The 41666-nt window shown below is 37.5% G+C and carries 32 protein-coding genes, 1 tRNA gene and 1 pseudogene; 16 read left to right on the top strand and 18 right to left on the bottom strand.

Annotation, left to right across the window (positions count from 1 at the left end; all coding sequences use genetic code 11):
* From ACFIMU_RS07620 to ACFIMU_RS07555, 14 genes and pseudogenes are all read right to left on the bottom strand, one after another.
* On the bottom strand, positions 1 to 232 hold a 232-nt coding region (locus ACFIMU_RS07620), incomplete at its 3' end, for a hypothetical protein (protein WP_375696975.1).
* 9 nt (positions 233 to 241) lie between these two features.
* A complete protein-coding gene (locus ACFIMU_RS07615) occupies positions 242 to 1090 on the bottom strand; it encodes a hypothetical protein (protein ID WP_375696974.1) in 849 nt (282 codons plus the stop codon).
* 497 nt (positions 1091 to 1587) lie between these two features.
* Complete coding sequence (locus ACFIMU_RS07610) at positions 1588 to 2370, bottom strand: ABC transporter ATP-binding protein (RefSeq protein ID WP_273790734.1); 783 nt, start codon at positions 2368 to 2370, stop codon at positions 1588 to 1590.
* Entirely contained in the window at positions 2357 to 3241 is an 885-nt protein-coding gene (locus ACFIMU_RS07605) for an ABC transporter ATP-binding protein (protein ID WP_273790733.1), read from the bottom strand. The genes ACFIMU_RS07610 and ACFIMU_RS07605 overlap by 14 nt, the downstream gene beginning before the upstream one ends.
* Entirely contained in the window at positions 3234 to 4163 is a 930-nt protein-coding gene (locus ACFIMU_RS07600; RefSeq protein ID WP_273790732.1) for an ABC transporter permease, read from the bottom strand. Before ACFIMU_RS07600 ends, ACFIMU_RS07605 begins: the two co-directional genes overlap by 8 nt.
* A 2-nt stretch (positions 4164 to 4165) precedes the next feature.
* On the bottom strand, positions 4166 to 5239 hold the full coding sequence (locus tag ACFIMU_RS07595) for an ABC transporter permease (RefSeq protein ID WP_375607280.1): 1074 nt from the start codon (positions 5237 to 5239) through the stop codon (positions 4166 to 4168).
* Positions 5240 to 5349: 110 nt separating this feature from the next.
* Positions 5350 to 6966 carry an ABC transporter substrate-binding protein gene (locus ACFIMU_RS07590; RefSeq protein ID WP_375686682.1) on the bottom strand — a complete coding sequence of 539 codons (1617 nt, stop codon included), beginning with the start codon at positions 6964 to 6966 and terminating at the stop codon, positions 5350 to 5352.
* Between the two features lie 371 nt (positions 6967 to 7337).
* Positions 7338 to 8963 (bottom strand): ABC transporter substrate-binding protein, encoded by a 1626-nt coding sequence (locus ACFIMU_RS07585; RefSeq protein ID WP_375610798.1) that lies wholly within the window; start codon positions 8961 to 8963, stop codon positions 7338 to 7340.
* A 1619-nt stretch (positions 8964 to 10582) separates the two neighbouring features.
* The gene (locus tag ACFIMU_RS07580; RefSeq protein ID WP_375615367.1) at positions 10583 to 11173 is read right to left on the bottom strand and encodes a DNA-3-methyladenine glycosylase I; all 591 of its coding nucleotides are present in this window, start codon (positions 11171 to 11173) and stop codon (positions 10583 to 10585) included.
* 8 nt (positions 11174 to 11181) lie between these two features.
* A pseudogene (locus ACFIMU_RS07575) lies at positions 11182 to 11410 on the bottom strand (Arm DNA-binding domain-containing protein); the annotation flags it as partial.
* 181 nt (positions 11411 to 11591) lie between these two features.
* Positions 11592 to 13022: an exodeoxyribonuclease VII large subunit gene (gene xseA / locus ACFIMU_RS07570; protein WP_375696973.1), complete on the bottom strand. Its 1431-nt coding sequence runs from the start codon at positions 13020 to 13022 to the stop codon at positions 11592 to 11594.
* A 460-nt stretch (positions 13023 to 13482) separates the two neighbouring features.
* A complete protein-coding gene (locus ACFIMU_RS07565) occupies positions 13483 to 15114 on the bottom strand; it encodes an ABC transporter substrate-binding protein (RefSeq protein WP_375696972.1) in 1632 nt (543 codons plus the stop codon).
* Between the two features lie 891 nt (positions 15115 to 16005).
* Positions 16006 to 17631 (bottom strand): ABC transporter substrate-binding protein, encoded by a 1626-nt coding sequence (locus ACFIMU_RS07560; protein ID WP_375696971.1) that lies wholly within the window; start codon positions 17629 to 17631, stop codon positions 16006 to 16008.
* 894 nt (positions 17632 to 18525) lie between these two features.
* Positions 18526 to 20151 (bottom strand): ABC transporter substrate-binding protein, encoded by a 1626-nt coding sequence (locus ACFIMU_RS07555; protein ID WP_375696970.1) that lies wholly within the window; start codon positions 20149 to 20151, stop codon positions 18526 to 18528.
* 1101 nt (positions 20152 to 21252) lie between these two features.
* On the opposite strand from ACFIMU_RS07555, the gene ACFIMU_RS07550 reads away from it, so the two are divergent.
* Complete coding sequence (locus ACFIMU_RS07550) at positions 21253 to 21537, top strand: DUF6460 domain-containing protein (protein WP_375607286.1); 285 nt, start codon at positions 21253 to 21255, stop codon at positions 21535 to 21537.
* A gap of 22 nt (positions 21538 to 21559) precedes the next feature.
* Here ACFIMU_RS07550 and ACFIMU_RS07545 read toward each other — a convergent pair whose 3' ends face one another.
* From ACFIMU_RS07545 to ACFIMU_RS07535, 3 genes are all read right to left on the bottom strand, one after another.
* The gene (locus ACFIMU_RS07545; protein ID WP_375695910.1) at positions 21560 to 22369 is read right to left on the bottom strand and encodes a TIGR02186 family protein; all 810 of its coding nucleotides are present in this window, start codon (positions 22367 to 22369) and stop codon (positions 21560 to 21562) included.
* A 2-nt stretch (positions 22370 to 22371) separates the two neighbouring features.
* Positions 22372 to 23292 carry a sulfite exporter TauE/SafE family protein gene (locus ACFIMU_RS07540; protein ID WP_375607288.1) on the bottom strand — a complete coding sequence of 307 codons (921 nt, stop codon included), beginning with the start codon at positions 23290 to 23292 and terminating at the stop codon, positions 22372 to 22374.
* A gap of 182 nt (positions 23293 to 23474) precedes the next feature.
* Positions 23475 to 24290 (bottom strand): hypothetical protein, encoded by an 816-nt coding sequence (locus tag ACFIMU_RS07535; RefSeq protein ID WP_375609558.1) that lies wholly within the window; start codon positions 24288 to 24290, stop codon positions 23475 to 23477.
* A gap of 513 nt (positions 24291 to 24803) precedes the next feature.
* Between ACFIMU_RS07535 and ACFIMU_RS07530 the strand changes: the two genes are divergently transcribed.
* The 7 genes from ACFIMU_RS07530 (at position 24804) to ACFIMU_RS07500 (ending at position 32750) form a co-directional block, all read left to right on the top strand.
* The gene (locus ACFIMU_RS07530) at positions 24804 to 25550 is read left to right on the top strand and encodes an electron transfer flavoprotein subunit beta/FixA family protein (protein ID WP_375607290.1); all 747 of its coding nucleotides are present in this window, start codon (positions 24804 to 24806) and stop codon (positions 25548 to 25550) included.
* Positions 25551 to 25601: 51 nt separating this feature from the next.
* Complete coding sequence (locus ACFIMU_RS07525) at positions 25602 to 26522, top strand: electron transfer flavoprotein subunit alpha/FixB family protein (protein WP_375608509.1); 921 nt, start codon at positions 25602 to 25604, stop codon at positions 26520 to 26522.
* Positions 26523 to 26525: 3 nt separating this feature from the next.
* Positions 26526 to 28187 (top strand): 4Fe-4S dicluster domain-containing protein, encoded by a 1662-nt coding sequence (locus ACFIMU_RS07520; RefSeq protein WP_375615363.1) that lies wholly within the window; start codon positions 26526 to 26528, stop codon positions 28185 to 28187.
* Between the two features lie 2100 nt (positions 28188 to 30287).
* Positions 30288 to 31175, top strand: a complete 888-nt coding sequence (gene rsmI / locus ACFIMU_RS07515) for a 16S rRNA (cytidine(1402)-2'-O)-methyltransferase (RefSeq protein ID WP_375696969.1) — start codon at positions 30288 to 30290, stop codon at positions 31173 to 31175.
* Between the two features lie 10 nt (positions 31176 to 31185).
* Complete coding sequence (locus ACFIMU_RS07510; protein ID WP_375607304.1) at positions 31186 to 31554, top strand: YraN family protein; 369 nt, start codon at positions 31186 to 31188, stop codon at positions 31552 to 31554.
* A 103-nt stretch (positions 31555 to 31657) separates the two neighbouring features.
* On the top strand, positions 31658 to 31903 hold the full coding sequence (locus ACFIMU_RS07505) for a hypothetical protein (RefSeq protein ID WP_375607294.1): 246 nt from the start codon (positions 31658 to 31660) through the stop codon (positions 31901 to 31903).
* A gap of 55 nt (positions 31904 to 31958) precedes the next feature.
* Complete coding sequence (locus tag ACFIMU_RS07500; protein ID WP_375686686.1) at positions 31959 to 32750, top strand: pyrroline-5-carboxylate reductase; 792 nt, start codon at positions 31959 to 31961, stop codon at positions 32748 to 32750.
* A gap of 481 nt (positions 32751 to 33231) precedes the next feature.
* Here ACFIMU_RS07500 and ACFIMU_RS07495 read toward each other — a convergent pair whose 3' ends face one another.
* On the bottom strand, positions 33232 to 34293 hold the full coding sequence (locus ACFIMU_RS07495) for an Mrp/NBP35 family ATP-binding protein (RefSeq protein ID WP_375608506.1): 1062 nt from the start codon (positions 34291 to 34293) through the stop codon (positions 33232 to 33234).
* 584 nt (positions 34294 to 34877) lie between these two features.
* On the opposite strand from ACFIMU_RS07495, the gene rpmH reads away from it, so the two are divergent.
* The 8 genes from rpmH (at position 34878) to ACFIMU_RS07455 (ending at position 41597) form a co-directional block, all read left to right on the top strand.
* Positions 34878 to 35012 (top strand): 50S ribosomal protein L34, encoded by a 135-nt coding sequence (gene rpmH, locus ACFIMU_RS07490; RefSeq protein ID WP_005864709.1) that lies wholly within the window; start codon positions 34878 to 34880, stop codon positions 35010 to 35012.
* Positions 35013 to 35129: 117 nt separating this feature from the next.
* A complete protein-coding gene (gene rnpA, locus ACFIMU_RS07485; protein WP_375686687.1) occupies positions 35130 to 35519 on the top strand; it encodes a ribonuclease P protein component in 390 nt (129 codons plus the stop codon).
* Positions 35509 to 37344 (top strand): membrane protein insertase YidC, encoded by a 1836-nt coding sequence (gene yidC, locus ACFIMU_RS07480; RefSeq protein WP_375696968.1) that lies wholly within the window; start codon positions 35509 to 35511, stop codon positions 37342 to 37344. The genes rnpA and yidC overlap by 11 nt, the downstream gene beginning before the upstream one ends.
* The gene (gene yihA, locus ACFIMU_RS07475) at positions 37344 to 37988 is read left to right on the top strand and encodes a ribosome biogenesis GTP-binding protein YihA/YsxC (protein WP_375607299.1); all 645 of its coding nucleotides are present in this window, start codon (positions 37344 to 37346) and stop codon (positions 37986 to 37988) included. Before yidC ends, yihA begins: the two co-directional genes overlap by 1 nt.
* Before the next feature lie 139 nt (positions 37989 to 38127).
* Positions 38128 to 38820: a glutathione S-transferase family protein gene (locus ACFIMU_RS07470; protein WP_375607300.1), complete on the top strand. Its 693-nt coding sequence runs from the start codon at positions 38128 to 38130 to the stop codon at positions 38818 to 38820.
* Positions 38821 to 39936: 1116 nt separating this feature from the next.
* On the top strand, positions 39937 to 40749 hold the full coding sequence (gene dapB / locus ACFIMU_RS07465; RefSeq protein ID WP_375696967.1) for a 4-hydroxy-tetrahydrodipicolinate reductase: 813 nt from the start codon (positions 39937 to 39939) through the stop codon (positions 40747 to 40749).
* Positions 40750 to 40777: 28 nt separating this feature from the next.
* Positions 40778 to 41398, top strand: a complete 621-nt coding sequence (locus ACFIMU_RS07460; protein ID WP_375607302.1) for a 2,3-bisphosphoglycerate-dependent phosphoglycerate mutase — start codon at positions 40778 to 40780, stop codon at positions 41396 to 41398.
* 114 nt (positions 41399 to 41512) lie between these two features.
* Positions 41513 to 41597: transfer RNA gene (locus ACFIMU_RS07455), tRNA-Leu, on the top strand.
* Positions 41598 to 41666 lie beyond the last annotated feature (69 nt).

Genomic DNA, 41666 nt, shown 5'->3' with positions numbered 1-41666 from the left:
AGCCAAGTTGAAAGAGCGGCGCATAGTCGCTTTCCTGTAATTCATACTGACAACGCTTTTCTACAAAATCACCATTTAAATCAAACGGCATGGTTGTTGTTAGACAAACCTTATGCGTGTCATCTTCAATCCCCTCTTCTCCCTCTCCAAGCTCTTTAACAAAGACCCAATAAAAACGTGTTGCTAAAAGACCCTCTAGCCTTGTATTTAAATGCTCTGGATAATCTATCATCTACCCCTCCTAAACAAAATGCCGTGGATAACTACAGCCACGGGCGCCAGCCGATTCATAAATGGCATTCCGTATAATGACTGCACGCAGATGTGAATTGATATTCGTACTATCAGTCCAGTCTCCACCAGCTAACAATGCATACATATCTTTTTTAAACTGTACATTTGGTGATGTTCCAGTTACCGTTTGCATGAAACAAACATCTCTCACAAATTGCCAAACATAACCGCAACCATCTTCACAACCGATATGCGAAATCATCCGTATATTTGCCGTATTCTTATGACCTCCAGAATGTTTTGGTGAAGGTGCTTTTTTGCCTTGAATCACACCACCTTCATTACTTCCATACATCGCAGAGGTAAATTCTGTATTATTGAGCAAAGCCTTCTTAACACGCAGCATATCCGATATGTGATCTGTTTGTAGGCGGTTCGTCGTAATAGGAACATTATACGCAGAGCGGGTATTGTGACCCGTCCCTGACTGAAGATAAATATCAACCCAAAGATCTGTAGAGGGGTCATAAACCATACCTTCTGGTGAACTATGCGGACGGTGATTGAGACACCAAACTGAATTGGGTAAAATATCCCCTGCTCTATAACCAGACAATGAATGACCGGAAATCGTACCAACATCCGCACAGAGCGTATGGAACCCTCCTATCTTTCGCGAATTACTCACTGTGTAATTCCTTGGATACGTAGAGTTTTCTGATAAAACAAATTTATGAGACTGTCCTCCATCAGAAACCAAATAAACATAATAATCCTTCCCCGCCGAAATAGAAGAAACGTTTATTATTGTATCTGCCGTATAACTTGCAACCAAAGTATCATTGCCTAATGCCAAGGTTATACGCGTTCCTTTCTAGCTTATTATAAGCGTTTTTTTAATAGAAAACAGTGAAATATTTGAAGACAGTTATTTAACATTGGATATTTTTTACAAAAAATTCTTTTTATAAAGAATAAAACTGTAAAAAAGAGAATAACCAAAAACAAAATGATATTGTAAAATAATGAGAAGCTAATTTTAGAAAATACAGCATTACTATCTTTTGTTATTTCTCACAAATTTAATGCTTAAAATCTCAAAATAAAACTTTTGAACATAAAATGATAAGTAAAAATAATGCAACAATATCAAACAAAGGGATGTATGTTATAAGTCACTCGTATATTTCAAAATGCGAGTTCTAATAGGATTTAAAATATTATAGCTCAAACACTGCCCAGCAAATTCATACTGAAAAAATCCTATTATCCCCTTCCCTCTTAATAATGCCGCCAAACATCTCTAAAAACTTTAAAACAAATAAAATTGCACTTTCTCTTCTGTAAAATTGATCATGCTCTTTGCTCTCTATGAACAATAGGCTCTATACTTGCTTCAAAAAACTCCTTTGTATAATCGTGTTGCGCATGTAGATTACGCAATTCATCATTGCTAAGCTCTTCAAGAATAATCCCTTTATGCATAATTCCAACACGTTCACAAATATGTGCAACAACAGCAAGATCATGGGATACCATTAAGTAAGTAAGCTTTTTTCTCACGCGCAGTGATTTCAACAAATTTAAAATTTCAGCCTGTACCGACACATCCAATGCAGATGTTGGCTCATCAAGCAATAACACCTCTGGCTCAATAATTAAAGCACGTGCAAGAGCAATACGCTGACGCTGCCCTCCAGACAACTCATGAGGATAACGATAAAGAAATGAAGAATCTAAACCAACGGAATCTAAAGCATCCTCCACACGCTCTCTTTGATTATCCATCCCATGGATTTTGAGCGATTCAGAAAGAACCGTATGGACCATTTTTCTTGGATGCAGCGAAGCATAAGGATCTTGAAAAACCATTTGAATACAGCGTAAAAAATCCTTACTTCTTTTCTTTTCAACTTCTTGTCCAGCAAAAAGGAACTTTCCACTATAATCTGGAATGAGCCCCACCAATGTATTCAAAATAGTTGACTTTCCACATCCAGATTCACCAATCAAACCATAAGCTTCACCACGCTTAATATGAAAATTAACATTTTTAACAACTGTTACTGCCTTATGCCTGTGCCCAAAAGTTACAGATAAATTAGAAACATCAATAATATTCTCACAATTTGTCATGAGGAACCTCCTCAACACCATTAACAATCGTAGGATTATACAACCAATCAGGATCACGCTCAGGAACAGCCAAAATATCAACTGGATTATCAAGCCGTGGCAAACTCGCGAGCAACGCCTTTGTATAAGGATGACAAGCGTGAGACAAATCAGAAGCAGGCAACTCTTCTAACACACGGCCCGCATACATCACCAAAATACGATCACAAAAATCAGCAATCATATTTAAATCATGACTAATGAAAATAAGTCCCGTTCCAGATTTTGTCACAAGTTCATCTAATACAGATAAAACTTGTCGTCTGACCGTAATATCAAGTGCAGATGTTGGCTCATCGGCAATAATTAAATCAGGTTTTGGAATGAGCATCATTGCAATCATCACGCGCTGCCCCATCCCCCCAGATATTTCATGAGGAAAGAGACGCATCACATGTTCAGGATCACGAATATGAACAGATTCTAACATAGATATGGTGCGCTCCCTCGCTTCAGCTTTTGAAACACGGTAATGAATACGGTAAGCCTCCATAATCTGTTCCCCGATCCGTATTAATGGATTAAGTGAATATTTTGGATCCTGTAAAATCATTGAAATACGTTTCCCACGGATTTTTCGCATCTGAGGTTCACTTGCAGCCAATAAATCAACATCCTCAAAGCGCATTTTTTTAGCTTTAACAATGGCTGCTTTTGGACTCAACCTTAGTATTGCGCGCCCAGTCATCGATTTTCCAGATCCAGATTCACCAACAATTCCAATTTTTTCTTTTCCAACAGAAAAACTAACGCCACGCACAACTTCTGAAATGCCGCGCGTTGTAGGAAAAGAAATACGTAAATCTTCTACTTCTAATAATTTATTACCCATTGCGTGGATCCAATACATCACGAAGACCATCACCTAAAAGGTTGAAAGCAAGACTTGCAAATAATATTGCACAGCCTGGTATTGCCGCCAACCACCAATTTGTCATCATAAATTCCCGCCCTGAAGAAAGCATCGCACCCCATTCAGGACTTGGAAGTTGAGCTCCCAACCCTAAAAAACCAAGACCAGCAGCCGTTAAAATAATTCCAGACATATCCAAAGTTAATCGTACAATCACTGAAGGAATACACATGGGTGCAACATGAAACAAAATAATTCGCCAAGCAGAGGCCCCTTGCAGGCGAACTACAGAAACATAATCAGAAGAACGTATTGTCAAAGTCTCAGCACGTGCTAAACGTGCAATTGGTGGCCATGCTGCAATTGAAATTGCAATAGAAGCATTTTCGATCCCTGGTCCCAATGCGGCTGAAAATGCAAGAGCTAAAATCAAACCTGGAAAAGCAAGAAAAATATCGACAATGCGCATGAGCACAGTATCAACCCATCCGCCCATATAACCAGATACAGTTCCAACAATAAGCCCTATTGGACCTACAATAACTGTTGTAAGAAAAACAACATAAAGAGTAATACGGGAACCAAAAACAAGGCGACTAAAAATGTCACGTCCCAATTCATCTGTTCCAAAATAATGCGCCATAGAGGGTGGCTGCAACCGATGCCCTAGATCATTGCTAAGAAAATCATGCGTAGCAATCCAAGGAGCAAAAAATGCACATATGATAATAATACAAATAATAAGCAGACCGAATACAGCCGAAAAGTTATGAAAAAACTTAGCCAGTGCGTGATAAATTCTTTGTATGTTCGCTTGAATTATGGAGTTTGGAACAGGATCGTTTAACCAACTACCCAAAGAAGATGATGATTGCGATTTATGATGATTACTTACTGTCATATTCAACGTGTCCTTGGATCAAAAATGCGATAAAGCAAATCAGAAAATAAATTAATGGCGACAAAGATAAATCCTACAAGCAAAGTACATCCTACAACTGCATTCATATCTCCGGCTAAAAGAGCATTTGTCAAGTAATGTCCAAAACCAGGCCAAGCAAAAACTGTCTCAGTTAAAACAGCCCCTTCTAATAAAAAAGCATAAGAAAGTGCAACAACGGTAATAATTTGAACAGCAGCATTTCGAAAGGCATGCCCCCAAACGGTTCGCGCCCACGATAATCCCTTTACACGTGCAGTAATGATATATTCCTGATTAAGCTGCTCAATCATAAACCCACGAGTCATACGGCTAATATAAGCCATAGCACCGAAAGCCAAGATCAAAGCAGGCATAATAACGTGACTAAAAACATTACCAAAAGCCTCCCATTGTCCTTGGCTTGCAGTATCCCAAAGGAAAAATCCTGTTTTTGGTTCAAAAGAATATTCATAAAGAAAATCAAGTCGTCCTGGGCCACCAATCCAGCCAAGCTTGGCGTAAAATATTAACAACGCCATTAATCCGAGCCAAAATGTTGGAGTAGAATAACTTACAAGTGTAAAAACACGGACAACATAATCAATAAATGAATCGCGATACATTGCTGCAAAAACACCAAATGGAATCCCAAGACTTGTGCCAATAACAATAGCAACGGTTGCAAGCTCTAATGTTGCAGGAAATACACGCATAATATCGGCTAGAACAGGTCGCCCAGAAGTTAAAGCATCTCCAAAGTCAAACAAAAATACATTATGAAGATACTTCCAATATTGGACAATCAACGGCTTATCAAGACCCAGCTTATAATACATTGCATCATAAGCTTCCTGACTGATATTATCACCAAGAATAGACAGAACTGGATCTAGAGGAAGAAGATGACCAAGAAAAAAAGTGATCGTCACCAACCCAAGCAATGTGATAAAAACTGAAATAAGAAGTTTCAATCCTTTGCATAAAAAATCCCATAAAAATAATTTTTTCTGCTTTTCTGATACAGCTCTTTCAGTCTCTGAAAGTGGCAAAACCATTATAAAAATCCCCTCTGTAGCGACAAAACATAAAGCAAATACCTTTTTATATAACAAAACAATCTCTTATTAAGCATGTTCTACAATCCTTTTCTATAACATGCTTCTTTTTATTTTTCTGCTTCATTGTAATAAAGTCTATAACTGTTCCAAATCCATTTTTTGACATCAGGCCCCATACCAACGGTATAATATGTCTGAAATAAATAAACCATAGGACCATGCTCTAGCACATAATGCTGTAAAGTACGATATTGCATGATACGCTTATTGGGGTCTTTCTCAAACAAAGCATCCATCACCATGTTATTAACATTTTCATCATAATACCCAGCGCGCCAAGCTAAATACATATTGTGCTTTTTTGTAAATGTTGGATCAGGGTTAAACACGTGATTTAATGAAGCAGGATGTCCATCAGGATCGGCACTCCCCCACCCCATAAGTGCAGTATCATAATTTCCACCACGTACACGGCTCAACAATTGATTTTGTGCCATTTTTTCAATTGTAAGCTCAACACCAATTTTGCGTGCATTGGCTTGAATAGACTGTGCAACAGACGACATATAACTAAGGCTTCCAACTAAAAGATTAGCTTTAAACCCATTAGGATAACCAGCTTCAGTAATCAGTTGTTTTGCTTTTTTCAAATCCAACTGAAAAGGCAACCCTTCTTTTTCATCCAACGCACCTGGAACACCCAAGGACATATAAGTTGCCCGAGGAATAGCAATCCCTTTCAAAACAGTTTTCCCAAGACCTTCATAATCAACTAAATAACGGAGTGCCAATCTGACCTTTTCATTCGCAAAAATTGCATTCTTATTATTTAACGATAGGTAAATAATCTGCGGACGCAAAACACGACTAATTTTGACTGGTCCTCCCTTTTTTTCAAGATCTAAAATATCCTCTGAAGAAAGATCACGCACTATATCCACATCACCTTTTTCCAAAAGAAGTCTTTGACTTGATGAATCCGCTACATGCTGCACAACAATCTGCTTAATTTTAGGCACATCGCCCCAATAATGTTGTGTCGCCTCTAACACAACTTTATCTCCTGGAGACCAGCTCACCAATTTATAAGGTCCAACACAAGCTGAATGTGTTGCTAAATATTTGTTCCCCATATCACCTTTAATACTCTGTGCTTCAATTGTTTTCCGATCAAGCAAAGCAGAAGCATAAGATTGTCCAATAACAGTCAATATGAGCTGAATAGGATAGGGTTTATCTAATTTTAATTGTAAAGTCTTATCATCAAGAGCCTGAATATTTGTTTCAATATTGTTTTTGGTAAATCCATAATCCATTAAAGATTGAGCATAGCTTAATCCTAATTTTATAATCCGCCGCATCGACCATACCAGATCTTGCGCTGTAGCCGTCCTTCCGTCATTAAACTTTAAATCATCACGAAGATGAAAGACTATTCTTTTGCCATTATCTAAAACGTCCCAAGATTTTGCCATAGCAGGACGAATTTTTGTAGGATCATGCTCATCATATTGTACTAACGCGCTGCAAATATTCGTCAATAACTCACTCGTCACAACCTCAACAGTTTGCGCTGGATCAAAACTACTAATTGAATCAATATTCCATGCCATTACCAATATATCTTTAGATGAGGCACTGAATGCCGATGTTACAGCCCCATTAAAAAAAACGATTGAGCTTAATAAAATAGAAAATTTTTTTAATATTCTTTGTTTTCCCATTTTATCTCTTCCTTTTGTATTCTTCTACCTTTTCACACAAAGTGATTGTGATTTTGCTCTTTCACCTTTTAAATAGCATAGCATTAGACATCAATTTCATTTAATCAAACTAAGCATCTATAAAATAATTTTCTTGTACATCAGTCTATATTCGGGATGCAGAGAATCTATAACCATAAACAAAGATCCTCCCCAATATAACTTTCTATATTCATCGCTCCCTATAAACGATCTTAATTATATACTGCTACTACACAAACATCCCTCACGTTTCATCCTTAAAAAACTGAAGAGCTTTATATGGGAGAATATTTTCATCATGCAATTATGATTAAGCTCTTTTTAGCTTTGATAACACTAAAAAGACACACTTATTTTTCAATTTTACTATAAAAAATACGCGGCGCACTATTCCAAACCCATTTTTTGACATCAGGTGTCATCGCTATAGCGCTATATTGCTGATAAATAAACGCATAAGGTCCTTTTTGCATCAGTTCACGTTGTAAATCAGCATAAAGTTGCGCCCGTTTTTGCGGATCTTTTTGAAACAATGCTTCTTCAACTTTTTGATTCATCTCGGCATCAAAATACCCATGCTTCCAACTAGGATAGGCGGTATTTTTTGCCTCAAACCGATTATCAGGGTTATAAACAAGACGTGAAGCCATTGTATGGGGATCCGCAGAATCGTTATTCCATCCGAGAAAAGCTGTATCAAAAGCCCTTGCATTCACTTTTGAAAACAACTGTGTACCTGCCACACGTTCAATTTTAAGACGCACCCCGGCCTGTGCAGCACTATCCTGGAGTGACTGAGCAAGTAACAAAGTATAAGGAGCATTTGATACGAGAAAATTTGCCTCAAATCCATTCGGATAACCAGCCTCTGCTAAAAGCTGCTTGGCTTTTGCAACATCAAATGTAAAGGGTTGCCCCTCTTTTTCATCCAGAGCCCCAAAGTTACCAAGAGGAATAAAACTTGCCCGTGGAACACCAATCCCTTTGAGAAGTTTCTTGCCAAGACCTTCATAGTCAATAAGATAACGCATCGCCAAGCGTACTTTTTCCTTAGCAAAAATGGGATTTGTCGTATTAAATCCCCAGTACATCATAGTTGGTTCTAACACTCTATCAACTTTAATATCTGTTGTTTTTTGCAGATCAGCAAGATCTTCAGGGGTCAAATTACGAGCAACATCAATATCATGTTTTTGCAACAACAAACGTTGTGTTCCTGACTCCACAACATGACGAATGAGAATCTGCTTCAGTTTAGGCGCTTGTCCCCAATAATGGGAACTTGCACGTAACAAAAGCGCTTCTCCAGGGCGCCAACTTTTTAACTGATAAGGACCAACACAAGCAGCATGACTCTTCAAATACTGATTTCCCAGATCGCCATCTTTTTCGTGCTTCATAATTGTCTTACGATCAAGCAAAGCTGTTGCTGGACTTGCAACAATATTATTAAGAATAAGCTCTGCTGGATAAGGCTTATCAAATTTCATCACCACTGTTTTCTTATCTGGGGCTTGCAAAGCATCATCAACATTTTGCTCTGTAATTCCATATTCATTAAAAATTGCCGCATTGGTCATCTTCAATTTGACAATCCGCTTCATACCCCAAACAAGATCATTGGCATTGGCTGATCGCCCATCATTAAACTTCAAACCATCACGCAAATGAAAAGTAATCACCGTACTGTGATCATCCCCTGAAACATCCCAATGTGTAGCTAATGCCGGAACCATTTTAGCAGGATCATCCGTTGCGGTACTGACCAAACTATCACAAACATTGCGGACAATTTCACTTCCATAAACATCATTAAGTTGGGCGGGATCAAATGTACTAATTGCATCAAGGTTCCAAGCCATCAAAAGAGTATCAGCCGGTGTTTTTGCTGAAACTTGTTGTGCAACTATCCCCAGTGCTATAAAAGCAGAAACAAGAGAGCTGCTATTCTTTAATATCTTTTTCTTCAAGTTCATAAACTTTCCCCTTTATTTATTTTTTATCAATTAATGACGCTGAAATAATATAGCAAATTTATAATTATAACATTGAATAAATACGTTTTAATCGCCTATATTTCTAATCACCTATACAGAGTCATCATAAATTCATTGACTTACGTCTCAATAAACCATAGCAAACATGCAATATATGTTTTGCTAACCAGTATTACATTCTTTTCATAACATCTTTGCATATGATAATGCACTATATCAGTTCCCTATTAATCATCAATAAGCCTTGTCGCCCCAAAAAATAGTGAGCTTTTAAAAAATCATTACGCAACAATTTATGAATTCATTATTCTATTCCTTTAGGCGATATTTAAAATAAAATATGCAAACTTTAAAAATAGTCATCACCCTCAAACACTCAATTTCAAGATACGACGCATCTTTATTACATGACCAAAACGGCACTGAAACAGCAGAAAGACATAAGAAAATATCTTTTCTAAAACGCCACCCCCACAAAAATCTGCTTAATCTTTTGAAAACTAAGTGCCAAAAGTTTTACGTTTTTACCAACAAAACCAAACGCGTTAACAAAGATAAAGGAAAAATGAGAAGAATCATTCCCTCCACGCTTTATCTTTTGAGATAATAAAGCTTACAATCAAAAAAATATACACTAAAATGTATCTCCCCATTGATAAAAACAAAACTCATTAGACGCTCCCCCAAAGACATAACGAATATAAACCCTTCTAAACTTTAGTGTGCATCATTGCTTTACCACTATAAAGATAGAACAGAAAACAACATACCGCAATAGAACTCTCGTTTCCAGCGGAAACATACAGAGATTCAACGAAGCAATGTAGTGGATACAAACTTGCATAAGCTTCATCATCTTCCAAAAAATTGGAGCGCACACGCGGCAAGATCACACTCTAATAGAGAAAAACTATCAGATAATAAAACCTAACACAAGCAGCTTGAGTCATTTAACTTCAATTTTTCATCGCTGCATTTCATTTTTATTGCTTAGGTAAGCATTGAGCAATCGATCTATATACAAATAACCAACAGCCATACAAGCAAAGTAAAAGAATGCAACAACAGCACCCCATCTAAAAAACACTTTGCATTCGTCAATAAACATGAATAAAATATTCATTAATTATAACGGTCATGTCATTAACAGAAATAAAAACACCTCTTCTGAGACCATTACCAATGCTAAAGACTGTTGCACAACATTGAGAGCTAGTAAATGTGTGATGATGCCGATTTGTTCCTTCATAAGCTTAAAGATGGAATGCACAATGGGTTTACTATCATACTATTCACGAACAGCGTTGCAAAATGGGCTTTGGTGTAACTAGATGTTTCTTTAAAATATACAAGACATTACCATTATCTAACTCGAAATACATGACAATTAGATATCACTTCTTTTTGCATCTGTTTTTTCATCTTCAAAATTATCGCTTTGTCGTTTTGATTGCCAACAACCGTAAAAAATCATCAATCTTGTATAAGTTTGTATATTTCAATTATCTTATACAGTGGAGTGCATAATCTGTACATTTATTAAATAATTCAATTATTAGCCTATTGATCATTGCTTTCACGAACGCAACTTTACCAATTTATCGACAAAAACATCCTTCAAGATGATCATTGACAATCCCTACGGACTGCATAAAAGCATAACAAATCGTTGGACCAATAAATGTCCAGCCACGTTTCTTTAAATCTTGAGAAAGACGAAGAGAAGCAGGTGTTATGGGATGAGCCGACAGTGTTTGAAAGTCTATCTTTTCATAATGTTCTGATTGTGGTGGCTGAAAAGACCAAAAATAGTGGGTCAAGCTCCCCCACTCTGTTATAATTTCTTGTGCTCTAAGTGCATTATTAAGTACTGATCGAATTTTTCCTTGATGGCGAACAATATCTTTGTTCTGCATCAACATTTGCACCTTTAACTCATCATAATGAGCAATTTTTTCAAAGTCAAAATGATCAAATGCAATGCGAAAAGAAGAGCGTTTTTTTAAAATTGTCAACCAAGAAAGTCCAGCTTGAAAACCTTCAAGACAAATTTTTTCAAACAAACAAATATCCTCTACAACAGGCTTTCCCCATTCATTATCATGATAAGCACAATAAAGTGGATCAGTTCCGGCCCATGCGCAACGAATTTTTCCATCCACTCCCTTAAGAAGACCTTCCGCAAGCATAGCACTCACCGTAAAACAGAACGCCACCCAGTTGCACATTCACGGGCTCATTTAAAAAAACATCCCTCAAAGAGCACCCACTTCCATTTCACGGCGTCGACCATGAATGATATAACGATAAAACCATTGAGCGTCCCCATCTTTACGTTTGTGAAGAAGCAAGCCAGCACCATCATTATATTTGCCATCTCCCAATGTTGCAACAGACCTTGCATTAAAACGGTTCATAAGAGCCATTTTTAGTCCTTTCTTGTACAGTTTTTACCCTCATGGGGCCCCCACTTGTAATGTGCAAGCAAGTGGTTTTGATTGATTCAAGATACACATATTTGCAATGAGAGAATCATACGTTATTCGGAGCTCTAATTCAATATGAATAGTGCTAAATTAGCTAATATAAATCAATATGTTGTTGTATTCAAAAGAGGGTTCCTTGATCATCGCTAGACGATTTTATTTGCTTGTGTTTTGAACGTTTAGCAGAAACAGGCTCTTGTGTTGCAACACTGATATCACCATCAAAAAAACGTAAATTTATTTGCCCCGTTTCAGGAAACTGTACCAACCGTTTGATGGGCTTATTCTCTTTCCCCAAAGCCAAAACAAAGCCGCGCTCCAAAATATTCTGATACGAAGTGCTTCTTAAAAGCCTAGAGGCTACCTCTAACCCAGCCCGTTGTTTTTCAACATTGCGCACAAAAGCACGCTGAAGACGTGCAGTATATTCCTTCGTATTGTGTTCTGCTTTTTCAGTATTAAGTAAACGCAGTGAAAGACGCACACCAAGTGCATGAAAAGAAAAACGTTTTTTATCATAGCTTACACAAAGAGCACGCTGCAAACGACTTGAAATTTCATCAAAACCTCGCCGTGGTAGAGCAAAAAGTTGATCAGCAGTCGGAAGAGCTCTTAGAGTAGCACGCAGTTTTTGTCGATAAAAATCAAAATAACGCGCAAGTCCCGTACGCAAACGTGCACCAAGCGATGCCACTAGCACCTCGAGATCAAGCTTAACAGGAACAGCCCGCTCTGCTGCGGCTGTGGGAGTTGGAGCGCGCCAATCAGCCACATAATCAATCAAGGTCCAATCCGTTTCATGCCCAACAGCAGAAATAACAGGAAGAGAAGAGTTATAAACAGCACGAACAACGGCTTCGTCATTAAATCCCCACAAATCTTCTAAACTTCCCCCTCCCCGTGCAACAATAAGAAGATCAGGCTTAGGAACAACGCCTCCTAAAGGCAACGCATTAAAACCTTCAACAGCAGCAGCGACTTCCCTCCCACTTGTTTCCCCCTGAACACGTACAGGCCAAACCAAAATATGCAACGGAAAACGATCGGATATACGGTGAATAATATCACGAATAACAGCACCTGTTGGTGATGTTACAACGCCTATAATTCGAGGCATATAAGGCAAAGTTTTTTTCTTTGCTTCATCAAATAAGCCTTCTTCTAAAAACTTTTTTTTACGATTTTCAAGAAGTGTCATCAAAGCACCAACCCCTGTTGGTTCAAGAGCTTCAATGACAATTTGATATTTTGATGACCCTGGATACGTCGTAAGTTTACCAACAGCGACCACTTCCATCCCTTCTTCAGGAGGAAATTTGAGCTTTTCCATCACTCCACGCCAAATAACAGCTTCCAACCGCGCCTTATCATCTTTTAAAGCAAAATAAGCATGTCCTGAAGCATGAGCACCACGGTAACCTGATATCTCCCCACGCACCCGTACATAACTAAACTTCTCCTCAACAACACGCTTTAAAGCCCCTGCTATTTCGGAAACAGTAAATTCCGCAACATTCGTTGCACTTATTTTTTCATCAAATAAATTTGCCATTTTTCAATTCACGGAAATTGAAATATTAAGTCTTAACATTCACACAAACACATTTTTAATTTTAATGAAATTAACCTCCTCCCAACATCTCAAAGGATGGAGATTTCTACCAGTCCACCGGACTAGCTTCTCACAGGGCAAGTTCCACTTTCTGACCACTCATGCGGTTCACTGCATAGGCGCGACAGCCCAAACCCTGCCCTGTACTGATCACGGTATCTAAAAACACTTAATATGTAAAGCTTTTCATGCTTTATATCACCGCTCTAAACAACAGTGTTTTATGGCGTAATAGGATAAAAGAGCTCTTTAAATAGCGTATCTTGAAATTACATTCTATACACAACATATCAATGCGTTACCGATAAGCTTCAACGTTTTGCAAAATTCTTACCCCCATACAAAACGCTGAAGTTATCATGATTTCATTCTTGTTGTATTTTACAGCATTAAAATCCACTTATTTTTCAATTGCACTATAAAAAATACGTGGAGCACTATTCCAAACCCATTTTTTGACATCCGGTGTCATCGCTATCGTGTGATACGTCTGATAAATAAAAGCATAGGGTCCTTTCTGCATAAATTCACGTTGCAAATCAGCATACATTTGCGCCCGTTTTTGTGGATCTTTTTCAAATAAAGCATCCTGAACCTTTTGATTCATCATTTCATCCAAATACCCATGGCACCAACTAGGATAGGCGGTATTTTTTGCCTCAAACCGATTATCCGGATTGTAAATAAGACGAGAAGCCATTGTATGAGGATCAGCAGAGTCATTATTCCATCCGAAAAAAATCGTATCAAAAGCACGTGCAGAGAGTTTTGAAAATAATTGTGTCCCCACAAAACGTTCAATTTTAAAGCGCACTCCCACTTTTTTTGCATTATCTTGGAGAGACTGAGCAATAGGCAAAGCAAAAGGATAAGGAGATGCCCCTGCAAAAATATTGGCCTCAAAACCATCTGGGTAACCAGCCTCAGTTAACAGCTGTTTTGCTTTTTGCAGATCAAGTTTAAAGGGTTGTCCTTCTTTTTCGTCCAAAGCTCCAAGATTACCAAGAGGAATAAAGCTTGCCCGTGGAACACCAACATCTTTAAGAAGCGTCTTACCGAGTCCTTCATAGTCAATAAGATAATGCATCGCCAAACGCACTTTTTCATTGGCAAAAATTGGATTCGTCACATTAAATCCCCATATGATTACAGATGGCTCTAATACTCTTGCAACTTTAATATCCGTTGTAGCTTGGAGATCTGCTAAATCCTCTGGCAACAAATTACGTGCAACATCGATATCGTGTTTTTGCAACAATAAACGTTGTGTTCCAGGCTCCGCAACATGGCGAATTAAAATCTTATTTAATTTAGGTGCCTCACCCCAATAATTGGAGCTTGCACGCAACAAAATCCCTTCTCCAGGACGCCAGCTACTTATCTGATAAGGACCAACACAGGCAGAATGGCTTGCCAAATACCGATTTCCCAGATCACCATCTTGTTCATGTTTCATAATTGTCTCACGATCCAACAAGGCAAGAGTACGACTAGTGGCAAAATGGCTAAGGATAAGCTCTGCTGGATAAGGTTTATCAAATTTCATCACCACCGTTTTCTCATCCGGTGCTTGAAAAGCCTCATCAACATTTTGTTCTGTAATACCATATTCATTAAATGTTGCCGCAGTAGCCATCTTCAATTTAACAATCCGCTTCATACTCCAAACAAGATCATGAGCATTAGCAGGACGACCATCGTTGAACTTCAAACCATCACGCAAATGAAAAGTGATCACCGTTTTCTGATCATCACTTAAAACATCCCAGCTTTTTGCCAAAGAAGGAATAACTTTAGCTGCATTATCTTTAGCGGGGTCAACTAAATTATCACAAACATTGACAAGAACTTCATTCCCATAACGATCATTGATTTGCGCTGGATCAAATGTACTAATTGAATCGAGATTCCAACCCATCACAAGAGTATCAGCGGGTGTTTTTGCTGGAACCTGTTGTACAACCATCCCCAGTGCTATAAAAGCAGAAACCAGAGAGCTGCTCTTTTTCAATATTTTCCTTTTCAAGCTCATAGACTTTTCCTTTTAAAGTTTATTGTATAAATTTTCCACGCAACACAAACATATTTAAATAATAAAATGAGACGATACATAAGCGCCTCAACAAAGTATTCAAACTTTCAAACACCACTACTTACCAATCACTCCTCCTGCCCACACTTATAAGCCAAACCAAAACGTGCAATGGCAAACACTTTTGCTATACAATAAACGCTTACCAGTAACAGAGCCTATTCATGAGAGCATAATGCTATGATTAAAGACTATCAAACCTCTATTGTTTTTCTCTCTTGTTAAACAAGTTTCCCCTTGTTTTTTCTGATGTTTTTTTAATGTCACCAAAGCACCCCCTGTTGCTTCAAGTACTTTAATAACAAAAAGCCTTCATCATAATTTAACGTTTCGATCAAATAGAAAAATTCATCACTTTGCCAAGTGCAACGACTTTTATTCCTTCTTCAAAAGGAAATTTGCAATTTCTCATCATTCCCCGTAAAATAACACCCTCCAATTGGCATCTTACCATCTTTCAAAGTAAGAAACATAGACACCATAAAAAACTGATATTCCTCGTACCTTCTCCATAATAAAACTTTTCTTCACCATTGCAAAGTCTTTGCTTCTTCAGCAATGCTAAAATTCCGCGACATTTGTTGCACTAGTTTTTTAGCAAATAAATTTACCACTTTTCACTTCACAGAAGTTGAAATATTCAGTTTTAACATCCATACCAACACATCTTTAATGAAAATGACAGATCCCTTTTAAAATAGAAATATTCAACAACATATCCAATCATTCCCCATGATCTCCAGCGTATTACAAAGTTCTTGAATACTATGCAAAACGCTGAAGTTATTATGATTTCATTTTTGTTGTATTTTACAATATTTAAAGACACACTTATTTTTCAATTTTACTATAAAAAATTTGTGGCGCACTATTCCAAACCCACTTTTTGATATCAGGCGTCATCGCTATAATGCTATATTTTTGAAAGATAAACGCATAAGGTCCTTTTTGCATCAGTTCACGTTGTAAATCAGCATAAAGTTGCGCCCGTTTTTGCGGATCTTTTTGAAACAATGCCTCCTCAACTTTTTGATTCATCTCGGCATCAAAATACCCATATTGCCAACTAGGATAGGCGGTGTTTTTTGCCTCAAACCGATTATCAGGATTATAAACAAGACGTGAAGCCATTGTATGGGGATCCGCAGAATCGTTATTCCATCCGACAAAAATCGTATCAAAAGCCCGTGCATAAAGTTTGGAAAACAACTGTGTACCTGCCAAACGTTCAATTTTAAGACGCACCCCTGCCTGTGCGGCACTATCTTGAAGTGACTGAGCAACCAACAGCCTATAAGGAGCATTTGAGACAAGAAAATTTGCCTCAAATCCGTTCGGATAACCGGCCTCTGCTAAAAGCTGCTTGGCTTTTGCAACATCAAATGTAAAGGGTTGTCCTTCTTTTTCATCCAGAGCCCCAAAGTTACCAAGAGGAATAAAACTTGCCCGTGGAACACCAATCCCTTTGAGAAGTTTCTTGCCAAGACCTTCATAGTCAATAAGATAACGCATCGCCAAGCGTACTTTTTCCTTAGCAAAAATGGGATTTGTCATGTTAAATCCCCAATACATCATGGATGGCTCTAACACTTCTTCGATTTTAACATCTGTTGTTTTTTGCAGATCTGCAAGATCTTCAGGGGACAAATCACGAGCAACATCAATATCGTGCTTTTGCAACAATAAACGTTGTGTTCCAGGCTCCATAACATGGCGAATAAGAATCTGCTTCAATTTAGGCGCCTCGCCCCAATAATGGGAACTCGCACGCAACAAAAGAGCTTCTCCAGGGCGCCAACTGCTTAACTGATAAGGACCAACACAAGCAGCATGACTCTTCAAATACTGATTTCCCAGATCGCCATCTTTTTCGTGTTTCATAATCGTCTTACGATCAAGCAAAGCTGTTGCCCGACTTGCAACAATATTATTAAGAATAAGCTCTGCTGGATAAGGCTTATCAAATTTCATCACCACTGTTTTTTCATCAGGAGCTTGCAAAGCATCATCAACATTTTGCTCTGTAATTCCATATTCATTAAAAATTGCCGCATTGGTCATCTTTAATTTGACAATCCGCTTCATACTCCAAAGAAGATCATTGGCATTGGCTGATCGCCCATCATTAAACTTCAAACCATCACGCAAATGAAAAGTAATCACCGTACTGTGATCATCCCCTGAAACATCCCAATGTGTAGCTAATGCCGGAACCATTTTAGCAGGATCATCCGTTGCGGTACTGACCAAACTATCACAAACATTGCTAACAATTTCACTTCCATAAACATCACTAAGTTGAGCGGGATCAAATGTACTAATTGAATCAATATTCCAAGCCATCACAAGGGTATCTGCGGGAGTTTTTGCTGAAACCTGTTGTGCAACCATCCCCAGTGCTATAAAAGCAGAAACAAGAGAGCTGCTATTCTTTAATATTTTTTTCTTCAAGTTCATAGACTTTTCCTTTTAAAGTTTATTCCATAAATTTCCCACACAACAAGTACATGCCTAACAATAAGGCTAAATGATCCATAGGCTCCTAAAACAAAGTATTAAAACCTTCAAACAACACCCCTTACCAACTCCTCCTTCTGCTCACACTTATAAGCCAAAACAAAACATGCAACGGCAAACACTTTGACATACAATGAACACCCACCCATAACAGAGCCTATTCATGAGAGCATAACGTTGACGATTGAAGACCATCAAACCTCTATTGTTTCTCTCTCTTATTGAACAAGTTTTCCTCTTGTTTTTTCTGACGTCTTTTAAATGTCATCAAAGCACTCCCCTTGTTGTTTCAAATGCTTTAATAACAAAAAGCCTTCATCATAATTTAAAGTTTTGATCAAACAGGAAAATGCGTCAATTTGCCAAGTGCAACAACTTTTATTCCTTCTTCAAAAGGAAATTTGAAATTTTTCATCACTCCCCGTAAAACAACACCCTCCAATTGGCATCTTACCATCTTTCAAAGTAAGAAACATGAACATCATAAAAAAACTGATATTCCTCGTACCTTCCCCATAATAAAACTTTTCTTTACCATTGCAAAATCTTCGCTTCTTAGCAATGCTAAAATTCCGCGATATTCGTTGCTCTGACTTTTTAGCAAATAAATTTACCACTTTTTACTTCATGAAAGTTGAAATATTCAGTTCTAACATCCATACCAACACATCATTAATGAAAATGACAGAGCCTTTTTAAAATAGAAATATTCAACACCATATCCAGTCATTCCCCATGATCTCCAGCGTCTTGCAAAGTTCTTAAACACTATGCAAGACGCTGAAGTTATTATGATTTCATTTTTGTTGTATTTTACAACATTTAAAGACACACTTATTTTTCAATTTTACTATAAAAAATTTGTGGTGCACTATTCCAAACCCACTTTTTGACATCAGGTGTCATCGCTATAATAGCATATTTCTGATAGATAAACGCATAAGGCCCTTTTTGCATCAATTCACGTTGTAAATCAGCATAAAGTTGCGCTCGTTTTTGCGGATCTTTTTGAAACAATGCCTCTTCAACTTTTTGATTCAACTCAGCATCAAAATACCCATTCTGCCAACTAGGATAGGCGATGTTTTTTGCCTCAGACCGATTATCCGGATTATAAATAAGACGTGAAGCCATTGTATGAGGGTCCGCAGAATCATTATTCCATCCGATAAAAGTCGTATCAAAAGCCCGTGCATTCACTTTTGAAAACAACTGTGTACCAGCCATCCGTTCAATTTTAAGACGCACCCCCGCCTGTGCGGCACTATCTTGAAGTGACTGAGCAAGTAACAGCGTATAAGGGGCATTTGATACAAGAAAATTTGCCTCAAAGCCATTCGGATAACCAGCCTCTGCTAAAAGCTGCTTGGCTTTTGCAACATCAAATCTAAAGGGTTGCCCTTCTTTTTCATCCAAAGCCCCAAAGTTACCAAGAGGAATAAAACTCGCCCGTGGAACACCAATCCCTTTGAGAAGCTTCTTACCAAGACCTTCATAGTCAATAAGATAACGCATCGCCAAGCGTACTTTTTCCTTAGCAAAAATAGGATTTGTCATGTTAAATCCCCAATACATCATGGATGGCTCTAACACTTTCTCGATTTTAACATCTGTTGTTTTTTGCAGATCTGCAAGATCTTCAGGAGTCAAATCACGAGCAACATCAATATCGTGCTTTTGCAACAATAAACGTTGTGTTCCAGGCTCTGCAACATGGCGAATAAGAATCTGCTTCAATTTAGGCGCCTCGCCCCAATAATGGGAACTCGCACGCAACAAAAGAGCTTCTCCAGGGCGCCAACTGCTTAACTGATAAGGACCAACACAAGCAGCATGACTCTTCAGATACTGATTTCCCAGATCGCCATCTTTTTCATGCTTCATAATTGTCTCACGATCAAGCAAAGCTGTTGCCGGACTTGCAACAATATTATTAAGGATAAGCTCTGCTGGATAAGGCTTATCAAATTTCATCACCACTGTTTTTTCATCAGGGGCTTTTAAAGCATCATCAACATTTTTCTCTGTAATTCCATATTCATTAAAAATTGCCGCATTGGTCATCTTTAATTTAACAATCCGCTTCATACTCCAAAGAAGATCATTGGCATTGGCTGATCTCCCATCATTAAACTTCAAACCATCACGCAAATGAAAAGTAATCACCGTACTGTGATCATCCCCTGAAACATCCCAATGTGTTGCTAAAGCGGGAACCATTTTAGCAGGATCATCTGTTGCGGTACTGACCAAACTATCACAAACATTGTGAACAATTTCACTTCCATAAACATCATTAAGTTGTGCGGGATCAAACGTACCGATTCCATCAATATTCCAAGCCATCACAAGGGTATCTGCGGGAGTTTTTGCCCAAACCTGTTGTGCAACCATCGCCAGTGCTATAAAAGCAGAAACAAGAGAGCTGCTATTCTTTAATATTTTTCTTTTCAAGCTCATAGACTTTTCCTTTTAAAGTTTATTGTATAAATTTTCCACGCAACAAGCACATGCTTAATAATAAGGTTAGATGATCCATAAGCGCCTCAAACAAAGTATTCAAACTTTCAAACACCACCCCTTACCAACCACTTCCCTGCCCACACTCATAAGCCAAACCAAAACATGCAACGGCAAACACTCAGACATAGAATGAACGCTCACCCATAACAGAGCCTATTCATGATGTCATAACGCTGACGATTGAAGATTATAAAACCACTATTTTCTCTTTCTTGTCGGGCAAGCGTGTTTCTTCTTTCTTTTCGCCTTTTTATGCTATAAAAAGACTCTTCCTTGTTAACTTAAGCGCCTTAATAACAAAGAGCTCTAATAACAATTTGATATTTTAACAAAACAGGAAAATTCATCCGTTAACCGACATGAAACGCCTCCCCCTATAAGAGGAATTTTGAATTTCTCCATAATTTTCTGGCAAATAACAGCTTTTAAATTATATTTTATTTCTAAATAAAAGGAGCATGGCCCTCTGATATTCTTTTACACACCCGCACATAACAAAACTTTTTCCCACATCGTATTTTAAATACCTTTGCTCCTCTAACAACACTTACTTCATTGCTTACATTTTTTCAGCAAAAAATATCTTTTCAATGCACTAAGGTTGAAATACCTAAATATAATACCTATATAAGCACACCCTTATCAGAATAGATAGTCTTTTTTTAAGTAAAATGCCTTGAAATATTATTTCTATACACAACAATAATAAATCTGTTATAAAATCTTCAATAGACTAGAACTCTTATCCTAATACGAAATATCGAAACGCTATAAAACTCCCCTACAAATTCTCAGAAACGAAAGGATATCTCTTCATTTAATGAAAAAAGCGCCATGAAAATATCGCAAAAAAGGCAAGAGAACGCGCGTATATTTTAAAGCACTGATATTACACCAATACTAAAGTGATGCACTCCAAAAAAGTAAGAAAAAATAAAAGATCTTTCTCTTTTATGACAATGACATCACTGTTATGACAATGACATCACTGTACTATGATGATACAATAAAAAACAAGATATTCGAAAGTATATTAAAATGAACCGAAAGAAAAAATTGTCAGATTCTTTTCGTGCTTTTCTTGGAGGCACATTAAGCCACCATGTTAGTTTAAAATTGCTCATCCTTTCATTTTTTATTGGCATCATAATGAATTTTTTGGGATGGACACCCAAAAGTCTCATACAGAAAATTATAGATTTTTTTCAGTCTCTATGGGCAACAGGATTTATAACGCTCACAAACTTCTTTCATATCACCATGACGGGAGCGATTGTTGTTGTGCCTATCTTTCTTATCTTACGCATTTTTCATAAAAAATAAAAGCCTCAACATTTTCCTTGCGCTAGTCTTTTCGAAAAATCAAACGACATAAAAATCCTGTGGTAACAGCAATGATCACCGCAACAATAGCATATAAGAAACGATACTTATGTGCTGCGTAAAAAATTGTATAAGCGATATGTGCTTTAACAATTTCAAGAGTCGTTGTTGTACTATCAATAAACTGACCATCACGAAAAAGATAAGCACGAACCTTATAATGTCCAACAGGAATATTGGTTGGTAAACGAAAATGTGCAGTAAAAAGCGTGTCAGAACCAAAACGAACACCCCCTACTTCCTCATAATAAAGGCTTTTGGCTTTTTGCAGTTTTATAAGTTCATCGCGAAAGATCTGTATTTTTTTCTGATCTTTTTCATCCGTCTGCAATGGCAAATAAAGTAATCCTAACCCCAAGCGTTTATAATCTTCAACACTCGTAATATCGTCAATTTCACGTGTTGTGACCATAGAGTAAAAAAGAGGAACCTTTTTAAAAATAAGAGAATCTGTATTAACCCAAACACCGGCATTACGTTTTTTTTCTCGCATCACCATTGTCCGCTCTTGTCCCTCCAAGCTCACAACAACATCATAACGGTTTTGTCGAACATATAACGGATCAATATTTTCCAAAACACCAGCAATATAAAGATCACGACCAGCAAAATTTGCATCCACAGTAATCGTATTTGTTGTTACGATAATTTGAACAGTTTCGTGATCAACTTGATCAACGAATGTCGCTGTCGTCCCAACATGTGACCATGTAGAAAAAGAAACAAAACAAAAGCAACTTGTAATGATGCATAAAGAAAATAATCTACCCATTTTTATCTCATAAGAATATCCAGAGAGAAAAGATTATCGGGGCGTATAAATAATTGAAAAGCAAGACGCATACACACAATCAACACCAAAAACGCAAGTGCCATACGCAATTGTTCCGCCTTTAACTTCCGTCCAGCCCGTGTTCCATATTGCGCACCAATACTTCCTCCCAGCATTAATAAAAAAGCCAGGACAATATCAACGGACTGATGAGTCATACTTTGTAAAACTGTCGTGAAAGAAGACACAAATGTGATCTGAAAAAGTGAAGTTCCAATCACCACATTGGTTGGAACACGCAGAAGGTAAATCAATGCTGGTACCATAAAGAACCCCCCACCAATTCCCATAATAGAAGACAACAACCCTACAATGAGACCAATCCCTAAAACTGGAATAATGCTGACATAGATCATAGATGTCCGAAAACGCATTTTTAACGGTAAGCGATGAATCCAGTTATGTCGACCAGCAAGACGAATATTGGCTTTTCCTGCCTTACGCTTGCGCATCATATCATACCAACTTTCAACAATCATCAAGCTTCCTACACTTCCAAGAAGAATCACATAAAGAAGAGAAATCATTAAGTCTAATTGACCTAATTTTTTCAAAACAGAGAAAATCTGAATCCCGATTAAAGATCCCCCCCCTCCTCCAATCGCCAAAAGAATACCAAGTTTGATATCGAGCGTACGTCTTCTAAAATGGGTAATCGCTCCTGTTACAGATGACGCAATCATCTGATTTGCACCTGTTCCAACAGCAATAGCAGGAGGGATATTATAAAAAATCAATAAAGGAGTGATAAGAAAACCGCCCCCAATTCCAAAAAGACCAGAAAAAAAACCAGCAACGACTCCCATACCAATCAAAATCAGCATATTGAGAGACATTTCAGCAATTGGTAAATAAATACTCACTTACAGAACCTTCAAGATAATCTGAGGCTTTTTAACAATTGAGAGAATCTTTCTCCAATTATCCTCTTTTCCAATAATCTCTGTTGCGTGTTTAAAAGGATAATTTTAATTGCTATACAACTTTCGCATAATCCACGAATGCGCAATACATTTCATATCTATTAACATCAACATCATAAAAACTAAAAAAAACGCGCTCCTTTTAAAACGCTGTAAAGACATAACGTTATCGCTACCATAAATGCAACGGTTAAAAAACAAAGAACACTTTTTTTTACCAAATGAGATAAAAACGAAACACTCTCTTGAGACTGCGCCTTTAAAGAAGAAAAATCGTTCTCAATGCCACGATTAGGTGCCTGAATACCCATATCCTTTTTTTCTATCGAAGCACACTCTACGGCTCCCTCAACCTTTTTAAAAGAAGGCTTCATAGTATCACTTGGCAAAGAGCTTTTATTTTCTTTCTGCGCCACATTTTTAACATTTGTTTGGAGTGGAATTATACCGTTTTGTCTCGAAAAATTTTGAACCTTTTGAAGTGATAAGCGTTCTTTATTTCCCTCATATTCCATATGAGCAAGTTTTTGTACAACGGAATCAGGTGATTTTGAACGAGACACCGGTCGTGTTACCGCTACTTCTTCTAAGCTCTTTTTTTCACTCTGTAAACTTTGAACAATTGTTTTAATCTGCTCTAAAGATTCAAAAAGCTTTTTTTCTCTTTGACGACGGATATAATATTCAGCCAAAATGGCCCGACTAATATCATCTAAGTAAGATTTAAAATGCTCTTCTAAAGCCCCCTGCTCTATCAAAGAACGGGAAGAATGCTTCATTTGCATTTGTGCATGAACAGTGCGTAATTTTTGAGCAATATCCGACATCGTTACATCCATAGGCGCATCCGTTCTCTCCTTCTGTTCAATAAAAGAAGAGAATTTATCATTCCTAACCTGATTGATCGGCTGGTTGATCGTATGACCCTTCGTATTCACAAACGCTTACCCCTCATTAACCTTTTTGAAAAGAATCGCACAAATGATGAATAAAGTGTGCTCTATTTTAGTAAATAGAGCTTTAAGAACGCCCAAAAACTTTTTTGTTAGAAATATTTCGCCCCAATCTTTATTTAAAATATTTGAAAGAAAAATCTCTATTTTTTTGTCCTCAAGATTTGAAGAGCAAAATCATTCCCCCATTTTTATTTTTTTCACTTAATTTTTTCATTGCCTAAAGCCCCTGATGCGCCATCATAAACAGAGCATATAAAATGAAAAAAATATTCTCATAAGACAGAGTGATTTTTTTACTTTTTATTCAAGCAAATAAGGCAATTATGGCAATGCAGAAGATATGAAGATTGAAAATGACAACAAGAAAGTACAAGTAAACGTAAAAAAAGCTTATATGAAAGAAAACACAAGTTATAAATAAGACTTCATTCTAAACAATTTTGTTTCTTATGAGTATTGCTATAAACTTGTAATCATACAACAAAGAGGATCATCATGAAAATAATTGTCGCTATCAAACGTGTTGTTGATTATAACATCAAAATACGTGTCAAACCCGATAGCACAGGCGTTGATCTGTCTCACGTAAAAATGTCTATGAATCCTTTTGATGAGATAGCCGTAGAGGAAGCAATTCGCCAGAAAGAATCCGGTAAAGTTTCAGAAGTTATTCTTGTTTCAATCGGACCAGAAGCAGCCCAAGAAACTCTACGAACAGGACTTGCAATGGGGGCTGATCGCGCACTTCTTGTCACCACGGATCAAACACTTGAACCCTTAGCAATTGCTAAGATTCTCAAAGCCATAGTTGATGAAGAAAAACCTGATATGGTCTTTTTAGGAAAACAAGCGATTGATGACGATAGCAACCAAACAGGACAAATGCTCGCCGCTCTTCTTGGGTGGGGACAGGCAACTTTTGCCTCACATTTTAACATAGAAAATGGGCATGCTACAGTTATTCGTGAAGTTGATAATGGAACACAAACCCTTTCTCTTCCCCTTCCCATGGTTATGACCGCCGATCTACGGCTCAATGAACCGCGCTACACCTCTCTCCCTAATATTATGAAAGCAAAAAAGAAAACCATTGAACAAAAAGCGCTGACTGATCTTGGCATCGATACGAAAGCACGCTTAACAATTTTAAGCGTTGAAGAACCCAAACCCCGTCAATCCGGTATTAAAGTAGCTAATGTAGGAGAGCTTGTCAGTGCGCTAAAACAAAAGAACTGCATTTAATATTCTCTCCACTAGAGTAAAAGCAACACTTACATAAAAGGGTAAAAACTTATGGCAATTCTTTTACTGGCCGATCATAATACAGAAGAAACAGCAAAAGTACTCACCGCTGCACGCGTACTCAGTAATGATATCGATATTCTGGTTTGCGGAGAAAAAATTCAAACGATAGCGGAAAACAGTGCTAAACTTGATGGTGTGCGGCAAGTTCTTATTGCAAAAGCAGACTATTTAGCCCATCAACTTGCCGAGCCTATGGCAGATACAATCCTCACGTTAGCAAATGATTATGATGTGATCATGGCAGCATCCAACAGTACTGGGAAAAATGTGATGCCGCGCGTAGCAGCTCTTCTTGATCTTATGCAAATTTCAGATATTACCGCCATTCTTTCACCCGATACCTTCAAACGACCAATTTATGCAGGCAATGCATTTGAAACTGTACGCACCAATGATTATAAAAAGATTATAACAGTTCGCACCGCTTCTTTCACCCCAACGCCTTCCCAAAATAATTCTGCTCCCATTAAAACAATAACACCAGCTCCCAATCCAAATCTTTCTTCTTTCGTAAAAGCAGAGACAAACAAAAGTGATCGTCCTGATCTCACCTCAGCCCGTGTTATTATATCAGGCGGGCGTGGTCTTGGTTCTCAAGAGAAATTTATGGCCCTGCTTCTTCCTCTTGCAAACAAATTAAATGCTGCTTTAGGTGCCAGCCGCGCAGCAGTGGATGCAGGCTATGCTCCCAATGATTGGCAAATTGGACAAACAGGAAAGGTCGTTGCCCCTGAACTCTATATCGCCGTTGGCATTTCCGGTGCAATCCAGCATTTAGCCGGTATAATGGATGCACAAATTATTGTTGCCATTAATAACGATGAAGAAGCTCCCATCATGCAAATTGCCGATTACACCCTTGTAGGTGATCTCCACCAAATTATTCCAGAATTGGAGAAAGCTTTATAAGCCATGAAAACACCTCTACATGACCAACGTGAAAGTATGGAGTTTGACATAGTCATTGTCGGAGCAGGACCTGCAGGGCTTTCTGCCGCAATTCGTTTGAAACAAATTAATCCTGAGCTTTCTGTCACAATTGTTGAAAAAGGGACCGAAGTTGGTGCCCATATTCTCTCTGGCGCAGTTATTGACCCCATTGGTATCGATACACTCTTACCAGAATGGCGAAATGACAATGATCATCCCTTCACGACCCCTGTTACCCATGACCAGTTTTTTTTTCTAAAGCCTCAAAAAGCTACAATATTTCCCAATATTCTGCATCCCAAAATCTTATCAAATGACGGATGTTATATCGTTTCGCTTGGAAACGTTTGCCGCTGGTTAAGCAAAAAAGCTGAAGCATTGGGTGTTGAAATCTATCCCGGTTTTGCCGTAACACAGATTATCCAAAACGATAACAAAGCGATTATTGGTGTTCTCACCGGTGATATGGGGCTTAACAAAGATGGAACTCCTGGAAAAAATTATATGCCTGGTATGGCTTTATTGGCAAAATATACTTTAATTGCGGAAGGAGCACGCGGCTCAATTGCAAAACAACTGATACAACATTTCAACCTTAGCAAAAATCGTGAACCACAAAAATTTGGTCTTGGTCTCAAAGAGCTCTGGGAAATTGATCCCAACAAACACCAACGCGGTTTAGTACAACATTTCACGGGTTGGCCCTTAGACAATAATACCGGTGGTGGTGGCTTTATTTATCACCAAGAAAACAATATCATTTCTGTCGGTTTTGTTGTGCACTTAGATTACAAAAATCCTTATCTTTCTCCCTTTGAAGAATTTCAACGTTTTAAAACACATCCAAAACTCTATAAAATCTTTAAAGGTGCAAAGCGTCTTTCCTATGGTGCACGTGTTATCAGCGAAGGAGGTTGGCAATCTGTACCAAAACTCACCTTTCCTGGTGGGGCACTTATTGGCTGCTCTGCTGGATTTGTCAATGTTCCTCGTATCAAAGGATCACACAATGCCATCTTATCTGGCATATTAGCTGCCGATAAAATCGCTACCGCTCTTGCTCAAGGGCGTGCCCATGATGAGGTTAAAGAAATCGAAGAACAATGGCGAAAAGGGCTCATTGGCAAAGATCTTTATAAAGTGCGAAATGCCAAACCGCTCTGGGCAAAATATGGGACAAAATATGGAATTAAACTTGCTGGTTTTGATATGTGGTGGCAACAACTGTTCGGATTTTCCTTATTTAAAACACTCTCCCATGGAAAGGAAGATTATGCATGCCTTGAACCAGCAGAAAAATTTCAACCCATTTCTTACCCAAAACCAGATGGCGTTATAACCTTTGATCGCCTTTCAAGTGTTGCCCTTTCCAATACGCATCATGAAGAAAATCAACCTTGCCATTTAAAAATAGCCTCATTAAAAAAGCAAAAGGACTCTGAATATGCAATCTACGGAGGACCTTCCACAAACTATTGCCCCGCCGCTGTCTACGAGTGGCTAGAGGATAATGATCATCTGACTTATATGATAAACGCTTCAAATTGCATACATTGTAAAACATGCGACATCAAAGATCCGAACCAAAATATCACTTGGATCTGTCCGCAAGGCAATGAAGGCCCCTTCTATCCCAATATGTAATTTCCCAATGTATAATCATTGTTCATTCTCCTAAAATTGAAATATACAAAACGCAATGGATAAAAATATTTCCCTCAGATCAGAAATCTATCAATTACCTTCCTGCATACGTTCTTTCACAATGTAAAAAGAACTCTATTCTCAATATAAAAGACTCTCTCCACCGTATAACTTTTTTCAATAGAAAAACATAACATATTTTTATAAAAAATTTTTTATCTTAATAACAAAACAAGAATGAAGATATCTTAACCATTCTGCTATAAAAATACAGACTCTACTCTCAACAGTCTGTACAAAGACAAAGCTGTAGCTCCACTTTGCTCCCTCCCCCATGATTCAAAATGTTTTTAGCCTCCTCATAAGAAAACTCAATCGTTTCAAAAAGCCAAGAATAAAACCCATGGAGATATGCTTCGAGTTTGTTTTATCTCCTATCCTTTGCCAAACAATTTTCACTAAAGAAGACCACGGATGAATGTAGAAAAAATAAAATATTGCATAACACAGAGCATGCTTATTTAATCACTCTCAATATGTTATCTACTGATAAAGACATCCCAAAATCTGAGTATCACATCAACTTTTTACGCTCAAATCAAGGGGGGGCTATACATTGTCTTGCATCTAACCTTTACAGATGTAATGCAAAGAATGTGTAAAAACACCATAAGAATAAAAAGCCATAAGTGCTATCATTATTGGAAATAATATCTGACAAAGCCCAAATGTCTTTCCAATTCATAACCATTCTATTACGCGTTTTATAGCGTATTTTCTTTATAAAGCTTGTACTTTCGCTGTAACTTGTAAATCAACATCCAAATCGAACACAAGCGGCATATATGTAAAGAAAGATAAAGGTGAATGAAAGCGAGTCATTCCAGCTTTTGTATCCTGAGCAAAAATCTTGCATATTCTATTTGAGTAATTCCTGAAACGAAAAGACTGCTTCATTGAGTAAGAATATGAAGTCTGAAAGGAAGAAATCCGTTTCCATCTTTGTCATGCGGTTTTACGACTTTCAAAAACATTACACTATCTTTTAAAAAAGAGAGATCACATATTGTCCCTGCTTTTATGACTTGCATTTTTTATAGGAGCATATCCTTCAAAAAAATAAAACGCCTAAAATTAAAACAGACTTGTGTTGTTTATTTATGGATTTATTTTTAAAAGATAGCTCTCAAGACATATCGAACAATTCTTTCGTGACAAATCTTGAGAAAAATATCACGTATTCTCGTCAATGAATAGTTCCATAACGCAATAAAAAGTATAAACTGGCAGCATCACTTTCTTTGCTAACTCCAATGTTGCGATAGCCTTTGCTTTAAGAGAGCTCAAAAAGGCATTTTACTCCTTTTTTACTCGTCTTTAACGACACACAAATCCTCCTTGTGATGCACATAAATGATTTTGATTCATTGATGATAAAAGGCGTTAAAATGAGATAATTTTACGATATTTAAGGCGCCTACTCTATAGGCAAAAAATAATAAATTATCCATTATAAATCAAACAATTAAGATAAAAATAAATCTTAAAAGTTTTTAAGATATTCTTTATATCCGTTAAGGGGGAAGAGAATAGGACAAAATGAAATATTTTTCTAAGAAAGGCTTATATTTGATCAATAACGATATAGCGAGTTGTTTGTGTTTTAAAAGGATCTGCTTACGTTTACTCAAAAGAACAGTTTGAATATCAATGGAGTATTTGAAAGATGGGCGTTATGGAAATAATCGAGAAAGTTTAGCTTGTAAAAGAGCACAACCAAGCGTGAAATATAGGCACAGGTAAAATTGTTTTTGGTTCTCGAAGGAAAAACTTTATAGAAAATTATAGAGCTGATAAGATATTGGCTACATCTGGAATCTATTTTTTTTGAAAAAGATCATGCTGACCAAAACAGATGATAATGTTAGTGAATATGAAGGTAAAACTATTGTATTGTGGGAGTATCAACTATTCGAGCAAAGTAAGCCTTTGTAATGATAAAAAAATGTACTGGTAAAAAATGAACAAAAATGGCTTATAAAGCTTATGAATATGAATAAAAATCTTGTGGTGAGGGGAATTTGATGAAAAGAAAAGAGCATGTGTGAAAAAGCATATTTTATAGGTGCGCATGCTTATTCTGCCCCCGTTATAGAACCAGGGCTTTATCTTGTAGCAACGCCTATCGGAAATCTTGCAGATATTACGCTTCGTGCTTTGCAAGTGCTTGCAGGAATTGATATTTTAGCGTGTGAAGATACGCGGGTAACACGTGTTTTGTTGCAACGTTATGGTATTCAGAAAAAAACTTTTCTCTATCATGAACATAATGCGCAAAAAGCGGGTCCGAAGCTCTTAGCCGCTTTGGCAGAAAACAAAACGGTAGCGCTTGTTTCTGATGCGGGAACGCCACTTATTTCTGATCCCGGATTTCGATTGGTAGAAAAGGCACGTAAAGCTGGTCATAAAATTATTCCGATCCCTGGAGCATCAGCTCTTTTAGCCGCTCTTATACCAACAGGGCTTCCTACGGATAGCTTTTTCTTTGCAGGTTTTTTGAGTGCACGTAAAGCACAGCGTCAAAAACGATTGGAACAATTAAAAGAGATTCCAGCGACTTTGATTTTTTATGAATCACCACATCGTCTTGTTGAAACTTTACAGGATATGATCACGCTTTTTTCGGCAGATCGACCCGCCGCAATTTGTCGTGAATTAACAAAAAAGTTTGAAACAGTGGAGGCTTCCAATTTAGGAAATTTGTTGGAATCTTACAAAAAACAATCACATATTCGTGGAGAAATTGTTGTACTTGTTGGAGAATCATCTTCTTCTTTAAACGTAATGAGTGATCAAGAAGTTGATGAAATGTTATTAGAACTCTCGCGGACACATTCTGCTGCTCAAGCAGCAGCTTTGGTTGCAAAAAAGACCGGTTTTAAAAAGCAGGAACTTTTTCAGCGGTTAAATTTTTTAAAAAATGCATAAAATTAAGACTATACAAAAAAAACAGAGACAAAAGTCTTTTTATCGAGGAGTTCGTGCAGAAAAATTGGCAGCATGGTGGTTGCGTTGCAAAGGGTTTCACATTGCCGAAATGCGTTTTAAAACAAAATGTGGTGAAATTGATTTAATTGCACGACGTGGAAATTTGGTTTTAATCGTTGAAGTCAAAGCACGTTCAACATTAGCCGAAGCAATGGAAGCAGTTTCTCGAATAAATGAAAAGCGAATTGAGGCAGCAGCCGATATTTGGCTAGCACGGCAAAAGGATTACGCCTTTTTGTCTGTACGTTTTGATTTGATTGCAGTTTTACCTTGGCGTTGGCCACAGCATATCCCCGCATTTTTTACATCTAATAAATAAGAGGAGGCGCCAATTTTAACCATACCCAATAAAAAACGTTTCGTTTTTATATGCATATGCGTTAAAAAGTGTGTAACAATTTGAGCACTATAAGGAGCGAAATATGGATGATTATGAAAAGTTTGCAACAGGTTTGCTCATTGTTTTTGGAGCGCTAATTATTGGTGGTTTAATGGCAATGCATATTGTTCTTATGAATAAACCAGGTTTTTTATTTGCATTAGCCGCAGCTATTGTTGGTTGGTTTTCTGCTTTTGCTGTTCTATTTGATAAACCAAAAGTCTATTTGGGCTTGATTATTCTTGCTATTTTATGTGTTGCTTCCTCAATTAGCATCTATGTTAGTTAAAACACATAAACTGTTAATTGAGATTCCTTTTAAAATATAAAAATGAGGAAGAGAAATGAAACTTGGCTTTTTGGGAACGGGCACAATCAGTGCTTCAATGGTCAATGGCCTCATGACAAGCACCTTTGACGTTTCTTCCATTATTGTTTCACCTCGCAATGCACAAACAGCAGAGCATCTTTCACACACATATGATAAGGTTATGATTGCTGAAAATAACCAAATGTTGCTCGATGTGAGTGATTACGTTTTTCTTTGCTTGCCTAACCAAATTGCAGAAAACGTTTTGCGTTCTCTTCGCTTTCGTCCAGAACAGCTGGTTATTTCCGTACTTGCTATGGCAAAAGCAGCAGAAGTAGAAGAATGGATCAACCATAAAGTTTATCGTGCTGTTCCTCTACCTTTTGTTGCAGAGTGTAAAAATTTGACACCAATTTATCCCGATCATCCCTTTTTACGCGCTCTATTTGATGCATTGGGGGGTACATTGGTGCTGGATAAGGAAGAGCAGTTTAATCTTTTTATGACTGCTGGTTCACTTATGGGCATATATTTTAATTTTATAGAAACAGCCCATCAATGGTTTATAACACAGGGGTTAAAACAACAGCAATCAGCAGAATTTCTTACCATGATGTTTGGTAATCTTACAGATGAAATGCGTAAAATTATAGCAACGGATTGTGCTACATCTCTCGATTTTGTACTCCTTGAAAAAGAGTTTTCAACAAAGGGGGGAACAAATGAATTTTTGTCAAATTGTTTTTCTCATCAAGGGGGAAGACGTGCTTTAACAACAGCTATTGAAGCTACTTTTCAAAAAATAAATGCTTCTAAAAAGGCTTGACCAGCATTTTTTATCCTCTCAATAAGAGAAAGTTATTGATATTTTCATTGAGTTTTTCTTGAATATGGTTTGATAACATTACCTGCTATACATATTTCAAGAGCAAGATAAATGGGCTTTTAAAACACCCATCCCTTTAATTTAAGTAGATAGGGATAAATTTTCCGATTAATCTTCAAGATGCTTTTATCGCAAAAAAGTGATTGTTAAATATTTTTTACAACCTTTTACCATTTCCCTAAATTATTTTTATTTTCTATCTTCTTCTTTTCGCACCAATGCCAATATTTTTCCACCTCACTGCTCCAGCCGCTCCGATTGAGTCCCCCTTCAGATTACCCAAGTGCATGGCTCATTTTTTGTTTGTTTCACCTCTCGTACTCCACTCAAGCATTAAGGTTCCCTCTTTTCCTTACAAAAAAGCAACATTTTTCTGTCTTTCGTGATTGCATTTTGCAAATTCTTTTAAATAAACATATATTCAAAAGAGTTGATTTTTTATTTGATCAACAATTGTACGATACAGTTTAGCAAGCTCTTCACTAGACTTAGCAACAAAAATAGGGACGCCCTCATCTGAAGACAATCGTAAAGCTGGATCAAGCGGTATTTCTGCTAAGAAAGGGACCTCTCGACGTTCTGCTTCTGCCCGTGCACCACCATAGCCAAAAATATCGTAGCGTTTTCCTGTATCAGGAGCGATAAAACAACTCATATTCTCAATGAGTCCTAAAATAGGAACATTGACTTTCATGAACATTTCTATCGCTTTACGCGCATCAACTAAAGCAAGATCCTGAGGTGTAGAAACAACCAACGCACCCGTTAATTGTACCTGTTGCGCAAGCGTTAATTGTGCATCCCCTGTACCTGGCGGCATATCAACGACTAAAACGTCCAAAGGCCCCCATACAACATCTCGTAACAATTGCGTTACAGCTGCCATAACCATAGGACCACGCCATACCACCGGCTTTTCTTCCTCCACCAAAAATCCCATCGACATCAATTTAAGTCCAAATTTTTCAAGAGGTTGAATCTTTTTTTCTCCAATAAGCTGTGGTTTTTGATTAACAAGTCCTGTCAAACGTGGCAACGAAGGACCATAAATATCAGCATCCATCACCCCCGTCTTGAAACCAGAATCTTGTAAAGCTAAGGCGATATTTATTGCCATCGTAGATTTCCCGACCCCTCCTTTTCCAGAAGCAACAGCAATCACATGCCTCACACCTTCTATGGGCATTTTGATCGGTAAGAGATTTGCTCTCCGACTAGGTGCTGTCTTTGTTATTTTTTCTGCTGTAAGTGTAACAACAGCAGATTTCACTCCCTCCAAAGCACATACCACCTTTTCAGCAGAACGACGCAATGATTCCCATTTTTGCACACCTCCATCAGGAACTGTAATGGAAAAGAAAACCTTACCATCAGCAATCAATATTTCTGAAAGAAGACCCAACGACACAATATCGCTTTCAAGATCTGGTCCTTTGACTGTACGTAATACGTTGCGGACAGCCTCACTTGTGATAAGATCCATGTTCTTTCCTCTCTATAAAAATACCAGCAAATATAAGCATAAGAACGAAAAATACTTACAAGGTTCATCACCTGATAATTTTCTACTTTACTCAGCATTATAAAGTATACATCTCTTATCTCTTTAAAAATATGAAACCATCCTTAAAATAAAGAAGCTCAAACATAAAATCTGCTATAAAATCCTATCAATCACATTTGTGCTACAACCACTTTAATGAATATTCTGATAAAAATTTTGTAAAAACAAAAACTGAAAAAAACTCTTAATCTTAAAGGATATTTTAAATTGAGCATACAGTAATCAGTCACACCTTCTTTAATTCTTTAAGGCCCTAGCCATTTATGTTCTGTAGATTCAATCGTTATTTTCTAACACTCCTACAGTATTGTAAAAAAGCGTTACAAATAGTTATAAGGTGTTTTGTATTCTTTCAAGAGAGAGAAAAACAATCTAAGATTGACTTTTTTTATATTTTTCCTTATGGGTTAACAGCCGTATGATAGGATAAAATTGTTTATCTCGCGCATAACTACTCATAAAACGAAGATTAAGAAGGGCCGCACTCCGCGGTATTTAAATAAATGAAACGTACTTACCAACCCTCTAAACTTGTCCGTAAACGCCGCCATGGGTTTCGTGCACGCATGGCCACAGCTGGAGGACGTAAAGTTATTGCTGCAAGACGTGCTCGTGGACGTAAACGGCTTTCTGCTTAACCATTTAAATTTTCACAACCGTTGAGGATTGCTCATCGTTTCTTCGTTGTGAAACTTTTATTATGAACCTACAATGTCTGCTTGCAGGCATTTAATGAAATTGCGAAATATTCTTTTATGAAGAAAAAACATCCCTGCCGTATTCGCAAAAGAGCAGACTTTTTGGCTGTCCGTACAGGAGAAAAACGACGTGGTCCTTTATTTTTGCTCGAAGTTAAATCTCGTGAACAAACAGCAGAAAGAAAAGATTCTCTTTTTGCACGTGTAGGCTTCACTGTTACTCGTAAAAACGGTAATGCTGTGAAACGTAATCGTATTAAAAGGCGCTTGCGTGAGGCCGTGAGAGTTGGTGTAACAAACCACATGGAAGCAGGAACAGACTATGTCATTGTAGCGTACCGTGATGTGTTACATGCACCTTTTACATCCTTGATTAGTGAATTAAATCGGCGAATAAAACCAAAAATAAAACATCAGCAACAACAAGGGTGTACGGATGGAATATAACCGCAATTTCTTTATCGCTATTGGCTTATCTTTCGTAGTGCTCATCGCATGGCAATTTCTTCATGTTGCTCCCAAACAAGCAAAGTTACAAAAACAACAAGCTATCACACAGCAATTATCAAAACAACAATCAGCACTCTCTACTGATACGACAAATTTTTCTAACGATACCTCAACACACGAAGCAACATCGATCATTGATCAACCAATGACTCCTGAAATTCGAAAAGCTGTATTGGCCAAAACAGAGCGTATTGCGATCAAAACCAATGAACTTGAAGGCTCTATTAATCTTGTTGGTGCACAATTTGATGATCTTCACCTCAAAAAATATCGTTTAACAGTCGACAAAAAATCACCGGAAATCGATTTGTTAAATCCTAAAGGCTTCAAAACAACCTATCTTGCTGAGTTTGGTTTTACCAGCGCATCTTTGCCAGCAAAGGCTTTGCCACAATCTGATACACAATGGAAAATAGAGGGAAACAACACAACCCTGACCCCTTCAACACCCATCACTTTAATTTATAATAATGGGCAGGGACAAATCTTCCGGCGGACCCTTTCTGTTGATAATCATTTCATGTTTACCATTGAGGATTCTATCAGCAATGAAAGTGATCAACCAATACATCTCTCGTCCTATGCCCGCGTTGCACGTGCAGCACCACCAGAACATACAAATGCAACCTATTTACTTCATGAAGGTATGATAGGTATTGCAGGAGATTCGCTCAAAACTGAAAAATATAAAACCTTAGCAGAGCTTGATCCAAATCCTGATAATGGGCAAAAAAGCATGACTTTTTCCAAAGTAACAGGAGGTTGGATTGGTATTACCGATAAATATTGGGCTGTAGCAGTTATTCCCCCGCAAAATAAAGAATATACAAGCCGTTTTATTTATTTTGATCGTTTGCAAACGCATTATCAGTCTGACTTGCTAGGGTCGCTTTTAACGATTGCCCCAAATGAAACAAAAACTGTTACAAATCGTCTTTTTGCTGGTGCAAAACAAGTTGAAATTATTAATAATTATCAAAATGACCTAAAAATTAAAAAGTTTGCTCTTTTAATTGATTGGGGCTGGTTTGATTTCATCACCAAACCAATGTTTGCCCTCATTGATATTCTTTATAAGCAAACAGGAAATTTTGGTATCGCCATCCTTCTTGTCACAGTGCTCTTAAAAACACTTCTTTTCCCTCTAGCCAATAAATCTTATAAATCTATGGCGCGTATGAAACTTATACAACCGCGGTTGTTAGAAATAAAAGAAAAATATCCCGATGACCGAACCAAGCAGCAACAGGCAATAATAGATCTGTATAAAACTGAAAAAATTAATCCTCTTGCCGGTTGTTGGCCAATGTTGGTTCAATTTCCAATATTCTTTGCTCTTTATAAAGTTCTCTATATCACCATTGAAATGCGCCATGCACCTTTCTTTGGCTGGATTCAAGATTTAGCGGCACCTGATCCAACATCTCTTTTTAACTTGTTTGGTCTCTTGCCATACACAACGCCAACATTTCTTATGATTGGTGCATGGCCTTTGATTATGGGAATAACGATGTTTTTACAAATGCGTATGAATCCCGCTCCTCAAGACCAAACTCAAGCGATAATCTTCACATGGATGCCTGTCATCTTTACTTTTATGCTCGCCTCTTTTCCTGTTGGTCTTGTCATCTATTGGGCATGGAACAATATACTATCAATAATCCAGCAAAGTATCATGATGACACGCCAAGGTGTCAAAATTGAACTTTTTGATAATCTGAAATCCATGTGGAGAAAATCACCCAAAAAAGAAGTGCATTAATGACAAGAGATTCTTCCCTTTCTGGAATTTTTTCTCGCAATTGGATTTTTATTCGTGGTGTACCAGCAATACACTTTCTTCCCCCTGAAGGACCACCAGAAATTGCATTTGCAGGACGTTCCAATGTTGGAAAATCATCTTTAATCAACGCGCTCGTCCAACAAAAAAGCTTAGCACGTACCTCAAACACACCAGGACGGACTCAAGAGCTTAATTATTTTGTACCCGATGGCTTCAGTGGGCAGCTAGGAGATCTTCCCCCTCTAGCATTAGTAGATATGCCTGGCTATGGCTTCGCTGCTGCTCCTAAAAATCTGGTTGATGCGTGGACAAATTTGATTTTTAACTATTTACGGGGACGCACAACGCTAAAACGTGTGTATATCCTGATTGATTCACGCCACGGAATTAAAAATAATGATGAAGAGGTTCTTACTCTTCTTGATAAAGCCGCTGTTTCTTATCAAATTGTTTTGACAAAAAGCGATAAAATCAAATCAAAAGCCTTAGAAAAATTAATTATGATCACACAAACAAAGCTTCTCAAGCGCCCAGCAGCTTACCCTGAGCTTCTTGTAACCTCTTCAGAAAAAGCTCTCGGTTTAGAAGAATTACGTGCTGCCATTTTGCAAACCATCGCATAAGAGAACAGTTCCTAGTCATTAACAATTTATTAATTATAATTACTAGCAGCTACTAATGATCTTGTACTTCTAGTCAAGCATCTTTATAAAAATGATTACTTGAAAGAATTCTCTTCAACTCTATTTGATAGTGTAAATTATGCTGACACTTTTTCACTCTCCCCTATCCGCTGCCTCGCGCTTCATACGCCTCATTCTTGGAGAATATGGTGTAACCACTCAGCTGATTGAAGAACATGAATGGGCAAGAAGACACGAATTTCTAGCCCTCAATCCCGCTGGTCATGTTCCTGTTTTTCTCGATGAACACGAGGTTCCATTATCAGGTCCTCTTGTTATCTGCGAATATTTAGACGAAACACATGGAAGTTTACGACAAGAAAATAAGCTCTTTCCGGAAAATCCTTTAGAGCGTGCGGAAGTACGCCGTCTCAATGATTGGTTCTTAAATAAATTCGAAAATGAAGCAACGCGCCATATCGTACGAGAACGAATCCACAAACGTGAAATGCCACTTGCCATTGGCGGTGGTGCTCCTAATTCACAAATTTTACGCAATGCGCGTGCCAATATTTTACCCCATATGAACTATCTCAATTGGCTTTGTGCCTCTCGCGATAGCTTAGTGGGTTCTACCTTGTCCTATGCAGACCTAGCAGCCGCAGCCTCTATTTCTGTACTTGACTTTCTAGGGGAAATTGACTGGGAACAATCTCCTGCTGCCAAAGACTGGTATATGAGAATTAAATCACGCCCTTCTTTTCGTTCTCTTTTAACAGATCGCGTCCGCGGAATTGTTGCAAGTGCTCACTATGCAGATCTTGATTTCTAGCCTTCTCTCACAAACAAAAATAAAAGTGATATTCTATCTAAAGGATATTTATAGGTTTATGAATTTTTATGCATGCGTATAAACAATATAATAATACATTGATTTATGATCGTATTAAACAGAGAATAAAACCCATTATAATTGAATCACAAAAATCACTTTCTTATCGTGTCACAAAAAAAATCAGCACAGGGATAAAAAATACTTAAGAAAGGATTTTAAAGACTCTCTTTAAATACAAGAACTGTAGCATCATTGGAAGCTAGGCAAATAAAATAACAATACTTAACGCATGTTATACTCCATTCTTCCCAATATATGAAAAAACGCATTGCATAATATATATCCTATTTTCTCTATAATAAACAAAGCCTCATCATGCGTTTTTACAACATAACAATTTTTTCAACTGACTTTCCTAAAAGATGAAGAATCCGCCCAACTCTTGTATATAAACAATCCAACTTCTTGTTAGCCCCTTGTTTTTACCCCTTTTTACGTAATTTTATTTATGGATAACGTATTTATATACAATGATAAATAATCGTTTTCTTATGCGTCACAAATGGAATTGATGAGTGAAAATGACTAAGTTAAAACATTAAAGGCTAACAAAACGGATGATAATGCTGATTTGCTCTATTTATGAAGCATAAAGATAATGGCGCAGAATAGATTTTATATTATTCATGGATACTCTCTCGTGATACCACTCACGAGCACTATCATAAAATAAGTTTAGAAGAATTGATAAATATATTTCTTTAAGAAAAGCGTATGAATTGACAACATAGGTCTATTTTGTTTGGAAGATCTTATTTTGCATGAAGAACGCTCCCCTTTAAAGAACGAAAGAAACAAAAGCGTAAAGTAATACACAATCTTCATTAGATTTCATAAGCAAACCTTACTTAAGAATATTCATCACACACTCTAACGAAAAACATCTCTATTTAAATTTGTAGATCTTATATCACTTGCTCTAAACAACAGTGTTTTACAGCACAACAAGATAAATTAAAGCAGGAAAAAAATTTTCTATAAAGAAAAAGAACCATTGGAAAGAAGACAAGAATTTGCCTATACTGCACAGTAAAGTATCATAAGGAGATAAAAATGCGCCTTACAGTTGTTGGTGCAAATGGAAGAATGGGACGTGAACTCATTACAGCAATCCAGCAGAGGAAAGATGTAGAGCTTTGTGCTGTTCTTGTACGTAAAGGTTCACCGTTTGTAGGAAAAGATGCCAGTGCATTAATTGGTTCAGATTCTCTTGGGATTAGTATCACTGATGATCCCGAAAATGCCTTTTCTAATACAGAAGGTATTTTAGATTTTTCACAACCAGAAGCCAGCATTCTTTATGCTAACTACGCTGCTCAAAAAAGCCTTGTCCATATTATTGGCACCACAGGATTTAGCAAAAAAGAAGAAGAAAAAATTGCAGATTTTGCGAAATATACAACTATTGTCAAATCCGGGAATATGAGCCTTGGAATAAATCTTTTAGCCAACCTTGTAAAGAAAGCCGCTAAAGCATTAGAAGCCGATGATTTTGATATCGAAGTTTATGAAATGCATCACGCTAACAAAGTTGATGCTCCTTCTGGAACAGCCCTTCTTCTTGGCCAAGCAGCAGCTGAAGGACGCAATGTTATGTTTAAAAATGTGTGTGTCAACGAACGTAATGGTCATATAGGTAAACGCAAAAAAGGCACCATTGGCTTTTCCTGTTCACGTGGTGGGACAGTTGTTGGAGAACACAGTGTCATTTTTGCTGGTTCCAATGAGCGCATTGTTCTTTCACACACAGCGCAAGAACGCTCTATCTTTGCCAATGGCGCATTAAAAGCAGCTTTATGGGCACAAAATCATGAAAGCGGTCTTTATTCAATGTTCGATGTTTTGGGATTGAACGATGAATTTTAAACAATCAATAGAATAGAGGCAATTTATAATGGGACGCATACTTACACTAATTCGTCATGGACAAAGTGAATGGAATCTCAAAAACCTTTTTACCGGTTGGAAAGATCCCGATTTAACAGAAAAAGGTCATGCAGAAGCGATAGCAGCAGGAAAAAAACTGAAAGAATATGGTTTGAGGTTTGATATCGCTTATACATCTGCCTTACAGCGAGCTCAAAAAACCGCTCAGCACATTTTAGAGCAAATGGGACAATCAGATTTAGAAGTGATAAAAAATCCAGCATTAAATGAACGTAATTATGGTGATCTTTCTGGTTTAAATAAAGATGAAGTACGCCAACAATGGGGGCAGGAGCAAGTGCAAATGTGGCGCCGCTCCTATACGATTGCGCCACCGAATGGAGAAAGCCTACGCGATACCGGTGCGCGCATCTGGCCTTATTATCTTTACCATATCCAGCCTTATATTTTGCGCTCCCAAACTGTTTTGATCGCAGCACATGGAAATTCTCTTCGTGCTCTTATTATGGCGCTTGAAGGTCTCTCCAGTGAGGAAATTATATCTCAAGAATTAGCGACCGGCATTCCTATTATTTACACATTTAATCCGGATTCAACAATTTTATCAAAGACAGTCCTCACACCTTAAACTTCTAAAATCATGATCTCCCTCAAAAGTTCAATGCTATCGTTTTAAGCTGAAAAAATAAATTCTATAATTTTATTGACAGAGTTACTTCATGCACTTAGATGAATTTTATAAGCCCAGATGGCGGAATTGGTAGACGCGCAGGTTTCAGGTACCTGTGCCGTAAGGCGTGGAGGTTCGAGTCCTCTTTTGGGCACCATGCTCTTTTTTATCCAAAATAATTTATTGATTTTCCATATATTTTTTACAGTGAGGGACGCGTAAATAA

This window comes from Bartonella sp. AC70YNML (assembly GCF_042196545.1).
In the GTDB taxonomy this organism is placed as follows: Bacteria; Pseudomonadota; Alphaproteobacteria; order Rhizobiales; family Rhizobiaceae; genus Bartonella.
Note: the sequence above shows the minus strand (reverse complement) of the source record. Positions and strands in the feature narration are given on the sequence as shown.

Bases quoted from the DNA above. Each gene is read 5' to 3' on its own strand.
- ACFIMU_RS07610 (WP_273790734.1), bottom strand. From the start codon at position 2,370: ATGACAAATTGTGAGAATATTATTGATGTTTCTAATTTATCTGTAACT.
- ACFIMU_RS07605 (WP_273790733.1), bottom strand. From the start codon at position 3,241: ATGGGTAATAAATTATTAGAAGTAGAAGATTTACGTATTTCTTTTCCT.
- ACFIMU_RS07600 (WP_273790732.1), bottom strand. From the start codon at position 4,163: ATGACAGTAAGTAATCATCATAAATCGCAATCATCATCTTCTTTGGGT.
- ACFIMU_RS07595 (WP_375607280.1), bottom strand. From the start codon at position 5,239: ATGGTTTTGCCACTTTCAGAGACTGAAAGAGCTGTATCAGAAAAGCAG.
- ACFIMU_RS07590 (WP_375686682.1), bottom strand. From the start codon at position 6,966: ATGGGAAAACAAAGAATATTAAAAAAATTTTCTATTTTATTAAGCTCA.
- ACFIMU_RS07585 (WP_375610798.1), bottom strand. From the start codon at position 8,963: ATGAACTTGAAGAAAAAGATATTAAAGAATAGCAGCTCTCTTGTTTCT.
- ACFIMU_RS07580 (WP_375615367.1), bottom strand. From the start codon at position 11,173: ATGCTTGCGGAAGGTCTTCTTAAGGGAGTGGATGGAAAAATTCGTTGC.
- xseA (WP_375696973.1), bottom strand. From the start codon at position 13,022: ATGGCAAATTTATTTGATGAAAAAATAAGTGCAACGAATGTTGCGGAA.
- ACFIMU_RS07565 (WP_375696972.1), bottom strand. From the start codon at position 15,114: ATGAGCTTGAAAAGGAAAATATTGAAAAAGAGCAGCTCTCTGGTTTCT.
- ACFIMU_RS07560 (WP_375696971.1), bottom strand. From the start codon at position 17,631: ATGAACTTGAAGAAAAAAATATTAAAGAATAGCAGCTCTCTTGTTTCT.
- ACFIMU_RS07555 (WP_375696970.1), bottom strand. From the start codon at position 20,151: ATGAGCTTGAAAAGAAAAATATTAAAGAATAGCAGCTCTCTTGTTTCT.
- ACFIMU_RS07550 (WP_375607286.1), top strand. From the start codon at position 21,253: ATGAACCGAAAGAAAAAATTGTCAGATTCTTTTCGTGCTTTTCTTGGA.
- ACFIMU_RS07545 (WP_375695910.1), bottom strand. From the start codon at position 22,369: ATGGGTAGATTATTTTCTTTATGCATCATTACAAGTTGCTTTTGTTTT.
- ACFIMU_RS07530 (WP_375607290.1), top strand. From the start codon at position 24,804: ATGAAAATAATTGTCGCTATCAAACGTGTTGTTGATTATAACATCAAA.
- ACFIMU_RS07525 (WP_375608509.1), top strand. From the start codon at position 25,602: ATGGCAATTCTTTTACTGGCCGATCATAATACAGAAGAAACAGCAAAA.
- ACFIMU_RS07520 (WP_375615363.1), top strand. From the start codon at position 26,526: ATGAAAACACCTCTACATGACCAACGTGAAAGTATGGAGTTTGACATA.
- rsmI (WP_375696969.1), top strand. From the start codon at position 30,288: ATGTGTGAAAAAGCATATTTTATAGGTGCGCATGCTTATTCTGCCCCC.
- ACFIMU_RS07505 (WP_375607294.1), top strand. From the start codon at position 31,658: ATGGATGATTATGAAAAGTTTGCAACAGGTTTGCTCATTGTTTTTGGA.
- ACFIMU_RS07500 (WP_375686686.1), top strand. From the start codon at position 31,959: ATGAAACTTGGCTTTTTGGGAACGGGCACAATCAGTGCTTCAATGGTC.
- ACFIMU_RS07495 (WP_375608506.1), bottom strand. From the start codon at position 34,293: ATGGATCTTATCACAAGTGAGGCTGTCCGCAACGTATTACGTACAGTC.
- rpmH (WP_005864709.1), top strand. From the start codon at position 34,878: ATGAAACGTACTTACCAACCCTCTAAACTTGTCCGTAAACGCCGCCAT.
- rnpA (WP_375686687.1), top strand. From the start codon at position 35,130: ATGAAGAAAAAACATCCCTGCCGTATTCGCAAAAGAGCAGACTTTTTG.
- yidC (WP_375696968.1), top strand. From the start codon at position 35,509: ATGGAATATAACCGCAATTTCTTTATCGCTATTGGCTTATCTTTCGTA.
- yihA (WP_375607299.1), top strand. From the start codon at position 37,344: ATGACAAGAGATTCTTCCCTTTCTGGAATTTTTTCTCGCAATTGGATT.
- ACFIMU_RS07470 (WP_375607300.1), top strand. From the start codon at position 38,128: ATGCTGACACTTTTTCACTCTCCCCTATCCGCTGCCTCGCGCTTCATA.
- dapB (WP_375696967.1), top strand. From the start codon at position 39,937: ATGCGCCTTACAGTTGTTGGTGCAAATGGAAGAATGGGACGTGAACTC.
- ACFIMU_RS07460 (WP_375607302.1), top strand. From the start codon at position 40,778: ATGGGACGCATACTTACACTAATTCGTCATGGACAAAGTGAATGGAAT.